56 protein-coding genes, 1 tRNA gene and 1 other annotated feature (1 of these 58 cut by a window edge) are annotated in these 57,358 nt (G+C 49.3%); of the genes, 42 read left to right on the plus strand and 15 right to left on the minus strand.

Going from position 1 to position 57,358, the window contains the following annotated elements:
- Nucleotides 1–150: 150 nt before the first annotated feature.
- Nucleotides 151–429, minus strand: coding sequence for a hypothetical protein (locus H8J70_RS06655; RefSeq protein ID WP_186503083.1), 279 nt, complete (start codon nt 427–429; stop codon nt 151–153).
- Between the two features lie 8 nt (nt 430–437).
- Nucleotides 438–728, minus strand: coding sequence for a NifU family protein (locus H8J70_RS06660; protein WP_186503084.1), 291 nt, complete (start codon nt 726–728; stop codon nt 438–440).
- Between the two features lie 220 nt (nt 729–948).
- On the opposite strand from H8J70_RS06660, the gene H8J70_RS06665 reads away from it, so the two are divergent.
- Together H8J70_RS06665 and H8J70_RS06670 are read left to right on the plus strand one after the other, a co-directional pair.
- Nucleotides 949–2,046, plus strand: coding sequence for a glycerol dehydrogenase (locus tag H8J70_RS06665; RefSeq protein ID WP_186503085.1), 1,098 nt, complete (start codon nt 949–951; stop codon nt 2,044–2,046).
- 174 nt (nt 2,047–2,220) lie between these two features.
- Complete coding sequence (locus tag H8J70_RS06670; RefSeq protein ID WP_186503086.1) at nt 2,221–3,585, plus strand: pyruvate carboxylase subunit B; 1,365 nt, start codon at nt 2,221–2,223, stop codon at nt 3,583–3,585.
- A 133-nt stretch (nt 3,586–3,718) separates the two neighbouring features.
- Here H8J70_RS06670 and H8J70_RS06675 read toward each other — a convergent pair.
- Nucleotides 3,719–3,795 (minus strand) — tRNA-Pro (locus H8J70_RS06675).
- A gap of 144 nt (nt 3,796–3,939) precedes the next feature.
- On the opposite strand from H8J70_RS06675, the gene H8J70_RS06680 reads away from it, so the two are divergent.
- From H8J70_RS06680 to H8J70_RS06695, 4 genes are all read left to right on the plus strand, one after another.
- The gene (locus tag H8J70_RS06680; protein ID WP_186503087.1) at nt 3,940–4,725 is read left to right on the plus strand and encodes a dioxygenase family protein; all 786 of its coding nucleotides are present in this window, start codon (nt 3,940–3,942) and stop codon (nt 4,723–4,725) included.
- Nucleotides 4,726–4,829: 104 nt separating this feature from the next.
- Nucleotides 4,830–4,991 carry a hypothetical protein gene (locus tag H8J70_RS06685; protein ID WP_186503088.1) on the plus strand — a complete coding sequence of 54 codons (162 nt, stop codon included), beginning with the start codon at nt 4,830–4,832 and terminating at the stop codon, nt 4,989–4,991.
- A 156-nt stretch (nt 4,992–5,147) separates the two neighbouring features.
- Nucleotides 5,148–5,948 (plus strand): sulfur carrier protein ThiS adenylyltransferase ThiF, encoded by an 801-nt coding sequence (gene thiF / locus H8J70_RS06690; RefSeq protein WP_186503089.1) that lies wholly within the window; start codon nt 5,148–5,150, stop codon nt 5,946–5,948.
- A gap of 101 nt (nt 5,949–6,049) precedes the next feature.
- The gene (locus tag H8J70_RS06695) at nt 6,050–7,342 is read left to right on the plus strand and encodes a Na+/H+ antiporter NhaC family protein (RefSeq protein WP_186503090.1); all 1,293 of its coding nucleotides are present in this window, start codon (nt 6,050–6,052) and stop codon (nt 7,340–7,342) included.
- Nucleotides 7,343–7,398: 56 nt separating this feature from the next.
- Here the strand turns inward: H8J70_RS06695 and H8J70_RS06700 are convergent, their stop codons facing one another.
- Nucleotides 7,399–8,220 (minus strand): Cof-type HAD-IIB family hydrolase, encoded by an 822-nt coding sequence (locus H8J70_RS06700; RefSeq protein WP_186503091.1) that lies wholly within the window; start codon nt 8,218–8,220, stop codon nt 7,399–7,401.
- Between the two features lie 150 nt (nt 8,221–8,370).
- Here H8J70_RS06700 and H8J70_RS06705 point away from each other — a divergent pair, with 150 nt between their 5' ends.
- The 6 genes from H8J70_RS06705 to H8J70_RS06730 all read left to right on the plus strand — a co-directional run bounded on the left by H8J70_RS06705 (nt 8,371) and on the right by H8J70_RS06730 (nt 13,133).
- A complete protein-coding gene (locus tag H8J70_RS06705; RefSeq protein ID WP_186503092.1) occupies nt 8,371–9,381 on the plus strand; it encodes a sugar-binding transcriptional regulator in 1,011 nt (336 codons plus the stop codon).
- Nucleotides 9,369–9,917 (plus strand): PTS glucitol/sorbitol transporter subunit IIC, encoded by a 549-nt coding sequence (srlA, locus tag H8J70_RS06710; protein ID WP_186503093.1) that lies wholly within the window; start codon nt 9,369–9,371, stop codon nt 9,915–9,917. Before H8J70_RS06705 ends, srlA begins: the two co-directional genes overlap by 13 nt.
- Nucleotides 9,910–10,905 carry a PTS glucitol/sorbitol transporter subunit IIB gene (gene srlE, locus H8J70_RS06715; RefSeq protein ID WP_186503094.1) on the plus strand — a complete coding sequence of 332 codons (996 nt, stop codon included), beginning with the start codon at nt 9,910–9,912 and terminating at the stop codon, nt 10,903–10,905. The genes srlA and srlE overlap by 8 nt, the downstream gene beginning before the upstream one ends.
- A 13-nt stretch (nt 10,906–10,918) precedes the next feature.
- Nucleotides 10,919–11,290: a PTS glucitol/sorbitol transporter subunit IIA gene (locus tag H8J70_RS06720; RefSeq protein WP_186503095.1), complete on the plus strand. Its 372-nt coding sequence runs from the start codon at nt 10,919–10,921 to the stop codon at nt 11,288–11,290.
- 104 nt (nt 11,291–11,394) lie between these two features.
- Nucleotides 11,395–12,213: a transketolase gene (locus H8J70_RS06725; protein WP_186503096.1), complete on the plus strand. Its 819-nt coding sequence runs from the start codon at nt 11,395–11,397 to the stop codon at nt 12,211–12,213.
- The gene (locus H8J70_RS06730; RefSeq protein WP_186503097.1) at nt 12,213–13,133 is read left to right on the plus strand and encodes a transketolase family protein; all 921 of its coding nucleotides are present in this window, start codon (nt 12,213–12,215) and stop codon (nt 13,131–13,133) included. The genes H8J70_RS06725 and H8J70_RS06730 overlap by 1 nt, the downstream gene beginning before the upstream one ends.
- A gap of 64 nt (nt 13,134–13,197) precedes the next feature.
- On the opposite strand, the gene H8J70_RS06735 is transcribed toward H8J70_RS06730, so the two are convergent.
- On the minus strand, nt 13,198–14,016 hold the full coding sequence (locus tag H8J70_RS06735; RefSeq protein ID WP_186503098.1) for an amidohydrolase family protein: 819 nt from the start codon (nt 14,014–14,016) through the stop codon (nt 13,198–13,200).
- Nucleotides 14,017–14,240: 224 nt separating this feature from the next.
- On the opposite strand from H8J70_RS06735, the gene H8J70_RS06740 reads away from it, so the two are divergent.
- The 5 genes from H8J70_RS06740 to H8J70_RS06760 all read left to right on the plus strand — a co-directional run bounded on the left by H8J70_RS06740 (nt 14,241) and on the right by H8J70_RS06760 (nt 22,571).
- Nucleotides 14,241–14,516: a metal-sensing transcriptional repressor gene (locus tag H8J70_RS06740; protein WP_186503099.1), complete on the plus strand. Its 276-nt coding sequence runs from the start codon at nt 14,241–14,243 to the stop codon at nt 14,514–14,516.
- Between the two features lie 122 nt (nt 14,517–14,638).
- Entirely contained in the window at nt 14,639–16,549 is a 1,911-nt protein-coding gene (locus H8J70_RS06745) for a heavy metal translocating P-type ATPase (protein WP_186503100.1), read from the plus strand.
- 306 nt (nt 16,550–16,855) lie between these two features.
- On the plus strand, nt 16,856–18,190 hold the full coding sequence (brnQ, locus tag H8J70_RS06750) for a branched-chain amino acid transport system II carrier protein (RefSeq protein WP_186503101.1): 1,335 nt from the start codon (nt 16,856–16,858) through the stop codon (nt 18,188–18,190).
- A 163-nt stretch (nt 18,191–18,353) separates the two neighbouring features.
- Nucleotides 18,354–18,986, plus strand: a complete 633-nt coding sequence (locus H8J70_RS06755) for a TetR/AcrR family transcriptional regulator (protein WP_186503102.1) — start codon at nt 18,354–18,356, stop codon at nt 18,984–18,986.
- Nucleotides 18,987–19,067: 81 nt separating this feature from the next.
- Nucleotides 19,068–22,571, plus strand: a complete 3,504-nt coding sequence (locus H8J70_RS06760) for a DNA polymerase III subunit alpha (RefSeq protein WP_186503103.1) — start codon at nt 19,068–19,070, stop codon at nt 22,569–22,571.
- Nucleotides 22,572–22,609: 38 nt separating this feature from the next.
- On the opposite strand, the gene H8J70_RS06765 is transcribed toward H8J70_RS06760, so the two are convergent.
- A complete protein-coding gene (locus H8J70_RS06765) occupies nt 22,610–23,800 on the minus strand; it encodes a cation diffusion facilitator family transporter (protein WP_186503104.1) in 1,191 nt (396 codons plus the stop codon).
- Nucleotides 23,801–23,802: 2 nt separating this feature from the next.
- The gene (locus tag H8J70_RS12705; protein WP_281386273.1) at nt 23,803–23,937 is read right to left on the minus strand and encodes a hypothetical protein; all 135 of its coding nucleotides are present in this window, start codon (nt 23,935–23,937) and stop codon (nt 23,803–23,805) included.
- 62 nt (nt 23,938–23,999) lie between these two features.
- Between H8J70_RS12705 and rpmE the strand changes: the two genes are divergently transcribed.
- The 7 genes from rpmE to upp all read left to right on the plus strand — a co-directional run bounded on the left by rpmE (nt 24,000) and on the right by upp (nt 29,488).
- Nucleotides 24,000–24,209, plus strand: coding sequence for a 50S ribosomal protein L31 (rpmE, locus tag H8J70_RS06770; protein WP_186503105.1), 210 nt, complete (start codon nt 24,000–24,002; stop codon nt 24,207–24,209).
- A 69-nt stretch (nt 24,210–24,278) separates the two neighbouring features.
- Complete coding sequence (locus tag H8J70_RS06775) at nt 24,279–25,247, plus strand: DUF1385 domain-containing protein (RefSeq protein ID WP_186503106.1); 969 nt, start codon at nt 24,279–24,281, stop codon at nt 25,245–25,247.
- 38 nt (nt 25,248–25,285) lie between these two features.
- Nucleotides 25,286–26,371: a peptide chain release factor 1 gene (gene prfA / locus H8J70_RS06780; protein WP_186503107.1), complete on the plus strand. Its 1,086-nt coding sequence runs from the start codon at nt 25,286–25,288 to the stop codon at nt 26,369–26,371.
- Nucleotides 26,364–27,227, plus strand: coding sequence for a peptide chain release factor N(5)-glutamine methyltransferase (gene prmC, locus H8J70_RS06785; RefSeq protein ID WP_186503108.1), 864 nt, complete (start codon nt 26,364–26,366; stop codon nt 27,225–27,227). The genes prfA and prmC overlap by 8 nt, the downstream gene beginning before the upstream one ends.
- Before the next feature lie 3 nt (nt 27,228–27,230).
- On the plus strand, nt 27,231–28,286 hold the full coding sequence (locus H8J70_RS06790; protein ID WP_186503109.1) for an L-threonylcarbamoyladenylate synthase: 1,056 nt from the start codon (nt 27,231–27,233) through the stop codon (nt 28,284–28,286).
- Nucleotides 28,287–28,393: 107 nt separating this feature from the next.
- Nucleotides 28,394–28,831 (plus strand): ribose 5-phosphate isomerase B, encoded by a 438-nt coding sequence (gene rpiB, locus H8J70_RS06795; RefSeq protein ID WP_186503110.1) that lies wholly within the window; start codon nt 28,394–28,396, stop codon nt 28,829–28,831.
- A gap of 33 nt (nt 28,832–28,864) precedes the next feature.
- Nucleotides 28,865–29,488 (plus strand): uracil phosphoribosyltransferase, encoded by a 624-nt coding sequence (gene upp, locus H8J70_RS06800; RefSeq protein WP_186503111.1) that lies wholly within the window; start codon nt 28,865–28,867, stop codon nt 29,486–29,488.
- Here the strand turns inward: upp and H8J70_RS06805 are convergent.
- Nucleotides 29,388–30,473: a homoserine O-succinyltransferase gene (locus tag H8J70_RS06805; RefSeq protein ID WP_186503112.1), complete on the minus strand. Its 1,086-nt coding sequence runs from the start codon at nt 30,471–30,473 to the stop codon at nt 29,388–29,390. The genes upp and H8J70_RS06805 overlap by 101 nt on opposite strands.
- Before the next feature lie 585 nt (nt 30,474–31,058).
- On the opposite strand from H8J70_RS06805, the gene rplM reads away from it, so the two are divergent.
- Both rplM and rpsI read left to right on the plus strand, forming a co-directional pair.
- Nucleotides 31,059–31,499, plus strand: coding sequence for a 50S ribosomal protein L13 (gene rplM, locus H8J70_RS06810; RefSeq protein ID WP_186503113.1), 441 nt, complete (start codon nt 31,059–31,061; stop codon nt 31,497–31,499).
- A gap of 21 nt (nt 31,500–31,520) precedes the next feature.
- Nucleotides 31,521–31,913 (plus strand): 30S ribosomal protein S9, encoded by a 393-nt coding sequence (rpsI, locus tag H8J70_RS06815; RefSeq protein ID WP_186503114.1) that lies wholly within the window; start codon nt 31,521–31,523, stop codon nt 31,911–31,913.
- Between the two features lie 107 nt (nt 31,914–32,020).
- On the opposite strand, the gene H8J70_RS06820 is transcribed toward rpsI, so the two are convergent.
- Nucleotides 32,021–32,401: a PH domain-containing protein gene (locus H8J70_RS06820; RefSeq protein ID WP_186503115.1), complete on the minus strand. Its 381-nt coding sequence runs from the start codon at nt 32,399–32,401 to the stop codon at nt 32,021–32,023.
- A gap of 171 nt (nt 32,402–32,572) precedes the next feature.
- On the opposite strand from H8J70_RS06820, the gene H8J70_RS06825 reads away from it, so the two are divergent.
- From H8J70_RS06825 to H8J70_RS06850, 6 genes are all read left to right on the plus strand, one after another.
- On the plus strand, nt 32,573–33,313 hold the full coding sequence (locus H8J70_RS06825; protein ID WP_186503116.1) for a hypothetical protein: 741 nt from the start codon (nt 32,573–32,575) through the stop codon (nt 33,311–33,313).
- 11 nt (nt 33,314–33,324) lie between these two features.
- On the plus strand, nt 33,325–33,861 hold the full coding sequence (locus H8J70_RS06830; protein WP_186503117.1) for a gamma carbonic anhydrase family protein: 537 nt from the start codon (nt 33,325–33,327) through the stop codon (nt 33,859–33,861).
- Between the two features lie 13 nt (nt 33,862–33,874).
- Nucleotides 33,875–34,969: an iron-containing alcohol dehydrogenase family protein gene (locus H8J70_RS06835; RefSeq protein WP_186503118.1), complete on the plus strand. Its 1,095-nt coding sequence runs from the start codon at nt 33,875–33,877 to the stop codon at nt 34,967–34,969.
- Nucleotides 34,970–35,384: 415 nt separating this feature from the next.
- Entirely contained in the window at nt 35,385–36,548 is a 1,164-nt protein-coding gene (locus H8J70_RS06840) for an acyl-CoA dehydrogenase family protein (RefSeq protein WP_186503119.1), read from the plus strand.
- A gap of 237 nt (nt 36,549–36,785) precedes the next feature.
- Nucleotides 36,786–38,984 (plus strand): U32 family peptidase, encoded by a 2,199-nt coding sequence (locus H8J70_RS06845; protein WP_186503120.1) that lies wholly within the window; start codon nt 36,786–36,788, stop codon nt 38,982–38,984.
- A gap of 22 nt (nt 38,985–39,006) precedes the next feature.
- The gene (locus tag H8J70_RS06850) at nt 39,007–41,373 is read left to right on the plus strand and encodes an endonuclease MutS2 (RefSeq protein ID WP_186503121.1); all 2,367 of its coding nucleotides are present in this window, start codon (nt 39,007–39,009) and stop codon (nt 41,371–41,373) included.
- A 66-nt stretch (nt 41,374–41,439) separates the two neighbouring features.
- On the opposite strand, the gene H8J70_RS06855 is transcribed toward H8J70_RS06850, so the two are convergent.
- From H8J70_RS06855 to H8J70_RS06865, 3 genes are read right to left on the minus strand one after another with little or no spacing between them, the layout of a single operon-like run.
- A complete protein-coding gene (locus H8J70_RS06855) occupies nt 41,440–42,015 on the minus strand; it encodes a flavodoxin family protein (protein WP_186503122.1) in 576 nt (191 codons plus the stop codon).
- Nucleotides 42,016–42,023: 8 nt separating this feature from the next.
- The gene (locus tag H8J70_RS06860) at nt 42,024–42,746 is read right to left on the minus strand and encodes an NAD-dependent protein deacylase (RefSeq protein WP_186503123.1); all 723 of its coding nucleotides are present in this window, start codon (nt 42,744–42,746) and stop codon (nt 42,024–42,026) included.
- 47 nt (nt 42,747–42,793) lie between these two features.
- The gene (locus tag H8J70_RS06865; protein ID WP_186503124.1) at nt 42,794–43,285 is read right to left on the minus strand and encodes an HD domain-containing protein; all 492 of its coding nucleotides are present in this window, start codon (nt 43,283–43,285) and stop codon (nt 42,794–42,796) included.
- Nucleotides 43,286–43,740: 455 nt separating this feature from the next.
- On the opposite strand from H8J70_RS06865, the gene ileS reads away from it, so the two are divergent.
- The 6 genes from ileS (at nt 43,741) to H8J70_RS06895 (ending at nt 52,056) form a co-directional block, all read left to right on the plus strand.
- Nucleotides 43,741–46,548, plus strand: coding sequence for an isoleucine--tRNA ligase (gene ileS, locus H8J70_RS06870; protein ID WP_186503125.1), 2,808 nt, complete (start codon nt 43,741–43,743; stop codon nt 46,546–46,548).
- A 215-nt stretch (nt 46,549–46,763) separates the two neighbouring features.
- On the plus strand, nt 46,764–47,432 hold the full coding sequence (locus H8J70_RS06875) for a GntR family transcriptional regulator (protein WP_186503126.1): 669 nt from the start codon (nt 46,764–46,766) through the stop codon (nt 47,430–47,432).
- A gap of 53 nt (nt 47,433–47,485) precedes the next feature.
- Nucleotides 47,486–48,382: an NAD(P)-binding domain-containing protein gene (locus tag H8J70_RS06880; protein ID WP_186503127.1), complete on the plus strand. Its 897-nt coding sequence runs from the start codon at nt 47,486–47,488 to the stop codon at nt 48,380–48,382.
- A 28-nt stretch (nt 48,383–48,410) separates the two neighbouring features.
- The gene (locus H8J70_RS06885) at nt 48,411–49,841 is read left to right on the plus strand and encodes a four-carbon acid sugar kinase family protein (RefSeq protein ID WP_186503128.1); all 1,431 of its coding nucleotides are present in this window, start codon (nt 48,411–48,413) and stop codon (nt 49,839–49,841) included.
- A gap of 15 nt (nt 49,842–49,856) precedes the next feature.
- Nucleotides 49,857–50,699, plus strand: coding sequence for a class II fructose-bisphosphate aldolase (locus H8J70_RS06890; RefSeq protein ID WP_186503129.1), 843 nt, complete (start codon nt 49,857–49,859; stop codon nt 50,697–50,699).
- A gap of 664 nt (nt 50,700–51,363) precedes the next feature.
- Nucleotides 51,364–52,056, plus strand: coding sequence for a FadR/GntR family transcriptional regulator (locus H8J70_RS06895; protein WP_186503130.1), 693 nt, complete (start codon nt 51,364–51,366; stop codon nt 52,054–52,056).
- Nucleotides 52,057–52,367: 311 nt separating this feature from the next.
- Here H8J70_RS06895 and H8J70_RS06900 read toward each other — a convergent pair whose 3' ends face one another.
- The 3 genes from H8J70_RS06900 to H8J70_RS12600 form a co-directional block, all read right to left on the minus strand.
- Nucleotides 52,368–52,577 carry a DUF1858 domain-containing protein gene (locus H8J70_RS06900; protein ID WP_186503131.1) on the minus strand — a complete coding sequence of 70 codons (210 nt, stop codon included), beginning with the start codon at nt 52,575–52,577 and terminating at the stop codon, nt 52,368–52,370.
- A 145-nt stretch (nt 52,578–52,722) separates the two neighbouring features.
- On the minus strand, nt 52,723–53,520 hold the full coding sequence (locus H8J70_RS12595; RefSeq protein ID WP_288201746.1) for a metallophosphoesterase: 798 nt from the start codon (nt 53,518–53,520) through the stop codon (nt 52,723–52,725).
- A 12-nt stretch (nt 53,521–53,532) separates the two neighbouring features.
- On the minus strand, nt 53,533–54,045 hold the full coding sequence (locus H8J70_RS12600) for a fibronectin type III domain-containing protein (protein WP_246415296.1): 513 nt from the start codon (nt 54,043–54,045) through the stop codon (nt 53,533–53,535).
- 198 nt (nt 54,046–54,243) lie between these two features.
- Nucleotides 54,244–54,483 (plus strand) — a binding site (T-box leader).
- Between the two features lie 44 nt (nt 54,484–54,527).
- Between H8J70_RS12600 and trpS the strand changes: the two genes are divergently transcribed.
- The 4 genes from trpS to H8J70_RS06925 form a co-directional block, all read left to right on the plus strand.
- Entirely contained in the window at nt 54,528–55,514 is a 987-nt protein-coding gene (gene trpS, locus H8J70_RS06910; protein WP_186503132.1) for a tryptophan--tRNA ligase, read from the plus strand.
- Nucleotides 55,515–55,523: 9 nt separating this feature from the next.
- On the plus strand, nt 55,524–56,114 hold the full coding sequence (yfbR, locus tag H8J70_RS06915; RefSeq protein WP_186503133.1) for a 5'-deoxynucleotidase: 591 nt from the start codon (nt 55,524–55,526) through the stop codon (nt 56,112–56,114).
- A 451-nt stretch (nt 56,115–56,565) separates the two neighbouring features.
- Nucleotides 56,566–56,976, plus strand: a complete 411-nt coding sequence (locus H8J70_RS06920) for a hypothetical protein (RefSeq protein ID WP_186503134.1) — start codon at nt 56,566–56,568, stop codon at nt 56,974–56,976.
- Between the two features lie 82 nt (nt 56,977–57,058).
- Nucleotides 57,059–57,358, plus strand: the start of a protein-coding gene (locus H8J70_RS06925; protein ID WP_186503135.1) for an NfeD family protein. Its footprint extends 948 nt past the window's final position; the window shows 300 of its 1,248 coding nt (coding positions 1–300); it begins with the start codon at nt 57,059–57,061; its stop codon lies off the right edge, out of view.

Below are 57,358 nucleotides of genomic sequence, written 5' to 3' on the forward strand. Positions count from 1 at the left end.
AGCACCGTATGTAGTTTTTCTTCTGCACAAACCTTAGTTCTATGCATATTAAATGCTCCCTTCCAAGTAGAGTGAGATTTTATTATTTCTCATGTCTACCTAGAAGGGAGCATATCAGTAGGTACTACCGTTGGGAACCGGTCTTTTATACTACATAGGGTCTGCTTTGGCAGCAGCAAGGGTCGTTCGGAGTGCTTTAAAATCGTCGGCCGCCTGCAGGACGATCATGTCTTTGCGGGCTACAAGACCGTCTGTATTGGCACAGACGACAGGACAGCCACAGACGATGAGCCAGTAATCGGCTGTTGTCGTACCCTGCTGGGCGTAGATATAGGTGTGCTCTGGAAAGTCTGCCATCAGGCGCTGTACTTCAGCTGCACGGTCGTACGTGCTGTTACAGCCGCCACAGTATTTGATTCCAATAACCATAGTACCTCCTAGTGGTGCCGCTGGCTAAGGATTGCCTTGGCTTGGGCAATAAGGTCATCGCTCACACTGGTGTCGAGGATGACATCTTCAATTTCCGGGAAGGCAGCCTTTAATCGTTCGGCAACGATTTCTTCTGTCGTAATCGTCGCCGAAGGACAGCCGCTGCACATACCGGTCAGGCGGATATATACGTTTCCCTCTTCTAAACGCTGCAAAACGACGTTGCCGTTATGGGCGGCCAGAATAGGACGGATTTCTCGATCAAGAACATCTTCTATTGCTTGGGTTGTTAATGCCATATTACAATCCCCCTTTCTTTTTTTGATACTCTCATTGTAATATAGATGACAAACACTGTCAAAAGATAGTGGAAAAAATGATACGAATATACAAATTGATACGTAAAACCGTATAAAATTCTTCCTTTTCCGGCGGGGATGTGGTAAAATCAGGTCATACGTGTGTTAATATTTTACAAAGAAATTTATATGTTGTGCAGAACTCAAGGAGGATTTAGAAATGGCAGTAGTACTCAGAGATGTGGGTCAGTATATTCAAGGTGCAGGAGAATTAGATAATTTAGGTAAATTTGTCAAGAAATTAGGCAATAAATTCCTGCTCATTTGCTCTGAACATAATAAGAGCCGCATTGGAGACCGTGTAGAAGCTGCATTGGCAAGCGTAGAAAAAGAAGTGGTATATTCCGAATTCTACAATCAGTGCACGATGGAAGCCATTGATACGGCTGTAGCACATGGTACAGAAGCAGGTTGTGACGTCATTATCGGCGCTGGCGGTGGTACTGCCATTGATACGGCAAAAGCAGTAGCTACTCTCATGGGTGGTATTCCTTGCGTTATTCTGCCGACGATTGCTTCGAACGACGCTCCTTGTGCAGGCCTTTCTGTCGTATACAACGAAGAAGGCGTTGTCGTTAAGGTTATCAACATGCTCCGCAATCCGGACGTCGTTCTCGTCGATACGGGTATTATTGCCCAGGCTCCCAAGAGCTACCTCGTTTCCGGTATTGGCGATGCCCTGGCTACGTATTTCGAAGCCCGTGCCTGCTGGCGTACAGGTGCCCGTACCATGGCCCGTGGCAACTGCTCCCATACCTCTTTGACGATGGCCAAGCTTTGCTATGACCTGCTCCTCGGTCATTCCGTAAAGGCCTTGGCGGCTGTAGAAAACAAAGAAGTGAACGAAGATCTGGAAAACGTAGTAGAAGCCAGCATTTTCCTCAGCGGTTTTGGCGCTATTTGCGGTGGCCTGGCTGCTGCTCATGCTGTCAACGATGGCTTAGGCGCTATTCCTCAGATCCATGCTAATGGTACTTCGCACGGTGAAAAGGTTGCCTTTGGCCTTTTAGTACAGCTTATCCTGGAAAAAGCACCACAGGAAGAATGGGATACAGTACTCCGGTTCATGCAGACCGTTGGCCTGCCGACAACACTGGCTGAATTAGGCTTCAAGGATTTCGTTGAAGCAGATCTGCGCCGGGCTGCCAAAATTGCTGCATCGCCGAAAGAATTCACGAAAAACGTTCGTGCCGACATTACGGCAGACGAAGTATACGATGCTATTCTGGCTGCTGACAAAGCTGGAGCCCGCCAGTAATATAAAAAAGAATACATAGAAGAGGGAATAAGGGGGAACATACCTGAGGCGGCCAAGCCTGGCGTATGTTCCTCCTCTCTGTCTAAATACGCATAAATGTGATATAATATATGTGTTTTAGTACCTCTTGCCAGGTACGATAAGCAACGAACAACACCAGATGGAGGATATAAAATGGCACAGGTAAAAATTACCGAAACGGTTCTCCGCGATGGACATCAGTCTATAGCGGCGACGCGCATGCGCCTGCGGCAGATGCTTCCGGTTCTGGAAGCAATGGATGAAATCGGCTATAATGCCCTGGAATGCTGGGGCGGCGCGACGTTTGATACGTGTATGCGTTTTCTAGACGAAGATCCGTGGGAACGGCTGCGGACGATTAAAAAATATGTCAAAAAGACACCGCTGCAGATGTTATTCCGCGGCCAGAATATTTTAGGCTATCGCCACTATGCAGATGACGTGGTCTATGAATTTGTCAATCGGGCCGTCGATAACGGGATCGATATTATTCGCGTCTTTGATGCACTCAACGATCCGCGCAATATGGAAGCTGCTATTAAAGCTGCTAAGGATACGAAGAGTGTACACGTTCAGGGTACGCTGGTTTACACGATCAGCCCGATTCATACGCTGGAATCCTTTACAAAGGTAGCCAGTGAATTGGAATCTATGGGTGTCGACTCCGTTTGCATTAAGGATATGTCCGGCCTTTTGGCACCGTATGACGCATATAATCTCGTACGCATGCTGAAGAAGCATTTGAGCGTTCCTATTGAACTGCACACACACTGTACCTGCGGCTTTGGCGAAATGACCTACATGAAGGCCGTTGAAGCCGGTGTTGATATTATCGACACGGCCTTGTCGCCCTTTGGCGAAATTACGAGCCAGCCTGCTACGGAAACGATGGTTATGGCCCTGCAAGGCAGCATTTATGACACCGGTATCGATACGGAACGCCTGTGGCCGCTGACGGAACATTTTAAAAAGGTCCGCAAGGAACTGGCAGAAGAGTTCAAGCTCACCATGCCGAATCAGATCAATCCGGCTGTACGGAAATATCAGATTCCCGGCGGCATGCTGACGAATTTATACAATCAGCTCAAAAACCAAGGGGCAGAAGACCGCTTCGATGAAGTTTTGGCTGAAATGCCAAATGTACGCCGCGATTTAGGCTATCCGCCACTGGTTACGCCGACCAGCCAGATTACAGGGTCAGCTGCGGCCTTGAACGTGCTCTTTGGCCGGTATAAGATGATAACGAACGAAGTACGCGATATTGTACGCGGAAAATATGGTCGTGTACCCGGTACCATTACGGAGGAATTCCGTAAAATGTGTATTGGTGATGAACCGGTAATTGATCATCGCCCGGCAGACGATTTGGAACCGGAATTGGGGAAAGCAAAAGAAGCTTTAGCAAAGGAAGGGTTCCCCGATGCAAGTCCTGAAGATATCTTAAGTTATACCTTATTCCCGGAAGTCGCGTTGCCTTTCTTTAAAAGCCGCAAACAGACAGAACAGCCTGTAGATTAATGAAAGCATAAAATAGCCTTAGACCAGAATCCCTTTTTAGAGGCACGATGTGCCGGCACGGGAAAGATCCGGTCTAAGGTTTTCTTTTTGCACAACAAAAAAACCTTTGAACAAAAGTCCAAAGGTTTTTATATGGTCGGAACGGCGAGATTTGAACTCGCGACCTCTTCCACCCCAAGGAAGCGCGCTACCAAGCTGCGCCACGTCCCGCTGGCCTTTTAATTCTAATGGATTAAGCCGCTCTTGTCAAGGCCTAATGTATAAAAAACTGTATGGGTGGCGTTTTCAAACGAGTAGTTCTATGATATAATATTAATAAATAATAATTATCGATTACTTGAAGGGGGAATTCTGATGAAGAAGATGCCTGTTCTATTTGCCGGTCATGGTAGTCCCATGATGGCTCTTGAAGATACGCCAGTGACGCAGCAATTTACAGCCCTTGGCAAGGACATACGCATGCAGTTCGGTACACCTAAGGCAATTCTTGCCATTTCTGCCCACTGGTATACGCCGGATACGTATGTGCAAACAGCAAAGCAGCCACGCCAGATTTACGATATGTACGGCTTTCCGGAAGAACTGTACCGTGTTGTCTATCCCGTGCAGGGGTGTCTGCCGCTTTCGAAATCGGTACAGTCCCTGCTGGGCCATGACGTAACTGTAAACGATGAGTGGGGCATCGATCATGGCACGTGGACCGTTCTGGTTCATCTTTTCCCAGAAGCAGATATACCGGTTGTACAGCTTTCTGTGGCCCAGAGACTGACGACGACGGAAGCCTATGCCATAGGAGAACGCTTGGCTCCTTTGCGTGATGAAGGATATTTGATTGTGGCCAGTGGCAATATTGTACATAACCTGTCCCGTGTAGAATGGCACATGCGTGGCGGGTCACCTATGGCTGAAGAATTTAGCAATCAGATTCGCAATGCCGTCGTACGGCGGGCTGATGAAGCTGTATTGCAATACACCATGCTGCCGCAGGCCCGCTACGCCGTACCGGCACCGGATCATTTTATGCCGCTCGTGTACGTGCTGGGGGCAACCAAAGGGGAAGTTCCCCAGGTCTTTAATGACCACTGTGAATTAGGCGCATTATCCATGACCGGTTTTGCCTTTGGCATGGATAAAAAATAAGTGATTATTGATAACGATTTTCTATTGAAAATATCTGCTAAAATGAGTATAATAAATATGTAAGGAAAGCATTTTAGATCATCTGAATGAGGGAGGCGCTGACCATGGGAATAGAATCAGTAAAAAAAGTAAAATACATCGTATCGGAAGTGTTCAAAGGCTACGCCAGCAATACCTCTGGCGGGTGCTGCGGCGTGTCATTACCGCCGGAAGAACAGCATAAACTGAAAGAACTTAAAGAAGGATCCCAGTGCAGAAATAAATAAGGTTGCTGCGGCCCGGAGTATATACTTACGGGCCGTTTTTTGTTGACAGCACATATACGTTGCAGTACACTGAATACAGAAGAAAACGCACGGCGGGGACACCACCTAGGGTGTCAGGACGCCGTGCGTTTTATTTTGTATAGTGAGGTGTTCGTATTGAAAATCGTATTTAATGGAAAGCATCTGAACTGGACAGGTGGTACTGTAACGGAATTGCGCCGGCTTTACGGTGCAGGACAGGAAATTGCTATTATTAACGGCTTTGCTGCCGATGAGGATACGGCTCTCAATGAGGGAGATGAAGTATATCTCATTCCTAAGGACCGGCTGCCACCTAAGGCAGCACTGGAAGCTATGATGTGCTCCCGCCATACGCCGCGGGTACATGAAAAAGTGCATGCCGGCCGCGTAGCCATATGCGGCCTGGGCGGTCTGGGGTCCAATGCAGCTGTCTATTTGGCCCGTACAGGTGTAGGTCATTTACACCTGATTGATTTTGATACGGTCGATGCGAGTAACCTCAACCGTCAGTCTTACATGGTGCGCGACCTGGGGCAGCGTAAGACAGATGCGCTGGCAAGACAATTACGAGACATTAACCCGTTTATTGATGTGCAGACCAGCTTTGTACGCCTGACGGAAGAAAATGTACCTGAAATCTTAAAGGACGAGCAGATTATCTGCGAAGCCTTTGACAATCCCGATGCCAAGACGATGCTTGTCCATACGGTGCTGGAAAAGATGCCGGATACATATATCGTTTCCGCCTCAGGTATGGCTGGCTATGGTGATAGTAATCGTATCCAAACCAAAAAGATTACAGACCATTTCTACATCTGCGGTGACCAGACAAAAAATGCCTGCCCCGGCCGGGGACTTATGGCGCCACGCGTCGCTATCTGTGCCGCCCATGAAGCTAACCTTATTGTGGAACTGCTGGTAGATGTACTGAAATAATGAATCGAACGACCCTGAAAGTAGGCTGCTTTTAGGGTCTTTTTTTATTGGTTTCATTCCTTCCCTGTGGTACAATAAGGGCCGTAGAGGAGGCGCGTATTGTGGATTGGCTTGTATTAGCCCTGTTTATTGCCTGCCTGATCGGCTGTGTGCTGCAGGGGATTTCTGTTGTTTGGGCCTTGGCGGCAGGGTATGTGATTTTTTTTGCTTACGGCTTGTATTGCCACCTTACTGCAGGGGAACTTTTGCGTGTCTCGTGGCGGGGCCTGCGCACCGTGCGGACTATTTTGGTCGTCATGGTGCTCATCGGTATGCTGACGACGGCCTGGCGGGCCGGTGGTACCCTGCCTATGATTGTGGCCCTGGCAGGTCAGGTTATCCGGCCCGATGCCTTTATCGTTCTGGCTTTTATTTTAAATTGTCTCGTTTCTGTACTGACGGGAACGTCTTTTGGTACGGTGGCCACCATGGGCGTTATTTGTATGTCCGTATCCCAGTTGCTGGCTGTCAGTCCTGTACTGACAGGGGGCGCCGTCATGAGCGGTGCGTTCTTTGGCGACCGCTGTTCGCCTCTTTCGACGAGTGCCCTTCTGGTAGCGACGGTAACACGGACGAATATTTTTCATAATCTCGTCCACATGGCCCGCCATGCTGTTGTCCCGTTTGTCCTTTGCTGCCTTATTTACACCGTGTTAGGCTGGCACCAAGGAGGCGGAACGGTAAATCTCGTAATTCAGGATTTATTTTGGCAATATTTTGATCTCAATGGCTTGACGCTAGTCCCGGCTTTGGTCATTATTGCCTTTTCTCTGTTTAAGATAGATGTGCGAAAGACATTAGCCGTCAGCATCGTCATTTCTTTAGTGCTGGCAGTGTGGTTGCAGGGTATGGATATAGGCGTTTTGTTACCTATGCTCATCAGTGGTTATCATATTGCCAGTCCGGAGCTGGCGCCCATGCTAAATGGCGGAGGTATAGTCACGATGGTTCCGTCCATTGCAATCATTGCCTTATCGGCTACGTATGCAGGTATTTTTGAACGGACCGATTTATTGCACCGTTTGCGTGGCTGCATTACCCGTTTGGCAAAGGTGCTCAATCCTTTTGGCTGTATTTGGGTCGTATCCTGTTTTATCAGCATGATTTCCTGTGCCCAAACGTTAGCTGTTATCTTGACGAATCAGCTTTGCCGCGACGTGCTGCCAGAAAAAGAGGATATGATGATTGCCCTGGAAGATACGGTTATCGTCAGTGCAGCACTGATTCCCTGGTGCATTGCCGCGGCCGTTCCCTTGGCAACGATGGAAGCCCCTGTCCTAAGCCTGGCAGCGGCTGTGTATTTGTATATACAACCCTTGTACAGCTGGTTTACCTTTGGCCGCAAGGGGTGGTAAAGGAAAAGCGCTATTTCTTCATTTGGAGGAAGCAATAGCGCTTTTTTTGCGTTTTATCAGCCTTTGAGGACAAAGCGTTCGATGGCTTCGCCTACGGCACCTTCGTTGTTGTCTGCGTCCGTTACGACGTCGCAGTAGGCCCCAATGGCTGGGTTCAGGTTACGTACACCTACACTGAGGGAGGCGGCGCGCAGCATTTCGATGTCATTGATGTTATCGCCAATGGCCATGGTTCTTTCTTGCGGAATGTCAAGCAATCGGGCTAAGCGTAAGAGTGCCGTTCCTTTGGTGACCTGCTTATGGTTGAATTCCAGGTAGCGGTTACTGGAATAGCTGACGGTAACCTCATCAAGGAGCGGGCCTAAGTCCTGACGGTACGTATTTAAAGTGTCTATGTCCGGATCCATATAGACTATTTTGTATATCGTTTCGCCACGCAGAAAATCGAGGCTTTTTTCGAAGGTTTCTATATTCGGCATCCGTCCTTCAAGAAATGCCCGTTCAAAGGGAACGTAATTATACAGGTAGACCTTACCATAGGGATAGACGTGCATCGTGATGTTGTGTTCTGTGCCATAGGCATATAGCGCAGCTGCCAGGTCCCACGGTAAACCGTCTTCATAAAGAATAGTATTGCCTTTATTTTCTGTAATCAAGGCACCGTTATAGGAAATGACGTATTCGCCGGCTTTGCCAAACTGGCCCAGCGGCTTTTGTACCGGTCCTAAGGATTCAAAACCACGGCCTGTGCAGGGAACGAAGTGCAGCCCTGCGGCCATGGCCTGACGGATAACACGGATATTGCGCTGGCAAATAGACGCGTCGTCCCCTAGGAGGGTCCCGTCCATATCACAGGCAAGAAGAGAGTAAGTAAGCATCTAAAAGGTCCTTTCATGTAAAAGTGTATTTCTTTTACTATACCGTGCCAGCCTGGGAATAGCAAGGCTGCTTTGAAAACTACTGGACAAGCAATGCGTTTCTTCGTATAATAAGACTGTTAAATTTACAAAAAGAAAGGTATAGAACAAATGAAAAAGTTGGTAGATGATCTGCGATTGATTTACAAGTGCTGCAGCCTCTACTACGAGGAACAAAAGGGGCAGCAGGAAATTTGCGAGAGTCTCGGTGTTTCCAGACCCTCTGTGTCGCGTATGCTGAAATCCGGAAAAGAATTGGGTATCGTCCGTATTGAGGTGATCAATCCCCAGGGACGTACACAAGGCATATTGGAAAAGCAGCTGGAGCAGGCTTTTGGCCTGAAAGAAGCCATGGTCGTAAGTACAGGTGCGACTACGCCGGGGAATGGGACTGTCGGAGCCGCACTGGGGAGTACAGCCTTGGCGTATTTGGCCAGGGTACTGCACGGCGGCGATTGTGTGGGTATTTCCATGGGTTTGACCTTGCGCCAGGTGGCTCAGGCACCGTGTAATACGCTGGAACCGGTTCACTGTACATTTGTCCCCCTTGTCGGCGGTATTGGCGAAGGGGTCGATACGCATGCCAATTTTTTGGCCGGCGAATTTGCCCGTCGTTTCGGTGGCGAACGGCTGCAGCTCTATTCGCCTGCCATATTTACGGATCCTGCTGTCTTGCAGGGCTTCCGGCGGGAAGAAGCAGTGCGGCATGTCTTTGAAATGTACGAACATTTGGATACGGTCGTATTTGGTATTGGCACGTTAGATAACAGCCAGTCTACGGCCGTTCGTTTGCGTTACGTAGACAGGACGACACTGGCTGCCTTCTCGAAGGCTGGAGCTGTAGGTGATATTTCCCTGCAGTACTATGACAAAGACGGGAATACGGAGCCGTACCGGGCGTATAACGAACGTGTAGCCGGCTTGCAGCTGCCGGCGTTTAAAAAGATCACGCGGCGCATTGCCATTGCCGGCGGTGCCTATAAAGCCCAGGCTGTATTAGGGGCCTTGCAGGGAGGCTTTATCAATGTGCTTTTAACAGATGAAACCTGTGCACAGGAACTGCTCAGATTAAAAAATCATGCTCATTTACGGGAAAGGCAGGGAAAAACATGGAAACAGTAGCAGCCTTGGCGAATGGCTTTATGGCGCTCTTTAAAGCGGGCGGTGAGACCTTTACGGCTTTTGTAACAGGCATCATCCCCTTGATTATCGTACTCATGACAGCAGTTAACTCGCTGATTAAGCTGATCGGGGAAGAACGGTTTTACAAACTGGCAAAAAAAGCCACGCGGTATACACTGACACGGTATACGGTTGTGCCCGTTTTGGCTATTATTTTTATGGGTAGTCCGATGTGCTTTACCTTTGGCCAGTTTGTGGAAGAAAAGTATAAGCCGGCATTTTACGATGCGGCCGTCAGTTTTGTCCATCCTGTAACGGGTTTGTTCCCACATGCGAATGGCAGTGAACTCTTCGTTTACATGGGTATTGCTGCAGGCGTCCAGGCAATGGGCTATGAATTAGGCGAATTAGCAGTACGCTACTTCCTCGTCGGCCTGGTAGTCATTCTCCTGCGGGGAATTATTACAGAAAAAATTTATTTGTATTTGCGCGCCCGTGACGGACGGCAAGAAACTAAGGAGGCCGGCCATGTATAAGTCCATTATTGTACGCCGCGGCAGTGGCGGCTGGGGCGGTCCTTTGACGCTTATCCCGACAGCAGAAAAACATAAAATCGTCAGTATTACCGGTGGTGGCATTCACCCGCTGGCCTTAAAAATAGCCGACATGTGTGGCGGTGAAGCCATAGACGGTTTTTCCTCGGCTGTGCCGGAAGCCGAAATCCTGGCTGTCGTGATCGATTGTGGCGGTACGGCCCGTTGCGGCGTATATCCTAAGAAAAAAATCCTCACGATTAATGTGCTGCCTGTAGGCCAGTCAGGTGCCTTGGCAAAATTTATGACACCCGATTTATACGTTTCCGATGTCAAAGAGACAACGTTGGATTATGCAGACGAGTCTTCCGTTCAAGCTGCGTTGCTGCAACAGGAAGACGTAGATGCCGTGCATAAGCGGAAAGATCTGAAACGCAAAATCGATGCGGCCCGGGCTTCGCAAAAACGCAATATCGTCACCCGTATCGGGATTACAATCGGTCAGGTAGTCAATAAGTTCTATGCAGCCGGCAGGGAAACGATTGATGTAACCATCAAAAATATTCTGCCCTTTATGGCCTTCGTCAGCATGATTTTGGGAATCATCAATGCCAGTGGGATTGGCAATTTTATTGCCGAAACCATTTCACCGGCAGCAGGATCCCTGCCAGGCCTGCTGGTTATCTCATTTGTCTGTGCCATTCCCTTTATTTCACCGATTTTAGGCCCTGGTGCCGTCATTGCCCAGGTCGTAGGAACGCTGGTAGGGGCAGAAATTGCGTTAGGCCATATCCCCGTACAATATGCTTTGCCGGCCCTCTTTGCCATTGATGCCCAAGTAGGCGCTGATTTTGTGCCTGTTGGCCTGAGCCTGGGTGAAGCCGAACCGGAAACGGTAGAACTGGGGGTACCGGCGGTTTTGTATTCGCGGGTTCTCACAGGCCCCTTAGCCGTATTGATTGCCTATGCAGCCAGCATAGGGATGTATTGAGGAGGAATATACGTTGAAGTATCATAGTGTCATTACTGAAATCGGTGCAGAAGCCTTGAATTTTTTGACGGATGAGTCCGTACCGTTTATTATATTATTTGCTGACACAGTACCGCCAGAATTGGCGGAGGTAGCCGTATTGCACCATGCAGATTCTGTTTTTTCAGCGCCTGCAGCTGGAGATACGGTACTGATCGGTGAAAAGGTATTTGAAATTACGGCCGTAGGTGACAGTGTGGCCAAGACACTGCAGGAGTTGGGCCACTGTACGTTATGTTTTCAAGGCAGTGAAGAGCCAGAACGGCCTGGCTGTATTATGCTTGACGGTGAGGAAATGGTGACGCCTGATGATGTAAAAGCCGGGACTGTGCTGGAAATTCACTGACAGGATTCGAGATTAGTATCCCCTATGGTCTGGTTACGAATACCGATACATGCTACAATAGGTGTGCAGCTACTATTTTTTATTAAGATAGGAGATTATATCACATGAAAAATGAAGAACTGGCGCAACATGCCTGCCATGTGCGCAAAAACATCGTAAAGATGCTGACAGAAGCCGGCTCGGGGCATCCGGGCGGATCTCTTTCCGTTACTGATATTTTGCAGGTTCTCTATTTTGAAACGATGCATGTTGATCCGAAGGATCCGAAGAAAGCGGATCGCGATCGTTTTGTCCTTTCTAAAGGTCATTGTGCACCGGCCTTATATGCGACATTGGTTGAAAAAGGATATTTCCCGGAAGAAGAGTTATGGCATCTGCGTAAATGTGGCGCCATGCTTCAGGGTCATCCCGATATGAAACATACACCGGGTATAGATATGTCGACCGGTTCTTTGGGCCAAGGGCTTTCCTGTGCAAACGGCATGGCTCTTACGGCTAAGCTCGATAAAAAAGATTGGCGTGTATACGTCGTCTGTGGCGATGGCGAAATTCAAGAAGGTATGATTTGGGAAGCCGCCATGTCGGCAGCTCATTATAAACTGGATAACCTGACGGTATTCGTTGACCATAATGGCTTACAGATCGACGGCCCGAACAATGAAGTCATGACGGTTAATCCGATTGACGAAAAATTCCGTGCTTTCGGCTGGAATGTTCTTTCCATCAATGGTCATGACTACGACGAAATCCGTTCCGCTCTTACGCTGGCACAGCATACGAAAGGCCGTCCGACGGTTATCATCGCCGAAACCGTTAAGGGTAAAGGCGTTTCCTTCATGGAAAATCAGGTGGGCTGGCACGGTAAAGCACCGAGCAAAGAAGAATGCGCAGAAGCATTAAAAGAATTGGGAGGCGAAGCATAATGGGTATTGCTACACGTGCCGCATACGGTGAAGTTCTCAAAACTGAAATCTATAAGAACCCGAAAGTCGTCGTCCTGGAAGCCGACTTAGGTTCGGCTACTAAATCGACAAACTTTAAATCCGTCGCTCCGGAACGGTATTTTGATATGGGTATTTCCGAACAGGATATGATGGGCACAGCTGCCGGTTTTGCTGCTGCCGGACGTATTCCTATTGCCAGCACCTTTGCCGTGTTTGCCGCTGGCCGGGCTTTTGAAATTATTCGGAATTCCATTTGCTACCCGAATCTGAACGTAAAAATTTGTGCTACCCATGCAGGTCTCACGGTTGGGGAAGACGGTGGCAGTCATCAGGCTGTAGAAGATATTTCCCTCATGCGTACCCTGCCGAATATGACGGTCATCAATCCGGCCGATGCCAAAGAAGCAAAGGAAGCCGTTAAAGCAGCTGTTGACTATGTCGGTCCCGTATATATCCGCCTTGGCCGTGCGGCTGTAGAAGATATTCACGATGACAGCTACCAGTTCCAGTGGGGCAAAGGCGAAGTCCTGCGTGAAGGCAGCGACGTAGCCATCATCGCTACGGGCATCATGGTAGAAAAAGCCTTAAAAGCAGCAGAAACGCTGGCTGCTGAAGGGGTGCAGGCTACGGTCGTCAACATCCATACGATTAAGCCGATTGATGAACAGCTGATTATCGACGTAGCCAAAAAGACAGGCAAAGTCGTCACGGCTGAAGAAGCTTCTGTCATCGGCGGCCTGGGCTCGGCTGTAGCGGAAGTGCTGGCCAAAAATTGCCCGACGAAACAAGCCTTTGTTGGTATTCAGGACACCTTCGGCGAATCCGGCTCTCCGGCGGAGCTGCTTAAGAAATATGGCCTTACGGCAGAACACATCGTCAAGGCTGCCAAAAGCTTATAAGATAAGATACGTCGCACGACGTAAAAAAATCCCGCCCGGCGTTTGCCGGACGGGATTTTGTAGTTTACGGTAAAGGGCCTATCTGATAGATACGGGCTGCGTTTTTCCAGAAGACGTCTTCCCAGTGTTCTTCCGGAACGATAGCTTTGGTAAAGGCGATGTAGTCTTCCAAATTGGCTAAAGGCCAGTCGGTACCAAACATGACGCGATCCCAAAGGCCGGCATATTCGAGCCAGCCTGCCAGGGTCTTTACGTACCATTCCTTTTGCTTCAGGAATCTGGGCATGTCTGCAATCTTTCCTTCCAAAAGGCCGGATAAATCGACGGCTACGTTTTGATTCTTTTCCAAAACGGCAATAGCCGATTCGAGAAGCGGATTGCCAATGTGGCACATGACGAGCTGAACATTGCGATGGCGCGTGGCCGCTTCGTCCAGGGTAAAGGGATGGCTGTATTTGAGGAGCGCGTTATCCGTCGCTGTCAGGCCGGTGTGTACGGCCACAGGCTTATGGTATTTGGCAGCCAGTTCAAAAAAAGGATCCATGACAGGATCGTAGACGTAAAAGTAGTTATAGCCCGGGTACAGTTTAAGGCCGACGCATTCCGGCCGTTGCAGATGGGCTTCTACGAGTTCGAGCTGCTGCGTATGATCTGTACCTGCGGCAACAAAGCGGTCTAAGCCTATGCAATAACGCATGAAAGGCGGGTAGTGGCGATCCTCCAAGGCCAAGGTGCGATTGCCCATGACGACACCGCAGACAATGCCCAGGCGTTTATATTCTTTTTCCAAATGAGCTGCCGTATTTTCGTGGCCTGCCGCACGGGCCAGGTCATCAAAACCGGGAAAATCGGCAAAATGAAAATGTGCATCGATTATTTTCAAGGATATCAGCTTCTTTCTTTATGCGATCCCCCTTATTATAGCATATTTACGTCCTATTCCTGCGAGGGCGTTGAGATAATTTCTAAATTTTGTTTCCCTGAGGCTATGGGGACTCGACAAAAGGTCTTTGTCCATATACACTATAAGGGAGAGTGCGACAGGAACACCTGTCCCGGACTAAAAAAACAGCCTGCCGGAAACAGGCCGCCAGAGGAGGCGAGAGGATGAGACAGTGTATGGATGCAGACAATTTGCACCGCCGTTTAAAAAAAATTATTGGCCAGGTACAGGCTATTGACCGCATGATTGATGAAGATGTGCCATGTGAAGACGTGCTGGCCCAGATCAATGCAGCCAAGTCGGCCTTGCACAAATGTGGTCAGGTCGTGTTGGAAGGGCATATTAAACATTGTGTCAAAGATGGCATTGAGCATGGTGATGCGGACGCGACGATAGAGAAATTTACAAAGGCTGTCGAACGGTTTGCGAATATGGGATAAAAGCGGCTCCGTACAGGGGATGGTTACATACTTCTGTACGGGCCGTTCTTTTTTTATAATTGACATCCTATACCCCTATAGGTATAATATACCTATACCCCATACGGTATAAAGGAGGAGCTATGGATACATGCAAACAGTTTGTTACAGAAAAGGGGCCTGTCCTCTGCCTGGTACTTTCCGGACTGGCACTGGCCTCCAGTATCTTTGATCTCGTGGCACTGCCCTTTGACGCGGCTTGGGTTGCCATTCTTCTCTGCGGCGTTCCTATCGTCTGGGAAGCCCTGGCAGGGTTGGTGACGCGCTTTGATATCAAGGCCGATGTCCTTGTTTCCCTGGCCCTGGTGGCGTCTGTTCTCATCGGTGAGGACTTTGCTGCCGGGGAAATTGCTTTCATCATGCAGATCGGCAGTTTCCTGGAAGAACGGACGGTAGCCCGGGCTCAGGCCGGGCTCGAACGCCTGGTTCATCTCAGTCCGCGTACAGCCCGCCTGGTAGAAGGGGAGGCAATGCGTGTCGTACCAGCTGCAGAGGTACCTGTTGGTGCAATCCTGCGTGTCCTGCCCGGTGAAACGATTCCCGTAGACGGCGTCATCCGGGAGGGCCGTACTTCTGTGGACCAGTCCATCATGACTGGCGAATCCCTGCCAGTCGATAAGGAGACCGGTGACAGTGTCGCCAGTGGTACAGTTAACCAGTATGGTGCGTTTGATATGGAAGCAACCCGTGTCGGTGAGGACAGTTCGCTCCAGCGCATGATCCGCCTTGTCCAGTCGGCTGATGCAGGCAAAGCAAAGATCGTCGGCCTGGCCGATCGCTGGGCTACGTGGATCGTCGTCGCAGCCCTGGCCTCAGCAGCGGGTATTTGGGCTGTTGCAGGAGAAATAATCCGGGCTGTGACCATTCTTGTCGTCTTTTGTCCCTGCGCCCTGGTTCTGGCGACACCGACCGCAATTATGGCAGCTATGGGCAATGCCACGCGTCATGGCATTCTCGTTCGTGCCGGTGGTGCGCTGGAACGGCTGGCCCAGGTAACACGTATTGCTTTTGATAAGACAGGCACACTGACCTATGGCGAACCCCATGTGACGGCTATCCATAGCTTTGACGAAGCCATGCCGGAAACAACTCTCTTTGCTTGGACTGCCGCAGCAGAAGCGCGTTCAGAGCATCCGCTAGGCCAGGCGATCGTCGCTGATTACCTGCAGGAAGAAGGCCGTGTCCTCCCGGCGGCAACAGACTTTATGATGCTGCCAGGCCGTGGCGTCCGGGCCCTCGTCGCAGGGAAACGCCTCGTGGCAGGCAATCTGCGCCTCTTAGCAGCAGAAGGCCTGACACTCACGGAAAAACAGACGGCACAAGTAGAGCGTTTTCTATGTGATGGCTGTACGGTCATCTACCTGGCCTTAGACGGAAAGGTAGCCGGTTTTGCCGCCCTTTCAGACCGTCTGCGCAGTGATGCCAGGGAAACCATGGCAGGCCTGCGCCAGGCCGGCACGGAGCCGGTCCTGCTTACTGGGGATAATGAAAGCGCAGCCTGGCATATAGCCCGTACACTCAGCCTTACGGATGTCCGTGCCGCCTGCCTGCCGGAAGATAAACTTCGTTATATAGAAGCTCTTCAGACGAAAGGGGAAAACGTTTGCATGGTCGGTGATGGAATCAACGACGCACCGGCCCTGAAAAAGGCCTGGGTCGGCATTGCTATGGGCGGCGCCGGCAGTGATATCGCTATTGATGCAGCTGATTTGGCTCTCGTCGGGGATGACATTCATGAACTGCCTCACCTCCTGCGCTTATCGCGGCATATGATGCGGGTCATCCGCTGGAATTTGACCTTTTCTATGAGTCTTAATTTTATTGCTATCATTTTGGCGGCGACGGGGCTCCTGCATCCCGTTGTAGGTGCCCTGGTTCATAACGCCGGTTCCGTTTTCGTCATCATCAATTCGGCCTTCCTGCTTACGTGGCAGGAAAAGGGAAGCCGTTCCTATGGCGGACCGGCCGTTTACAGACAGGCAGAAACAACCTGACGCATCCCCTTGAAAAAGAAGAGCGTCCTGTAATAAAAGACAGAAGATAAATTATTTTAGCAGGTCATACACAGAAACCCGGATAGGAACGTCTTATTTAAGGCACAATCCGGGTTTCTTATATTTTTATTTTCCGTTTACGAAAAAATATTATGATTTTTCAGGTATAACTTAAAAAATAAGAAAATACATAGCGAAGATAAATGGAAGTGTATAGAAAACTTTCACTTTGACAGGTGTATATTATATTGCGTATAATGAGGCTTGTGGAAAACGGCGGAGGCTTCGGAAGGAGCTTCGCTTATCATGGTAAAAAAAGGTATGCAGATCGGTTTATTGATTTTCGGTATGACCTTTGGTGCCGGAAATCTTATTTTTCCACCGTCGTTGGGGTTTCAGGCCGGACCGGCCTTTGTGCCGGCTATTATCGGCTTTATTATATCCGGCGTCGGTATGCCTGTCGTGTCACTCATCATGGGGACGTTTAACCCTGGTGGCTTCCGGGCGGAAATGAACCGAAAAATATCGCCTTTATTCTCGTTAGTTATTTTAACCTTAATTTATTTGGCCATTGGACCTTTGATGGCCATTCCCCGTACGGCGGCTACGTCTTTTTCCGTAGGCATTTTGCCTATTGCTGGCGATGGTACATGGCAGCTGGCCGTATACACTCTTTTGTATTTTGCACTGGCTTGGTGGCTTTCGATTACGCCGTCCAAACTCCTTTCCCGTATTGGCAAGGTTTTGACACCTATTTTTGCTATTATGATCGTGATTCTTTTTGTCGTAGGACTCATGGTCTATACGTCTCCGGAATTGGCTATGCCTGCAGGCAAGTATGCTTCAGCTGCCTTTGGCAGCGGCTTTATTGAAGGCTATAATACGGTGGATACCATCGCAGCCTTTGCCTTCTGCATCATTGCCCTGCAGACGATGCAGCAAATGGGATTTGCCTCGAAACGGGAATATTATATCAGCGTTTGGGCAGCCGGTGCCTCCGTGGCAGTCCTCATGGGCGGCCTCTATCTGGGCTTAGGCCTTTTGGGGAACCATTTTCCTATTCCGCCTGAAGTGTATCAGAATCCCTCTATCAATCTGGGGGCCTATGTCCTGACTCAGGCTTCGTATACACTTCTCGGTTCTGTAGGGGTATGGTTCCTGGCGGTCATGGTAGCCTTGGCATGCTTTACCACCTCTGTCGGCCTGATTGCAGCCGTTTCGGAATTTTTTGCTGCAGAATTTCCCCGTATTTCCTATAAAGGCTATGTAACGATCATTACGGTTTTCAGCTTTGCCGTTGCCAATATGGGATTGAATCAGATCATTACGGTGTCCCTGCCCTTATTGCTGTTTGTGTACCCCATCGCTATTACGGTTGTCATGCTGATTATTGTCAACAAATTTGTCCGTCTCTCCCGTCCGGGCATGCGCCTTTGTGTAGCTGTTGCCGGTATCTGTGCCGTCATCGATATTCTGCATCAATTTGCCGGTGTGGCCCTTGCCGGTACGATTATGGAAGGACTGCCTTTGGGTACCAGCGGCTTAGGCTGGATGGTACCGGTTTGCATCTGTCTGCTCCTTTCCTTGGTGTTGCCACAGAAGATAACCGGCCAGGTTGACGTCGTAGAAGAGACAAAGTAATTGTAAGAGCCCCGTGCGTTTTCCCCAAAAAGACTGCTTCAATGAATGGGCGTTGAAGCAGTCTTTTTACTTTCTAAAAATATATTGACAAGAAATGAATTAGATTCTAGAATATAGATAATTATTTTTGTAAGGGGATACCTTAGCAAATGGAGGAGTTTTCATGAAAGAAACAGCCATGACCGGTAAACGGGTAACGAAGCGGCAGTTACAGACAGAGGCAAACCGGCAGTACATCATGAACGTGGCACAGGAATTATTTTCCCGGCAGGGCTATGAAAAGACGTCTATGAAAGAAATCAGTACAGCAGCCCGCCTGCCCATTGGCTCGTTGTATTATCATTTTAAGAATAAAGAAGACCTGTTGCTGAAAATCTGTGTCGACATTGCCAGAACACCTATGCCGAATCTGTCGCAGGATACGGTACAGAAGGCCAAAAAGCCTTATGGTCACCTGTTTAAAGAAATCGATATGTATGGTGATGTGTGGGCCAATGCAGGGGAAGCCTTCGCTTATAATGTGTATAAGACGTTTGAATACATTTATGATACGGAACACAGCTACTTATCAATCGATTTTTATAATAATATCCTCAATTTCATCAAGGTTGCCCAAAACATGGGTACCTTTGACACGTCCGTTTCGGCAGAAGAAGCGACAGAATACCTCTTCATGATCATACGGACACTGATCTACGAATGGTCCCAAACGCGGTCGCACCATGAAGACGTGTGGCTTTGTGGCAAGTACTTGCCGCGTATTTTAAAAACCTTTATGAAAGAGCAGACAGAATAACGCCCGGACGGGCGTTATTCTTTTTTTGGTGCCCCTGGTGTAGTATAATAAAGTACAGTGTTATGCAAAGGAGAAAACGCGATGAGACCTTTTGTACATCTGCATGTACATACACAATATAGTCTCTTTGACGGCATGTGCCGCATACCGGAAATGGTAAGCCGGGCCAAAGAGCTGAACATGCCGGCTGTTGCCATTACGGACCATGGCAACATGTACGGCGTCATCCATTTATATAAAGAAGCCGAAAAGCAGGGCATCAAGCCCATCCTGGGCTGTGAAGTCTATATGACACGGGGCAGCCGTTTTGAGCAGAAAACGAAGGAACGGCTCTGCCACCTGATTTTGCTGGCTAAAAATACGGAAGGCTACCATAACCTGGTGAAGATTGTTTCCAAGGGGTTTACGGACGGCGAGAACAATTACCATAAGCCCCGCGTCGATTATGATCTCCTGGAACAATATCATGAAGGCCTGATTGCCCTAAGTGCCTGCATTGAAGGCCATATGCAGCAGGATATTATTAACCATAACGAAGCCGGTGCACTGCGCACGTTAAAGGAATTAACACGCATTTTTGGCCAGGACGATTTCTATTTGGAAGTGCAAAACCATGGCCTGCCGGAAGAAGCATTGGTCCGTCAGGTCTTTAAACGCTGGTCCCAGGAGTATGATCTTAAACTGGTAGCAACGAATGACTACCATTATATTCATCGCAGCGATGCTGCAGCCCAGGAAGTAAAGCTCTGTATTTCTACGGGTTCGACCTTGGATGACCCAAGTCATTTCCGCTTTTCTAATGATGAGTTTTACATGAAAAGCGGCGACGAAATGGCAGCCCTCTTTCCCGATATGCCGGAAGCTCTCGATACGACGCTGGAAATTGCCGACAAGTGTGATGTCAAGATTTCCTTTGACGAACGGCATTTGCCCCAGTTTCCCGTACCGCCTGGTGAAACGGATGAAACCTACCTGCGCAAGCTTTGTGAAGAAGCACTGCCTAAGCGCTACCATCCCATTACGGACGAAGTACGCCAGCGCCTGGACTATGAATTGGGAGTCATCAATCAGATGGGCTTTCCGTCGTACTTCCTCATTGTTTGGGATTACGTCAAATTTGCCCGCGACCATGATATTCCCGTAGGTCCGGGCCGTGGCTCTGCAGCCGGCTCAGTCGTGGCCTATCTCTTAGGCATTACCGGCCTGGACCCGCTCAAGTATAACCTGCTTTTTGAACGCTTCCTGAACCCGGAACGGGTGACCATGCCGGATATTGATATGGATTTTTGCTACGAAAACCGCAGCCGTGTCATTGACTACGTAACGCGTAAATATGGCGCCGATCATGTGGCCCAGATCATTACCTTTGGTACCCTGGCCGCCCGGGCCGTCTTGCGCGATGTAGGCCGCGTCCTGGACATACCCTTGAACGAAGTAAACCGCATCCTGAAACTGGTGCCCAATGAACTGGGGATTACCCTCGACAAGGCCCTGGCGGAAAGCAAGGAATTCCGTCAGGAATACGAAGAGAATGAATTGGTACACCGCCTCGTTGAGTATGGCAAGGTTCTCGAGGGACTGCCACGTCATTCGTCAACACATGCTGCGGGCGTTGTCATTTCTGCTGCGCCTGTCGATGACTATGTACCTGTCCAGTATTCAAAAGAAGGCTATTTGACGACGCAGTTCGATAAGGACCTGGTCGAAGAGCTGGGCCTCTTAAAAATGGACTTTCTGGGCTTGCGCACGCTCACCGTCATGGGTGATGCAGTAAAGCTCATCAAAGCCAACCGGGGCATCGATTTGGATATCGATGCGATTCCCTTAGATGACCCTGCTACGGGAAAACTCCTTACAGAAGGCGATACGGCCGGTGTTTTTCAGATGGAATCCGATGGCATTACCAACCTCGTTAAGGAATTGGCACCTACCCATTTTGAAGATATGATACCGACCGTTGCTTTATACCGTCCGGGACCTCTGGGCAGCGGCATGGTAGAGGATTTCATCAAGGGCAGCCATGGGGAAAAAGAAGTCACGTACCTGCACCCGCTTTTAGAGCCCATTCTGAAAGATACGTACGGTGTCATCCTGTATCAGGAACAGGTTATGCAGATTGCCTCTGTCATGGGTGGTTTTTCCCTGGGAAAAGCTGATTTGCTGCGCCGGGCCATGGGCAAGAAGAAGGAATCGATCCTGATTGCCCAACGCCAGGATTTCCTGGAAGGAACGCGTAAAAATAACATTGATGACGAGATTGCCAATAAGGTTTTCGATCTCATGGTTTATTTCGCCGGCTATGGGTTTAATAAATCCCATTCTGCAGCCTATGCGTATATTGCCTGGCAGACGGCGTATTTAAAGGCGCACTTCCGGCCGGAGTTTATGGCGGCGACCATGACCAGTGTCATTAATGATATCAGTAAAATCAGTTACTATATCCAGGAATGTACGCGCCATGGCGTGAAGGTCCTGTCGCCTGATGTCAATGCCAGCGTCTATATGTTTTCTGTTCAAGGGGAAGACATCCGCTTCGGTCTCTCCGGCGTGAAAAGTGTCGGTGAAAATACGATCCATGAAATTGTGCGTCAGCGTGAAGCCGGCGGCCCGTATACGTCCCTGGCTGATTTTTGCGGCCGTGTCGATTTGCACGTCGTCAACCGGCGGGCTATCGAAAGCCTTATCAAATGCGGTGCTATGGATTCCTTTGGCAAACGGCGCTCACAGCTCATCGCTGTCCTCGACCAGGCCGTCAGTATGGGAGCGCTCCTGCAAAAAGAAGAGGCGTCAGGCCAGATGGGACTCTTCGATTTAGAAGATGAACCGTCTGTTGCCGAGCTTACGTACCCCGACGTTCCGGAATACCCTATTGAAATGCGCCTGGCCATGGAGAAGGAATATGACGGCTTTTATTTCTCCGGCCACCCCTTAAACGCCTATAAAGAGGCGCTGCAGCGTGTGACGCCTCTGTCTGTTTTCTTTGCCGAAGACCGGCAACAATACGATGGCAAAATTATTACCATTGGCGGCTTGATCACTGGCCGGCGGCAGGTGATGACAAAACGGCATGACGCCATGGCGATTCTCACGGTAGAGGATTATACCCATTCGCTGACAGTCGTCTTATTTCCCAAGACCTATGCCCGCTATGCGGCTGTAGCAGCTGTTGATGCAGCTGTGTGCATCCGTGGCCGGGCTGATATTACGGATGATTCTGTCCAGCTCCTGGCCGAAGAAGTGACTCCCTTAGGACAAATGAAGGACCGTGCAGCCGGCCCGGTACGCCCTTCGGCAACCCAAATGCGACAGGGGATGGCAGCAGCTCCTGGGAGTGGCGCTGTGTGGCATGCAGGTATGGGGACAAAACTCTATATTAAAATTCCGGCTCATCTGGAACGGAGTAATCTGAGCACTACCATTGCCAGTGTGCTGGAACGCCATCACGGCGACGTGAAGGTCTATTTCCACCTCATGGGCAGCCGGCGTACAATTCTTACCAATGAGTGCTATTGGGTGACGACAGATGAAGCACTGCACCAGGAGCTGCAGGCTCTCCTGGAGCCCCATTCGCTGGTTATCAAGTAACGTAAAGAAAATGCGTCCGCCGAGGCGGGCGCATTGTTTTAGGCTGATTTTTCTTCGCTTCCTTCAGGAATGATACGGGCTAAGACGACGTGCAGGCGTTTATTATACTTTTGCATGGACGCGTCGATTTCTTTCCGGATCCGGATGCAGTTTTCTTCCGTATATTCTTCAGGGGGGATGTGCAGATCACAAATTATATTGGGATGAATGGAACCGGCTGTAAACCGCAGATTGTCCGTATGATACTGGGGATATTCGTTTTGAATCATTTTATCTAACAGCTGGCGCATGTCGTTGACGATTACCGGATCCATACAGAGTGGATCCATATGGACGTTGATATTGATTTGAAAATTTCGTTTTAACTGGTCTTCCAGCTCGTCGATTGCCGAGTGGACTTCGACAATATCCGACGTAGAAGGTACTTCGACATGAATGGAAGCATACGTACGGCCTGGCCCGTAATCGTGTATTTTCAGGTCGTGTACGCCTAGTACATAGGGACAGCGAAGGGCACAGGCCGTAATGTCTTCAACGAGTTTAGGGTCCGGTGCCTGGCCGAGAAGAATATTGACGACATTTTTAGCCAGCTTGATACCGGAATAGAAGATCAGCACGCCAATAGCTGTGCCGGCTGCGGCATCGATAGGCAGCGTCGTGTATTGCTGGGCCAGCGTAGCAATCAGTACCCCCGTCGTTGCGATAGCGTCGTTAATACTGTCCGAAGCAGTAGCCTCATTGACACTGGAGTGGATCTGTTTGGCTATATAGCGGTTATACAGGCACATCCAGAACTTGACGATAATCGAGGCGACGAGAATAGCCATGCCCCAAAGGGAAAAATCAAGCGTTTCCGGTTCAAAAAACTTCCGGACCGATGCTTCGCAAAGCTTAAAGCCGACGATGAGGATAAGAATGGCGATGGTCAGGGAGGCAAGATATTCAAAGCGTCCGTGTCCGAAGGGATGGTCTTCGTCAGGCGGCCTGTTGCTGAGCTTGGCACTGATGATCGTAATAAAGGACGACCCCATGTCACTTAAGTTATTGAAGGCATCCGAAATAATGGCAATGCTATTGCTGGCCAGGCCGACGAGCAATTTGCCTATAAAAAGAAACAGATTACAGATAATGCCGACGATGCCGCCGACGATACTGTATTGTTCCCGTACTTTTTTATCTGTTGTATCCTCGTAATTGCGGACACAATGGTGTATGATATATTCAATCATAATCAGTCGCCTCTCTTTTTTGCATCGCCTCTATTATAACATGTTGCAGAAGGAAGGAACAGGCGAAAAGGCAAAGAAAGGCCGCTGGAGAGAGGAGAAAAATCCATAGGAAATTTAGATTTTTCTTGCAATTCCATACCTCCTATGATATACTATCCTAGCATAGGTTGTGTATGATAGATGAGGAGAGGTGTAAATCGTGAAAGAAGGAATTCATCCGAACTACGGTGTAGCTAAAGTTACCTGCGCTTGTGGCAATACATTCGAAACTGGTTCTACAAAATCGGAACTGCATGTTGAAATTTGCTCTAAATGCCATCCGTTCTATACGGGTCAGCAGCGTGCTCAGCAGGCTCGTGGCCGTATTGAACAGTTCAATAAACGTTATGGTAAAAAAGCTAGTAAATAAGCAGTACAAGTGTGCAGCAGAGCAGAAATGCTCTGCTCTCTTTGTATATATAGGAAAGGGGTGTGCCTTATGAGCAAGCCAACTACGTATGTAGGCGGACAGGCCGTCATTGAAGGCGTTATGATGCGCGGCCCGAAATACATTGCGACAGCTGTACGGACTCCGGTCGGTGACATTACCGTAAAAAAGGATGAAGTACATTCTCTGTCAGACCGGTACCCGGTTTTAAAAAGGCCCTTGCTGCGTGGCACCATCGCCTTATATGAGTCCCTGGTATATGGCATGAAATGCCTGTCCTATTCGGCCCAGGCTGCCGGTGAAGAAGATGAAGAATTAACAAAGCCGCAGATGATGGCAACGATGGCTTTTTCCATTGCCCTGGCCATCATCGTCTTTCTTTTGATTCCTACATATGGTGCCAAATTTGTACCCGGTGTAGCAGACAGTACGATGGGACTGAATATCGTCGAAGGCGTGCTGCGTCTGCTTATTTTTCTCTTATATATATGGGGGATTTCGCTGACGAGTGATATAAAGCGCGTCTTTGAATATCACGGTGCAGAACATAAGACCATTTGGACCTATGAGTCCGGGGAAGAGCTGACAGTGGAAAATGTGCGTAAGCACAGCCGGCTTCATCCGCGCTGTGGCACAAACTTCTTATTGATCGTCATGTTTGTGTCGATTTTTGTCTTTGCCTTCCTGGGCTGGCCGAATCTCTTTGAACGTGTTCTTTCCCGGGTGTTGCTCATGCCTGTCGTAGCCGGTATCAGCTACGAAATGATCCGTCTCGCTGCGCGGACAAGAAGTCCGCTCGTACAGACCCTGTTCAAGCCGGGTTTGTATCTTCAGTATTTGACGACGCGGGAACCGCATGATGATCAGATTGAAGTAGCTATTGAAGCACTCAATGCGGCAAAGCCGGAAGACGTGAATGATCAGGCACAGACGTGTACTGTAGAGATTATTGCCCAAGAAACTGCTCCGGCAGCTTCTAAGGTACAAGATGCTGTAACATCCGGAACGGAGTCTGCGTAATCGCAGACTCCGTTTCCTAGAGAAAGAGAGGAATTTACGTGTTTATAGATAAAGTGCAGGCTGTAGAAAATAAATTTATGGATTTGGAGCAGCGCATTAGCGACCCGGCTGTCATTGCCCGTCAGGACGAGTGGCAGAAGCTGACACGGGAACATGCGTCCTTATCGCCTATTGTCGAAACATACCGGAAATATAAGGATGTAAGCGAACAGATTGCAGGCGACCGGGACTTGTTGAAAGACCCTGACAGTGATGCGGAAATTATCGCCATGGCCAAGGAAGAACTGGCAGACCTGGAAAAGGAACAGGCGTCCCTCGAAGAAGAACTCCATATCCTCATGCTGCCTAAGGATCCGCGGGATGACAAAAATGTCATTATGGAAATCCGCAGCGGTGCCGGCGGCGATGAAGCAGCTCTCTTTGCAGGGGATCTCTTCCGCATGTACATGAAATATATTGAAAAGCAGCCTGGCTGGAAGGCCAGTATTATCAGCTCCAATGAACCGGAACTGGGAGGCTTTAAGGAAGTCATTTTTTCTGTCGAAGGGCATAATGTCTATGGCAAGCTCAAATACGAATCGGGCGTACACCGTGTGCAGCGCGTGCCCGTGACAGAAGCCGGCGGCCGTATCCATACGTCTACAGCGACGGTGGCTGTGCTGCCGGAAGCAGAAGATGTAGAAGTCAACCTGAACATGGATGATGTGCGCGTCGACTATTTCCGTTCCAGCGGTGCCGGCGGCCAGCACGTCAATAAGACCAGTTCAGCCGTGCGTATGACCCATATGCCTACAGGTATTGTCGTCGAATGCCAGGATGAACGGTCTCAGCTGGAAAACAGAGCGAAAGCTATGCGCGTCCTCAAAGCCCGTCTCATGGATAAGGCCCAACAGGAAGCCGATGCAGAAATTACAGAAGCCCGGCGCAGCCAGGTCGGTACAGGTGACCGCAGCGAACGTATCCGGACGTATAATTTCCCGCAAGGCCGGGTAACCGATCACCGCATCAATCTGACGCTGTACAAACTGGAAAGCGTCTTAAATGGCGACTTAGATGACTTTATTCAGGCTCTGGCAGAAACGCGGCGGACAGAACTGATGAAAGAAGAAAACGAAAATGAGTAATATGTGGACCATTGGTTCTATCCTTACGTGGACGACACAGTATTTTTCCGGCAAGGGTATTGATTCAGCCCGGCTGGACGCGGAAATTCTTCTCTCCCATGTACTCCAAAAGGAACGGATTTACTTATATGCTCATTATGACGAACCTCTGAACGGACCGGAACTGGCTGCCTATCGGGAATTGGTCAAAAAGCGGGCCAGCCGCTTATCGGTAGCACACATCCTGGGGCAGCGCTCTTTCATGGGCTTTGATTTTACTATCAACCGGCACGTTCTCGTGCCACGGCCGGAAACAGAAATGCTCGTCGAAACCGTTATGGAGGACGTCCCCACTGACGGTACAGCTTCCTTTCTCGATCTGGGAACGGGCAGCGGGGCCATCGTACTCAGCCTCCTGGCCTTGCGGCCACACTGTACCGGTACGGGCGTGGATATTTCTGCAGATGCCCTGGCTGTAGCCAGGGAAAATGGAGAAAAGCTGGGCCTGACCGAACGCGTGACATGGCTGGAAAGCGACTTGTTTGCCGCTGTGCCTCCGGCTTCGTACGACTGGATCCTGTCTAACCCGCCTTATTTGACAAAAGAGGATATGCAGCACCTGGAACCGGAAGTTCGCTACGATCCGCCACAGGCCCTCTTTGGCGGCGACGATGGGCTGGAACTGTACAGGCGTATTGCTGCGGGAGCTGCGGCATATCTGAAAGAGAATGGCTGTTGCGCTGTCGAAGCCGGTGCCGGCCAAAGCCAGGCTATTGCCCGGATTTTTACGGAAACAGGAGCGTTTACTCTGAAAAAAATTGTTAAGGACTACGGCGGCATCGAGCGGGTCGTAGTCTGCCAACGAAAAGAGTGTTGATAAATGAAACAAACAAAGATTGTCCGCATTACAGATGTAGAAAAAGATAAGGCCCTTTTAGAAGAAGCCGGCCGGATTATTCGCGACGGCGGCATCGTCGTTTTTCCGACAGAAACGGTATATGGTATTGGTGCTAACGGTCTTGATCCGGACTGCTGCCGTAGTATTTATGAAGCCAAAGGCCGGCCTAGCGATAATCCTCTTATCCTGACTGTGCCGGATCAGGCTGGAGCAAAAAAAATTGCTGCCTCTGTTTCACCGACAGCACAGAAATTGCTGGATACCTTTTGGCCTGGCCCCTTGACCATCATTTTTCCGCGAAAGGCTTGTGTCCCTGATGCGGCTACAGGCGGCCTGGATACGGTGGCAGTCCGTTGTCCTGATCATGCTATTGCCCATGCCTTCCTACAGGCTGCCGGCGTTCCTGTGGCAGCTCCCAGTGCGAATCTGTCCGGACGGCCCAGCCCGACTACGGCAGAGGAAGTCGCTCATGATATGAACGGCCGCGTCGATATGATTATCGATGGCGGTCCTTGCCATATTGGTGTCGAATCGACAATTGTCGAATGCAATGACGATGGCGGTGTCACTATTTTGCGTCCCGGTGGCGTTACGCTGGATATGCTGCAAGCCGTAGTAGGCGAAGTACACATCGACCCGAACATGGTAACCGGAAAAGGCGTACCCAAGGCACCGGGCATGAAATACCGGCATTATGCGCCTGCGGCTCCGATGACCGTATATGTAGGTTCTGTTGCTGCTGTGCAGCAGGCCATGAAAGAACAATACGAAGCTCTGACGGCAGCAGGGAAGAAAGTAGGCTTTCTGGTTAGCCGGGAAGTGGGAGAGATTTTTCCACACGATGCCATGTATATTTGGGGCAGCCATGATGATAAGGCCTCTCTGGCCAGCCAGCTTTATACGGGTCTGCTCAATTTTGATGCCGTTCAGGTTGATTATATTCTCGCCGAAGGCACAGATGAAGACGGATTGGGCATGGCCATTATGAACCGGATGAAAAAATCGGCCGGTGGCGATGTACGTCACGTGCAGGGATAATAAGATTACTTTATTTTTTCCTCGCAGGAGAGTATAATATTATCGGATTTGTATGTTGCGTATCATTTTATGATTTGCCCAACGTATATAAGGAGGAATTGACAATTATGAAATTAGTAATCGGCTGTGACCACGGTGGCTTCGACTTGAAGGAAAACATTAAGCAGTACTTGGATGAACAAGGCATTGCTTATACCGATTATGGTACGCTGACACCGGAACGGTGTGACTATCCGGTTATTGCGAAGAAAGTGGCAGAAGCTGTTGCAGATGGTACCTTCGACCGGGGCATTCTCATTTGTGGTACCGGCATCGGCATTGGCATTGCGGCCAATAAGGTGCATGGCATCCGGGCAGCCCTTTGCCATGACATGTTTTCGGCTGAATACTGCCGTCGTCATAACGATGCCAACATTCTCACCATGGGCGGCCGCGTCATTGGACCGGGCCTGGCCAGAGAAATTGTCCGTATCTTCTTGAATACAGGGTTTGATGGCGGCCGTCACGAAGTGCGCGTCAATATGATCAAGGAAATGGATAAATAAGCAATCAGTCAGCAGAGAAAGGAATTAATCGCCATGCAGGTACAAGTAATGAATCACCCGCTTATACAGCACAAAGTAACGCTCATGCGGAAGAAAGAAACAGGTTCTAAGGATTTTCGTCAGCTTTTGGAAGAAATTACCATGCTCATGGGCTATGAAATCACCCGGGACCTTCCCTTGGAAGATGTAGAAATTGAAACGCCTATGCAGAAAATGACGGGCAAGCAGATCAGTGGTAAAAAACTGGTCATCGTCCCCATCCTGCGTGCCGGACTGGGGATGGTTCAGGGTATGCTCAACCTGATTCCGACAGCAAAGGTTGGCCATATCGGTTTATACCGTGACCCGGAAACGAAGAAGCCTGTAGAATACTATTGCAAGATGCCCGATATCGACGGTCGTGATTTTATTATTGTCGACCCTATGCTGGCTACAGGTGGCAGTGCAGCTGCTGCCATTACGCTCCTCAAGCAGCGCGGCATTAAGAATATCAAGTTCATGTGTCTCGTCGCAGCTCCCGAAGGCGTACAGTGCCTGAACCGTGAACATCCGGATGTTAAAATTTATACGGCAGCCCTGGATGATAAACTGAATGAAAACTGCTATATCCTGCCTGGCCTTGGCGATGCAGGGGACCGTATTTTCGGTACGAAATAAAAAGACAATAAAAATCCGGACTCTCCCAGGAGAATCCGGATTTTTTCATTAATGGGGCAGGCACGGCCACGGAGGCAATCTGTTCGGGAACGTAGGGCGTTTCCTGATAGACCAGGTTGAGCCAGTTATGGTAGAAGATATGGGCATAGCTGCACCAAATGAAATTAGGCGTGTTGCGGTCGTCGTTGCCGGGGTAATAATTTTCCGGCGGAGCAATGGGCAGCCCCTTATTTTTATCGCGGAAGTATTCCTTCGCCAGCGTATCCCGGTCGTACTCAAAATGACCGAGAATGAAGAAACGGCGGTGATCAGGTGTGCCGATGATGTTGATGCCGTTGTGGACGTTGCGGGAAAGGATATCCAGTCCTGGTGTATTATAGACGGCAATATCGTCGATGGCTGTATGGCGGGACTGGGGGATGAAATAACGGTCGTCAAAACCGCGCAAGAGGGGATGGTTGCGTACGGTCAGCTGATATTCATAAATGCCAAAAAGCTTGGCCGGTAACAGCCGCTTTTCAATATTGTAGAAATGATATAATGCAGCTTGGGCGCCCCAGCAGAAAGAGAGCAGGGAGAAGACGTGGGTCTTAGACCATTCCAGGTATTGCAGCAGTTCATCCCAATAATCTACATCCGTAAAATCCAGCGTTTCTACCGGTGAGCCTGTAATGATCATGCCATCGTAATAGGAATCCTTGATTTCATCAAAGGTATAGTAGTTTTCTTCCAGATACGACGAGTCCGTATTGGCGCTGACGTGGGTAACGGTATGACAGAAGTCGACTTCGACCTGCAGCGGTGAGTCGCCTAAGAGACGCAGGTATTGTAATTCGGTAATCTTTTTTAAGGGCATCAGGTTCAAGATAAGAATACGCAAGGGCCGGATATCCTGGTGAATGGCTCTGCCTCTATCGATCGTAGAAATTCCTTCTTGTTGTAATTTTTCTTTTGCGGACAAACCGTCAATGATTTTGATAGGCATGAAATATTCTCCTCTTTTCTAAACTATAACAGGGAAAACCAGATAAAATTTGACGTTTGCAGACAATAAAAAAAGCTCCCTGTCCCACATGGGACGGAAGCACCGTGATACCACCCAACTTTACCATTGCCTCGCGGCAACAGCCTCTGCAGGTACGCTGGCCTGAGCCATTAATACCTTGGCACTGTAACGGGTGCACCCGGACGGTCTGACTATTCGACACGCCTGCTCGGAGTCCATCTTCAGCAACATTTCCTGCGCATCCTTTCACCAGCATGGATGCTCTCTGTGTCATTTCCTGTTGCGTACTCTTCTCGTTTTAGCAATACTATCAAATTATTTCCATAATCTTATCATGGAAACAAGCTCTTGTCAAATATAAGAAAAGGAGTAGCAGCGCAGCAATTGTTGCCAACGGGCATAGGCTGCATGTGAGGAAAGTATAACGAAGAGAAAAAAATCCTTGACAAATAGCAGTCAGATGGATAGAATATATAGGTAAGCTTTTCACTTGGACTCCACTAGCCCCGGAGAAAAAGAACCTAAAGCTTAGGTTTAGTCAGTATTCAGGGAGGATTGTACAGCATGAAAACTACATTTATGGCTAACGCTGGCAACATCGAACGTAAATGGTATGTTGTTGACGCTGAAGGCCAGACATTAGGTCGTCTTGCTGCCGAAGTCGCAAAAGTTCTTCGGGGAAAAAATAAACCGACGTTTACCCCGCATGTAGATACAGGCGATTATGTAATCGTTATCAACGCAGCAAAAGTCAAACTCACAGGTAAGAAACTCATTCAGAAAACGTATTTCCACCATTCCGGTTATCCCGGTGGTTCCAAATTCACACAGGCCGGACATATGCTTGAAAAACGTCCGGAACGCGTTGTTGAAATGGCCGTTCGCGGTATGTTGCCGAAGAACAAACTCGGTGAACAGATGTATCGCAAACTGAATGTATATGCAGGTGCTGAACATCCGCATCAGGCACAGCAGCCAGAAGCATTAGAATTGGACATTCGTTAATCGTACCGGGAGGAAGATTTCATGGCAGTAGCACAGTACTACGGCACTGGCCGTAGAAAAACATCCGTTGCCAGAGTTCGTCTGGTTCCGGGTCAGGGCAAGATCATCGTTAACAAAAAAGAATTAACAGAATATTTCGGCCGTAAAACGCTGGAACTGGTTATTAAACAGCCGCTCGTACTGACTGGTGTAACAGAACAGTATGACGTAGTCGCCGATGTAAAAGGTGGCGGTCCGTCCGGCCAGGCCGGCGCTATCCGTCACGGCATTAGCCGCGCCCTTTTGGAAGTGGATGCTGATTTCCGTCAGCCCCTGAAAAAAGCCGGTCTCCTTACACGTGACCCGCGTGAAAAAGAACGCCGTAAATACGGTCTCAAAAAAGCCCGTAAGGCTTCTCAGTTCAGCAAGCGCTGATTATTTTGCCAAAAACACTGCATGTCCTATGGACAGGCAGTGTTTTTTTTACGTATACAAAAAGAGGAAGACTGTGTTATGTCTTCCCCTTTTCAGGTATGAATCTATTATTTTACTTTTTCGACGAGGATTGCAATGATGTCGCGCATTGGGGCTGTGTCTTCTAAGAACGTAAAGGTGACACAATCCATACCCGGAATCCAGACTTTGATTTCCGTATCCATATCTTTATTCAGACTTACTTCAGCCGAATACGCGGAGATGCTGCTGTAGGGAATGCACAGGCCGGCCTTGTGTTTGGCCGTATAGGCTTCAATACGGATGGCGATAATCTTTTCATCTGTAAAGACAAGAACATTGCGCTGGGACATGAATTCCATGAGGACCCGTTCGTTTTTGCCAAGCAGTTTATCATACAGGTCATGTTTAAAGCCGATTTCATTCTTTTCAGAGAGCATAATTTTTCTTTCATCTTTGTCGTTAAACATAGACATACCTCCTTATGATGAAAAAGCATCTTTTGATTTTCTCATAGCGTATCCGTATGAGAGGTGAGTATTTTCTTTATTCTAATATATAGTATAATATACTTGTTATCAAATGGGAAAGACTTTTGCTTATAATAATGGGCAAAATGTTTTAAAAAGGGGGTTTTTGTGATGAGCAAATACTATATTGCAAGTTGTGTCTTTACGTGGCATTATCCGCAGCTTAGCCAGCGCGCCCAGGCCTATGCAGAAAAACAGGGGCTCACAGTAGTACGCTGCTGCGTGCCGAAATATAAACTGGAACATTTTACAGGCCATATGCCGGCAGCGTACCAGGATACATGGGCTGCTTTGCCTGATAGCGGTGATTTTGCAGCGGGAGATACGGTCTATACCCTTTGCCATAACTGTTCTGCCATTATCGAAGAAACCAAGCCGGGTGTAACCGTCAAATCTCTTTGGGAGCTCATGGATGAAGATCCGGATTTCTCCTATCCTGATTTTACGGGCCACACGATGATCCTGCAGGATTGCTGGCGCGCCTTTGACCGCACGGCAGAACAGGATGCAGTACGCTCGTTGCTGAAAAAAATGAAGATTACTGTAGTAGAGCAGGAAGAACGCCGGGAAAAGACTGATTTTTGTGGTGTTTCCACGCTCCGGCCGGCACCACCGCGCAATTTGAAGCTGGCACCACAGCGTTTTGTACACAATGCTAATGTGCAGGGGAAATTTGAAGATTGCACGCCTGAAGAACAGAAACGCCGCATGACTGAATATTGTCATCGCTTTAACGGCAAGGAAGTCGTTTCCTACTGTCATTATTGTATGGAAGGCCTTCTCCTGGGCGGTGCCCGGGCGAAACATTTGGCAGAACTGGCGTTTAATCAATTTGAAACATATCGGAAATAGGAGGGAGTTCCATGGCAAATCTGTATCCGTTTCACGGCCATTCGCCGCAAATTGATCCGGGAGCCTTTGTGGCAGATACGGCAACGATTGTCGGCGATGTAACCATAAAAAAAGGGGCCAATATCTGGCCCGGCGTCGTCATACGGGCTGATGAAAGTCCTATTGTTATCGGCGAGGGCGTTAATATTCAGGATAATACTGTCTTGCATACAGATCCCGGTTCGCCCATGATTTTAGATGATTATTGCATGATCGGACATAAAGCGATTATCCATGGCCGGCATATCGGTTCGGGTACGCTGATCGGCATGGGTGTCATTCTCATGGGCGAAACTGATATTGGCGACAGCTGCCTCATCGGCGCCGGTACGATGATCACGCAAAACAAGGTCATTCCGCCGCGGTCCCTGGTCTACGGCACGCCCTTCCGTATCGTGCGTAGCCTGGAAGAAGAAGAAATCAAGAACATCCATGAAGATATCATGGGGTATTACCGGCTGGGCCAGGAATATAAAGCCCTGCAGGACGAACGGAACCGGGGAAAATAAGGAGGAATCTGCCATGTTCATGTATGAAATGCCGACACGGCTTTATTTTGGTAAAGACTGCATTGCCCAATCGGGGCAGGAACTATGCCGTTTAGGAAAAAAGGCGCTGCTCGTTACAGGCCGTCATTCGGCTAAGATCAACGGTTCCCAGAAGGCAATGACTGAGCATCTCGAAACGTTGGGAATTGCCTGGGTTTTATTCGATGAAGTAGAAAATAATCCTTCCATTGAAACGGTCCGCAAGGCAGCGGCGCTCGGCAAAGCAGAAGGCGTCGATTTCGTCATCGGCATCGGCGGCGGCTCGCCTATGGATGCGGCGAAGGTCATTGCCCTCTTGTGCACGAATGAGCTCGATGATGCAGCCCTCTTTACAGGGCCGTATGTCCGCCCCTTACCGATCGTGACTGTACCGACGACGTCCGGCACGGGCAGTGAAGTAACGAAGGTGGGCGTTTTGACCAATCCGCATATTGGCACGAAGCAATCTGTCAATACGCCGCTTATATTCCCGGCTGTATCCTTTGCCGACCCGGCCTTTACAGAAAGCGTAAACCCTGTCGTCACAGTAGATACGGCAATCGATGCCTTATCACATGCCATTGAAGGCTATATGTCAAAAAAAGCAACGCCTATGAGTGATGTCTGGGCGGAAGAAGCGATGCGCTTCTTGGGCGTCCATTTGACAGAATTGGATGGGGCGTCCCTGTCCTATGCCGTACGGGAAGATTTGATGTATGGTGCCGTCTTGGCCGGTATGGTCATTGCCCAAACCGGGACGACGCTGGTACATGGTATGGGCTATCAGCTGACCTATTATAAGGGCCTGACCCACGGACGGGCCAATGGTATCCTTTTACCGCATTACATGTCGCTCATGGAAGAAACCATGGCAGACAAGGTGGAAAAGGTATGGGAAATTCTGGGGCTTTCGGGCCTCGCTGATTTTACGGCGTGTATTAAGAATCTCATGCCCGATACGGTATGCTTGACCGACGCGGAACTTGCCGAATATACGGCACTTACTATGCCTATGGGTGCCGTGACCAGTACGGCCTATGACGTAACAGAGGCCGTTGTAAAAGAGATGTACCAGTCCTTAGAACACTAATTACATAGCTTTTTTATTATAACCAGGTGCTAGTATCTATGCACCTGGTTATAATATTTTGTTTATAATTGTGCAAAGGGATAGACAAATTGTCAAAAAAAGTATATAGTACAGAGTATGTGATGAAAAGTACATAACGTGACTAAAACATTACAAATAATAATGAAATCTAAAACCTTTGCGCGTCTATAATAAGAAATTTAAGACGCATAATAAAAGTTTTATGTAAATATTTCGATAAAAAGTCTACAAATTTGTTATTATGTGATATAATGAACGTATATTAACGAAAGACGAGTGTTTGATTTCAGCAGTTGCCCCATGTTGGTAACTGTATGATATATTAATAGCCCCTAATGGCATAGTCTATACTATACTATTTTGACTATGACTTTATCAAAAGGAGAGATGTAAAATGGGTTATATTCTTAACAAAGACCAGCAGGACCTCGTAGATTTGGCGAAAGACTTTGCACAGAAAAAGGTTGCTCCGTTCGTAGCTGAATTAGACCGTGCAGAAGTACCGGGCGAAAAATTGTATGAAATTTACAAAGAAGCTGTAGATATCGGCTTCTGCGGCCTCGAAATTCCGGAAGAATACGGCGGCATGGGTCAGGATTACTACACAGTAGCAGCTGTATACGAAGAACTCGCTAAAGTAGATGCTGGCTTTGCTACAGCCGTAGCAGCATCCGGCCTCGGCTTGAAACCGGTTCTGCAGCACGGCAACGATGCTCAGAAACAGTTATATGCTGATAACCTGACAGGTGAAAAAGGCAGCGGTTTCTGCGCATTCTGCTTGACAGAACCTAACGCTGGTTCTGATGCTGCTGCAGGCACGACGGTTGCAGTTAAACAGGGCGATGAATATGTCATTAACGGCACGAAATGCTTCATCACAAACGGTGGTGTTGCTTCCGTATTCACAGTATTCGCTATTACGGACAAGACAAAAGGCGTAAAAGGCATTTCCGCTTTCATCGTTGAAAAAGACCGCCCGGGCGTTTCCATTGGTAAAGAAGAAGACAAGATGGGCATTCGTCTTTCCAACACGACAGAAGTTATCTTCCAGGACGTTCATATCCCGGCTGATCACCTGATCGGACAGGAAGGCAAAGGCTTCGTATATGCTATGCAGACACTGGACCTCGCTCGTCCGATGGTTGCATCTCTGGCTGTTGGTATTGCACAGCGCGCTCTTGATGAAGCTGTTAAATATGCTCATGAACGTGTTACATTCGGCAAACCGATCATCAAACATGAAGCTATTGCTTTCAAATTAGCTGATATGGATATTAAGACAGAAGTTGCTCGTTCCGCTATCATCAACTTCCTCAACACGTACTATGCAGAACCGAAACGCAACTATACACGTGAAGCTGCTATTGCTAAATGCTATGCTGGCGATATCTCCGTTGAAGTTGCTCTGGACGCTGTTCAGATCCTCGGTGGTTTCGGCTACAGCCGTGAATATCCGGTAGAAAAACTCGTTCGTGATGCTAAGATCATGCAGATTTATGAAGGCACCAACGAAGTACAGAGAATCGTTATCTCCGGTTTCCTCGCAGCTAAGAAATAATTTCTCTAACGCATGCCTTAAACGGCCCCTTGCTTGCAAGGGGTCGTTTTTTGCGGTGCAGCTGCTTCTTTTGCGCTTGCACCTGGTATTTGAAGCGCTATCATGGTATAATCAAAAGACGTGTATATTACATGTTTTTTCAGATAACAAAGGGAACAGGAAAATCACGGGTATGGTGCCTGTGATTTTTTCTATCCCTTTCTTACGAGTTAAGTAAGGATATGTACAGGAGGTACTATGGCAGAATTACTGGCCCCGGCTGGTTCTCTCGAAACGGTATTGACAGCTATTGATGCAGGTGCAGATGCTGTTTATTTTGGCGGCAAGAGCTTCAACGCCCGCAAGTTTGCACATAATTTGGCTGATGAAACAATGGCACAGGCCGTAGAAACAGCCCATTCTTTTGGTGTCAAAGTATATGTGACTGTCAATATCGTCATGGCAGATACAGAATTAGACGAATTAAAAGGATATTTGCAGAAATTGGATGCCCTGCAGGTTGATGGGATTATTGTGCAGGACTTGGCCGTGGCCGCCCTGGCCCGGGAATGTGCCCCGAATTTGCCGCTCCACGGCAGCACGCAAATGACGGTTTCTGATCTGCACGGCGTTCGTTTCCTCGAAAAGCTGGGCTTCACACAGGTCGTCTTGGCGCGGGAACTGCCCCTTACGGAAATCCGCTATATTTGTGCCCATGCTAAAGCGGCTATTGAAGTCTTTATCCACGGTGCGTCCTGTATGGCCTATTCGGGACAATGTCTCATGAGCAGTTTTATTGGTGGCCGTAGCGGTAACCGTGGCGCCTGTGCCCAGCCGTGCCGCTTGCCTTATCAGCTCTATGACGGTGAAAAAGCTGTTTCTCCGTCTGAACGGTATTTATTGAGCCTTAAGGATTTAAATGGCGCTGCCTATATCGATGACCTTCTTGATGCCGGTGTGGCGTCCTTAAAAGTAGAAGGCCGTATGAAGGGGGCTGCTTATGTTCGTGCTGTGACCCGGGCTTATCGGCTGCTCATTGACGGGCACTACCAGGCGCCGCGGCAACGGCAGGCGACACGGGAAGAAGCAGATCGCCTGCTGGCAGAAAGCTTCAATCGTACGTATCAGGATGACTTTTTAGGCGGCCACATCAGCCGCCATACTGTGACGGAACAAACCTCCGGCAATCTAGTGCCCAAGGCTGCCGGCACGGATCCCGGGTTGACACGCCGCATTCCCCTGTATGCCCATATCGATACAACAGAAGCAAAGCAGCTGCGCCTGACCTTTTGGGATGAAGCCGGTCATACAGTGCAGGCTGTGGCAGACTATGTTGTGCAAAAGGCCTCGCACCGGCCGGCTACGCAGGCCTGGGCTGAAGCGCAGCTCTCCCGTCTGGGTGACAGCCTCTTTTCCCTAGTACAGGCTACGCTTTGGGATGAAACGTATATGATTCCTGCCAGCGTACTCAATGACTTGCGGCGCCAGTGCTGCCATGCCTTGCAGAAGCAAATAACACAAAGCTACGCACGGCCTGCGGCAGGTAACCTGGCGGCCGCCCCACTGCGCGATGTGCCGGAACTGACACGGCCGGCCCGGCTGGAACTGACTGTGCGCTGTGACTCTCTCGACGGAGCAGAAGCAGCTATAACCAATGGCGCATCCCGCGTGATTTACGGTGGTGAAACGTATACGCATAGCTTTACCCTGGGGGCTGATTGGGAGCGGCTGGCAGGTCTTGCTGACGCAGCCGGCATTCCCTTCTGGGTAGCCACACCCCGTGTTTTTTGGCCCAGCCAGGCCACAGCCGTATTGACCGAAATCAAACAGGCTATGGCAGCCGGTGCAGCCGGTGTCTATGCCGGTTCTATGGGGATTTTTGACCTCCTCCAGGAAAACCATATCAGCCTGCCCGTAAGTGCAGACTGGTCGCTCAATATATTTAACCACCTTAGCGCCGGCCTTTATGCCGGACTGGGCTGTCAGGAAGTGACCTTGTCACCGGAGCTGATGCTGCGGCAAATAAAGGACATCGTAAAACACCTTTCTGTTCCTGTTGAAGTGCTGGCTGAAGGGCGTATCGAAATGATGATTACAGAATACTGCCAGGCCGCTGCCTTATTGAGTAAGGAAGGCAAGACTCATTGCGGTGGTGCCTGCCGCAAACGGAATTTGTCTTTAAAAGATCGTCATGACGAGCATTTCCCTGTCGTTACAGACGAATTTTGCCGTAATCATATTCTTAACAACCGGGACCTCGATATGGCGCCGTATGTGAAGGAACTGCGTCAGGCTGGTATCGCCCGCTTACGGATTGAAGGACGGGGCCGGACGCCGCACTGGATAGCAGAACAGGTACGCCGCTATGGCCGCCTCTGTGACGGTACGGAAACGATGCTGCTCACGAAGGAAGACAGGACCGTAACGCGGGGTCATTTCTTCCACGGCATTTTATAAAGAGAACAAGGAGCAAAGAGTAATGAATAAACGTAGTATGCGGATTTTAGGGTTTTATCAGGTCCAGAATATGCTCGTACAATTGACACCGTCGCGGTTATCCAAGGAAATTGCCCGGCGCCTGCGGCCGAGCAGTGATGAAACGGAAATCCGTCAGATGCTGAACGATACGGAAGAAGCATACCTCTGCCTGCAGCGGGAAGTTTCTACGCCCTTTGGCGGCATCACGGATATTCGTCCGGCCCTGGAAAAGGCTAAACGGGAAGTAACCCTTGACGGGCAGGAATGTGTCGATATTTGGAATAATATGGAACGCTACAGTGCGGTACAGGCTTATTTTGCAGACCGGAAGGACCTCTATCCCCACTTGTATGAACAGGCCCAGAGTATTGGCGAGTTTTCTTTCCTCAGCCATAAGATGGCCCAGGTTTTTGACCAGAACCATCAAATACGCGACAATGCCTCACCAGAGCTGCTGCGCCTGCGCAACCGGATTATGGAGCTCGAACGGCAGACGAAGCGGTACATGCAGAGCGTTCTCCAGAGTAAAGAATATCAGAAATATTTTCAGGACGTCCTCATTACGATTCGTAACAACCGCTACGTCATTCCCGTCAAGCAGGAGTACCGCCATGCTTTTCCCGGCATTGTCCATGATACATCGGCCAGTGGCTCGACGCTCTATATTGAACCTATGGCCATCGTTAATGCCAATAATGACCTGCAGGCAGCCCGTATTGGCGAAACGCGGGAAATCGAAAAGATCTTCCGCCGTCTGACTACGCAGGTGCGGGAAAAATATACGGATCTCTATGAGAGCACCCTGTGTACGGGACAGCTGGAATTTATCTTTGCCAAGGCTCAGCTGGCACAGCAGATGAAAGCCTGCCGGCCGGATATATCGAAGAGCGGACTGGTACGGCTGCTGCAAGCCCGTCATCCGCTCATCGACCCGAAGGTTGTCGTGCCGAACACGATCGTCCTGGGTGGCGACTACCGCATTCTCCTCATTACAGGCTCGAACACGGGGGGCAAGACGGTCTCTATGAAAACGCTGGGCCTTCTGGTTCTCATGCATCAGGCCGGCCTCTTTTTGCCTGTAACGGAAGGATCGGAATTGCCCGTATTCCGCGATGTTCTGGCTGATATTGGCGATGAACAGAATATTTCCCAAAATCTCAGTACGTTTTCAGGTCACATGAAGCAGCTCATTTATATCATCAAGCACTGCTCGGCTAACGATCTGATCCTGGCAGACGAATTGGGCTCCGGTACCGATCCGGCAGAAGGCAGTGCCATTGCCATTGCCATTTTGGAGGAGCTGTACCAAAAAGGGGCTTATGTCATGGTGACAACCCATTACAACGACCTGAAAAACTATGCCTATCGTACGGAAGGCATAGAAAATGCCCACGTTGAGTTTGATGTGGAAACGCTCAAACCGACGTATAAACTGCGCATCGGCTCAGCTGGCAGCTCTCATGCTTTCAGTATCAGTGAACGTTTGGGCATGCCCAAGAATGTCCTTGAAAAGGCACGAGACCTGCGTAGCAAAGCACAGGACGTGAATATGGAAGCTATCCTGACGAAGCTTAACAACCAGGTTAAGCAAGTGGACGAAGAACAGGCGGAATTGGAAAAACGCCTGCAGGAAACACGGCGCCTGGAAGACGAGCTGCGCAAGGAAAACGAAAAAGTCAGGGAAAAACGGCAGGATATCATCGACTCGAGCCGCCGTGAAGCCGTCGATCTCAAGCGGGGCCTGCGGCTCGAAGCAGAAAAGATCATCCGCGAATTAAAGGAACAGACGAAGGAAAAGCTGACGGAAAAAGAACGGACTAAGGCTATCGAACAGGCCCGCCGTGCCATTCAGCAGATTTCCTTGCCGGAAGCACAGGTGGAAAAGCGGGATCCCGTCGATCTGGCCCGCTTAAAAGCAGGCCAGCAGGTGTACGTCAATTCCTTGTCCGGCCTGGGGACGGTGACGGAAATCAACTGTAAGAAACTGACTGTTTCCGTACGGGGCATGACGGTCCGCGTCAAGGCCTCGGATATTAGCGCTCCCTACTTATCGGAAATCAAGCAGGAAAAGCAGGCCGAAAAGAAAGAAGCTACTCGTTCGTCATACCGGCCCATCCGTACCGGCGCCGTAGCAACGGAAGTCAACGTCATCGGTATGACCGGTGCCGAAGCCATGCCGGTGGTTGAACGCTTCCTTGACCAGGCCTTGGCGGCCGGCTTCAGCCCTGTCCGCATCATCCATGGTAAGGGAAGCGGTGCCCTGCGTAAGGCCATCCATGCCTTTTTGGACCGCCAGCCCTTTGTTACGTCGTACCGCCTGGATGATGCGCAAAACGGCGGCGACGGTGTTACGTTAGTATATTTCTAAACCTTGTTTACAAAAAAACGCTGCCTGTTAAGGCAGCGTTTTTTGTAAAACAGTACTATTTTCCCCTTATTCGCTTGTAATCTGACGGGCAAATTCCCGGGCGTGCTCTGCTTTATTTTCATCCATAAAGACCGTCTTATAGCCCAAGTGGCGTTCCGTAAACATGGAAAGGTATGTGAGCTTTGAGTGCTTACAGTAGCGTTTGATGCCTTCTTCAAAGAGGTCAGCCCCTTTTTCCGGCTTGTAGCCGCAGGTGACGAAAAGGGCCAGCTTCTTGCCGGCCCAAAGGGCCGGACCGACGTCATCGCCGTAATATTTGTTGAAGCCGTAGACGAAGCGGTCCAGGACATTTTTCATAGGCCCCGTACAGTACCACGAATAAATGGGCGTAGCCAGGACCAGCAGGTCTGCTGCCAGGACGTCTTCGGCAATGGGCGCCAGGTCGTCGTGGCGCACGCAGGCAAAGTGCTGCCAATCCTTTTGACAGGCCCGGCAGGCGTAGCACGGGTCGATTTTCTTTTCGTATAAATAGTGCAGGGTATACGTATGGCCCAGCGTTTGCAGCTCGTCACAGAAAGGTTCCAGACATTGGGCCGTGTTACCATGTTTGCGGGGACTGCCCATGAGAATCGTGATCTTCATAGAGCCTCCTAAAGCGTGATTTTGGCGAATACCTGGCCGATCGGTTCGTGCAGGACCAGATCTGCCCGGCTATCCATATCAGTGGACGATTTGTTGATGAGGACCAGCTTGTGGCCGTGATAATAATTGATTAGACCGGCTGCCGGATAGACAACGAGGCTCGTGCCACCGATGATCAGCATATCTGCGTGGCTGATGTAGTAGAGCGCCTGCTGGACTGTATCGTTATCAAGGCCTTCTTCGTAGAGGACGACGTCCGGCTTGATCGTGCCGCCACAATCGTCACAGTGGGGAATACCCGTTGAATTTTTGATGTATTCTGCCGAAAAGAGCTTGTGGCAATGCTGACAGTAGTTACGATGTACGCTGCCGTGCAGCTCCAGGACATTTTTACTGCCGGCTTTTTGATGGAGGCCGTCAATATTTTGGGTGACGATGGCTTTTAATTTGCCGGCCTGTTCCAGCTCGGCCAGTTTGATGTGGGCCATGTTGGGCTGGGCGTCTAAGGCCAGCATCTTGTCCCGGTAGAAACGGTAAAATTCATCCATATGTTGTTCGTAAAAGGTGTGGCTGAGCATCGTTTCCGGCGGATATTTGTAATGCTGATGATAGAGGCCGTCTGTGCTGCGGAAATCGGGAATACCACTTTCCGTAGAGACGCCGGCACCACCGAAGAAAACGATGTTGTCTGAGTGTTTTACGAGATCGAGAAATGTATCTATGTCTGCCATGTTACCAGCTCCTTTCAACTGCAGGCGTGATGCGGCATAGGTGCCGCCTATGATAAAGCAAAGGTCGTGTTGAGGAGGTCTATGCCACTCTTGGTACGGAAAATTTTATCGCGGAAGGTAGTGATGGCCTTCTTGTCGAGACTGTCCTCGTAGGCATTAACCAGGAAATCGGCTTCTAACAGAATCTGGTAATCGGCACCGTCGACACTGGTATACGTATGATGATGGGCTATGAGCCAGCATACGCGTTCTGTCAAGGCTGGCGGGCACTGCATCTGGTCGAGAATCTCTTTGGCAATGGCCGGGCCCTCCAGTTCCTGATACTTGCCGGAAGGACTGCCGTATTTTTCTTCTGCTGCGTGAATGCCAATATCGTGCAGAACGGCGGCTACAGTGAGAATTTCCTGCGTTTCTGCCGGCAGTTGTTCCAGACGGCCAATGAGGTCGGCATAGGTATAGACCTTAAGGAAGTGCTGGATGCGCCGGGCATCGCCGCGATCATAGGCGACGGCCCGTTGTATGAGCTGAGGGATGTTCATAGGTAAACCACCTTTCTTTTATGTAAAGTACAGTATATGCTTATATTATACAATAATCCTCTTTGGACGTACAAGAGAAGAGGCAGCCATCCCAGTCCGGCAGGTAGTCCGGGACGGATCAGGCCGTGATTCTCTTGACAAATAGATAACAAACCTTTAAAATACCCGTATATACAAAGTATAAAGTATATAAAAGTAATAAGCTAAAATGCCAGGAACAAGACGGCCTGCGTCGTCAGTCTTTTCAGCGAACCGGGGAAAGTGTGAGCCCGGGAAAGACCGTATGCAGGCGGATCACTTGGGAGCAGCAGCCGCGTACCGGCTGCCGGGTTGCACCGTTATGACGCAATAAAGTGGCTGCGAGGCAGTCAATAGGGTGGTACCACGGTGATTACGTCTTCGTCCCTTTGGGGGATGGAAGGCGTTATTTTTTTACTTTAAAAGGAGGAACAACAATGGATTACGGTAAGACGCTGCATTTACCAGAAACCGAATTTCCTATGCGTGGCAATTTGCCGAAACGCGAACCGGATATGCTTGCATTCTGGACGGAAAATAAGATCTATGAAAAAAGACTGGAAAAAAGAAAGGGCTGCAAAAAATTTATTTTGCACGACGGTCCTCCGTATGCCAATGGTAAACTCCATATCGGTCATGCCCTGAATAAGGTGCTGAAAGATATCATCTTAAAATATAAGACCCAGACCGGTCATTATACGAAATACATCCCTGGCTGGGATACGCACGGCCTGCCGATCGAACATGCCGTCATCAAGGCTACGGGCCTCAACCGTCATGAAATTGCGCCGCTCGATCTGCGTGCCAAATGCCGCGAATACGCTTTAGAAAATGTAGAAATGCAGAAAAAGGATTTCATCCGCTTCGGCGTCCTCGGCGATTGGGAACATCCCTATCTGACACTGCAGAAGCCCGTTGAAGTCGCTCAGATCGGCGTCTTTGGCGAAATGGCTAAAAAGGGCTATATTTACAAGGGACTGAAAACAGTCTACTGGTGCCCGCACTGCGAAACAGCCCTGGCTGACGCAGAAATCGAATACAAGGACGATAAATCCTTCTCCCTCTATGTCCGGTACCCGGCTCATGACCTGGGCAATGACAAGGGCAGCCACATGCCGGCCGGCGCCGATCCCGAAAAGGTTTCGGCCCTCATCTGGACGACGACGCCCTGGACCGTACCGACTATCATGTGTTTGTGCGTCGGCCCGGACATCGACTATGTATGGGTCAAGGTTGGCGATCAGTACATGCTCATGGCTAAAGAACTGGTAGCATCTGCTATGGCTGCCGGCAAGGTAGAAGATTACGAAGTATTGCCGGACGTCATGAAGGGCAGCCAGCTCGAAGGCCTGGTCTTCCAGCACCCCTTCTACCCGGATCGTAAGCTCCCCGTCGTCTGCGGCGACCACGTCACCCTGGAAAGTGGTACCGGTGTCGTCCACACGGCTCCTGACCACGGCGAAGATGACTTCAACGTCTGCAAGAAATATGCGGCTTGGGGCCTCAAACCGATGGGTACGACGGACTCCCGTGGCTGCTACACGAAGGTCATTCCTGATTACCAGGGCATGTTCGTCTTCGATGCCAATGTGCCTATTCTGAAACGACTGGCTGAAGAAGGCTGGCTCTTTGCCAAAGCTTCCATGCGCCATCAGTATCCGCATTGCTGGCGTTGTAAGGAACCGATTCTCTACCGTGCTACGGAACAGTGGTTTGCTTCTGTCGATGGTTTCCGCCAGGAAGCACTGGACGCGATCGATAAAGTCCGCTGGATCCCGGCCTGGGGCCACGACCGTATTTACAATATGATCCGTGACCGCGGTGACTGGTGCATTTCCCGTCAGCGTGTCTGGGGTGTGCCGATTCCTATTTTCTACTGCAAGGATTGTGGCGAACACATCATCAATGACGAAACGATCCAGCACCTGCAGGAAATGTTTGCCAAGGAAGGCTCCAACACGTGGTGGATGCACGACGTAAAGGAACTCCTGCCGGAAGGCTACAAGTGCCCGCACTGCGGCGGTACAGAATTTACAAAAGAAACGGATACGATGGATGTTTGGTTCGATAGCGGCTGCACGCACCAGGGCGTTATGAAGAATGATCCTGATTCGGGCTACCCTGTCGATATGTATCTCGAAGGCTCTGACCAGCATCGCGGCTGGTTCAACAGCTCCCTTCTCACGTCTGTTGCCATCAATGGCATTGCACCGTACCGTCAGGTACTGACCCACGGCTTCACTGTAGATGGCGAAGGCCGTAAGATGAGTAAATCCGTAGGCAATACGGTAGCACCGCAGGAAGTTATTGATCAGTACGGTGCCGACGTCATGCGTCTCTGGGTTTCCTCGGCTGACTATCAGGGTGATATCCGCCTGTCGCCGAAGATCCTGAAACAGCTTTCCGACGTATACCGCAAGATCCGTAATACCTTCCGTTACCTCTTGGGCAACCTGGCCGATTTCAATCCTGAAACCGATGCTGTAGCCTATGAAAATATGACGGAACTCGATAAATGGGCACTCCTGCGCCTGGAACAGGTCTTTGAAACTGTCACAGATGCCTATGAAAACTATCAGTTCCACGTTATGTATCACGCTATTCACAACTTCTGCACTGTTGATCTGAGTGCTATCTACCTGGATATCATTAAAGACCGCCTCTATACGGAAAAGACGGATGCCCTCAGCCGCCGCAGCGCCCAGACCGCCATGTATCAGATTCTCGATACACTGGTCAAGATTATCGCGCCGGTTCTTTCCTTTACGGCAGAAGAAGTATGGCAGAACATGCCGGCTGTCACAGGCAAGGAAGAAAGCGTCCTTCTCACGGATTGGCCCCAGGCTCATCCGGAATACCTGAACGCCGCTTTGGACGAACATTGGCGTCAGCTCCTTTCCTACCGCAGCGACCTCATGCGGGTCCTCGAAAATGCGCGTAAAGCCCACCTTATCGGTCATCCTCTTGATGCGGCTGTTACCATTTACGCTAGCGGTGAAGATTATGACTTCCTGGCAGCGGTTCAGGATAAGCTTGCTACACTCCTCATCGTCAGTGAAGTTACCCTGGTGCAGGGTGATGCTCCGGCTGAAGCTGAAGCAGGCGAAGACCATCCGCAGATGAAGGCCGTCGTCGCTCCGTCGGCTAGCGAAAAATGCGAACGTTGCTGGCGTCATGACGCCACCGTTGGCACGGATGCCGATCATCCGACACTGTGTGCCCGTTGTGCATCGGTTCTTAAATAACAATACTATATTGGGGGTATCCCCATGTGCTAAAGAGTACTGCAGCGTTTTTTCTGCAGTACTCTTTTTTTATATATGCATTTAGTTTATATATTTGTAACCATAGTAACAAATATGTATGATGAATATTTCTAAATGTATTGACACTATTGCAATGGAGTAGTATGCTACATACAAGTACTGTATATTAAGAAGGTGAGTTGCAGGAGGAAGTCGTGATTACCAGAATTTCAATTAAGGAACAAGTCTATGAATACTTAAAAAAAGGCGTTGTCGAAGGCAAGCTTCAGCCTGGTATGGTCTATTCGGAACAGATGATTGCCGATACGCTGCACGTATCGCGGACGCCTGTCCGTGAAGCCATCCAGTTGCTACGCCATGAAAATCTGGTAGAGGTATACAGCAACCGTGGCTTTGGCGTCAAAGATATTTGCGCTGCCGATATAGAGGAAATTATCCAGGCACGTCTGGCTATCGAAGGCTTTGGCGTCCGGTTATTGGCGCGCCAATACGCTAGTGCTCCGGCACAAGACACAAGACGGCAGTTACAGAAAACAGTAGAAGATATGAAAAAAATCAAGGCAGGCAAAAAAAATCACTATTTGTTTACCCAAGCCGATGTATCTTTTCACCGTTTACTCGTTCAATTCACGAATAATCCGTATTTGATGCAGGTTTCGGATATGATACAGACGAAGCAGGCACAGGCAACAGTACATTCGTTACAGGAACAATCGCGTATGGATCAGGCTGTTGAAGAGCACGAAAGAATCCTTTCTGCGTTGGCGACAGGAGAAGAAGAGGAAGCCGTACATGCTTTTGAATATCACATGCAAGTAACACGGCAGATTCTTCATGCTGAAAGTGGTCTCGAAGACGCGTAAAGTAAGAGTGGTATTTATTTTTACATGTAGTTATATTAAAGGAGGAAACGAGTATGTTAAAAGTTGGCTTTGTAGGATTAGGTGTTATGGGTAAACCGATGGTTATGAACATGCTGAAAGCAGGCATTGAAGTAACCGTATCGGATTTGAAACAGGAATTAGTTGATGAAGTCGTTGCTGCAGGTGGTAAATCGGCTGCATCGCTGAAAGAATTGGCAGCCGGTAAAGACGCTGTCTTCACGATTTTGCCGACGGCTGCTATCGTACAGAGCGTACTTACGGCTGAAGACGGCATCCTCGCCGGTGTCGATGCCGGTACGGTAGTCGTAGACAGCAGCTCCGTATCTCCTATTGAATCCCAGCAGTGCCGCGATTTGGCAGCTGCCAAAAATTGCCCCTTCCTCGATGCGCCTGTAAGCGGTGGCGAAGAAGGCGCTATTAACGGTACCCTGGCTTTCATGATCGGTGGCGACGAAAAAGCAGCCGAAAAGATCAAAGAAGCCTTTGAAGCTATGGGTTCGAGCTGGCTCGTCGTCGGCCCGACAGGCAGCGGCTCCGTTACTAAACTGGCTAACCAGATCATGGTTAACGTCAACATTTGCGCCGTTGCTGAAGCACTCGTTCTGGCACAAAAAGCCGGCGCCGATCCGAAAAAAGTTTTTGAAGCTGTTCGTTGCGGCTTAGCAGGCAGCACCGTATTGGAAACGAAAGCTCCGAAAATGTTCAACCGTGACTTCCGCGCTGGCGGTACGATCAAGGTTAACCTGAAGGATATTACAAACGTCATGAATACAGCCCGTGACCTCCAGGTACCTCTCCTCCTTTCCAGCATTGTACAGCAGATCCAGCTCAGCCTTAAACAGTCTGGCCATGTCATGGACGATCATGCCGGCTATGTACAGTTCTACGAACAGATTTCCGGCGTTACCGTAAAGACCAACGAAAAATAAGACCTGAGCGAAAGGGGAGACAAACAGCATGGCAAAAGTATTAAAGGCTGAATTATTTCAGTCCTTGCCGAAAGTACAGGTAGATGAAGAAAAAATCAGTCAGGAACTCCTGAAGGAATTAAAGGAATTCAATAAAAAAATCGTTGTGCTCGATGATGATCCGACAGGTACGCAGACGGTTCACGACATTTCTGTATATACAGAATGGACGGAAGACACGCTGACCCAGGGCTTTAACGAAGAAAATTCGGAATTTTATGTGCTCACCAATTCCCGTGCGTTTACCCAGGACTATACGCGCCAGGTACATACAGATATTGCCAAACGCGTGTCCGACGTAGCCAAAGCAACGGGTAAAGATTTCATCATCATCAGCCGCAGCGACTCTACACTGCGCGGGCACTATCCGCTGGAAACGAAAACCCTGAAAGAAACGCTCGAAACCAACGGAGCTCCCGTCATCGATGGGGAAGTACTCATGCCGTTCTTTAAAGAAGGCGGCCGCTTTACCATTGGCAACGTTCACTATGTACAGGAAGGGGAATACCTCGTTCCGGCTAACGAAACGGAATTTGCCCAAGACAGCACCTTTGGCTATAAAGCGGCTACGATGCCTGAATACATTGAAGAAAAAACGGGCGGCGCCTTTAAAGCAGACAGCGTAACCTGCATTTCTTTAGAAGATCTGCGGGCCGGTAATGTCGATGCTATTGCTCAGCAGTTGGTTGCCGTTCATGACTTCAACAAAGTAATCGTCAACTGCACCGATTATATCGACGTAAAAGTATTTGCGCTGGCTTTGCTGAAAGCCATGCGTGAAGGCCGTCATTTCATGTTCCGTTCGGCAGCTGCACTGACGAAGGTATTGGGCGGCGTGTCCGATAAAGAATTGCTGACGAAAGATGAATTGGTCGTCAAAGGCAATACGAACGGCGGTCTCATCATCATTGGCTCCCATGTAAAGAAGACGACTCAGCAGCTGGAAAAGCTGCAGGAACTGGATAGCATTGAATTCATCGAATTCAATCACCTCATGGTTCTGGAATCGGATGAAAAACTGGAAGCTGAAATCGAACGGGTTATTAAAAAGACGGAAGATAATATTAAACATGGCGTAACGACAGCCGTTATGACAGGCCGTAAGCTGTTAAAGATGGATACGAAAGAAGATTCGCTGCGCGTTTCCGTTAAGATTTCTGATGCCCTCGTACAGATTGTCAACCGTCTGACGATTCAGCCGAAATTTATCATTTCTAAAGGCGGTATCACGTCCAGTGACGTAGCTACCAAGGGCCTGCATATTAAAAAAGCCCTGGTTCTGGGCCAGGTTGCTCCGGGGATTCCTGCCTGGAAAGCCGGCAGTGAAAGCAAGTTCCCGGGTATGAGCTATGTTGTATTCCCGGGCAATGTAGGCGAAGTAACGACGCTGCGTGACGTCGTTGCTATGATGAATGCCTGAGACAGGAGTTAGTCTATGCTGATCAATCTTAAACAAATGCTGCAATATGCAGAGGAAAGGAAGATTGCTGTACCTTCTTTTAACGTGTATAACGTAGAATCGGTACAAGCTGTCTGGCAGGGGGCGCAAGAAACCCAGACGCCGGTTATTATCTCGTTTGGTGAGTCCTATGACAGCCATATGCCTATTGAAGCAGCTGCAGCGCTCATTTTGTCTTATGTACGTGATGCGTCTTTGCCTGTCGTCTTGCATTTGGACCATTGCCGCAATGAAAAGAATATTCTTCGTGCCCTGCGGGCTGGCTTTACTTCCGTCATGTTTGATGCGTCAGCCCGTCCGCTTCAGGAAAATATTTCCCTGTCCCGCCATATTGTCTCCCTGGCCCATGCCTTGGATGTCAGTGTAGAAGGGGAACTGGGCTACATGAATGAAGAAGACGGCAGTGGTGTAGTGCAAGGACCACAAGGGTATACGACCGTTGCAGCGGCACAGCAGTATGCGTTGGAAAGCGGTATAGATGCATTGGCAATTGCTATTGGCAATGCCCACGGTATTTATAAAGGAACACCGACACTCGATTTGGAACGCCTTTCTGAGATTGAAGCCGCTACGGATATTCCCTTGGTGCTTCATGGCAGCTCCGGAATTCCGTTCCCCTTACTGCAAGAGGCCATTGGCCGGGGCATCCGCAAGATCAACATCAATACGGAAGTGTCTACTGCAGGCATTCAGGCTGCGCGTGTGTTCCTGGCAGAACATAAGGATCCGAATACGCGGTTTGAAACCATGACCAAGGCCGCTGAAGCAGCTATGGCCCAGGTAGTAAAAAAATATATACATTTATGCAGCCAGCAGTGAGTAACTGATGACTGCGCTTACGCACGACACCGGATAAGGGAAGAATCGGGTGTCGTGCGTATTTTTTGTGTCTAAAAGGCGATCATTGCATTTTTGATATAAGAAATGATTTATTTATGTTTTGTATGCATGACACACATTCCTGATTGACATTTTTTAAATATGTTATATAATAAAAATATAAAGAAACCAGTGTGATCATTAAGTACGTACTTAATGTAACATTGTTAGTGTCCTAGTATTATACAAAAACGATTCCCTAGCATTGCGAGCGAGAAGTCAAAAGGAGACTCTGCCTTACCGTACTCTGCGAGTAGCTCTGACAGTATTGGTTCTGCCCCCCGTTTTAACAAAACGAACGATGAACAACGCTGAGAACCAACTGGAGGGGAGGGCATCATTATGAATAGAATTAAAAACGCTATTCCGCTGTTAACAACTGTGGTTATCATTAGCCTTGCAGCTGCCGTCATTTATTTTGAATAATTTGTTTGTAGAGATGATACAGAAAGAGGCATAGAAACTGCCGCTGCGTTAGTGCAACGGCAGTTTTTATTTTGTCCGTGTGGCTCCTAGGCTACACCCCGCCAGATGGCGGGTCGTATGCAGAGGTACTGGAACACTAACAACTGCAACGATCACAGAGGAGAAAAAGGAGAGGCATATGGCAGAAAACCGTATTTTAGCACAAGATATAGCCGATCAAATTTTAGCCATGATTACGGAAGAAAAACGCTTCCATGCAGGCGACCGGCTGCCCAATGAAAACGATTTTTCCAGGGAACTCCATATTAGCCGCAATACGTTGCGCGAAGCAATCCGTATTCTCAGTGCCTATGGCATTTTACATATCCGTCGGGGCAGCGGTACCTTTGTTACCGACGCTGTCAAAAAAAAGGATTTGGAAAAACGGATCAATCCCTTTTCGGAGATGGAATTGGACGTACACGACTTTAATGAATTAAATGAAATGCGGCTCATTCTGGAACCGGCAGCTGCCTATTTGGCGGCCAAACGGGGCAGCGAGCGGGAAATTAAGCGTATCGTAGAATTAGGTCACGAAGTTGAAAAAAAAATCCGTAACCGTGAAGACCGCACGGAAGCGGATAAAGCGTTTCATGCAGCCATTATCCAGGCTGCGCACAACCGCTATCTGGAAAAGATGATTCCTATTTTGTACCGCATCATAGCCCAGGATGTATCCTATTACGATCAGTATGTACAAGCCGGCGAAAGCACCATAACGGATCATCTGTTAGTAGCAGAATTTTTGGAACGCCGCGATCCGATTGGAGCGCGTGATGCCATGCGAATCCATATGCAGCATGGTATTACTAAAAATCATTTTGATATATAATGTGAACGATAGAGAGAATACTTCCACCCTTTGTGGCAGAGGTATTCTTTTTTTTGAATTTATCTTTCTAAAGGTTTGGAAATTTCCTTGACAGAAGAAACAAGTAAGCATATAATATCCAAATTAGTTGAACAACTTCATCATGTCCAACTAATGTGAGCATGTTTGCCACCAATACAAATAATAGCCACATCCACAAGAGAAAAAGACTCCGGAAGCCACGCCGGAGTCTTTTTCGTTATATAGAGATACCTCTTGCTATAGTATATAAAAAAGCCAGCCTATAACAGGCTGGCCTTTTTATATGTTCATTAGTTATTGCTGTCAGCAATGCATTCATTGAGATCGGCAACTAAGGCATCTACGTCAATTCCGTGTGCACCGGCACCTTCGCCGATAGTTTCGAAATGAGCGGCCATGCAGCCAATGCAGCCCAGACCATAAGCCTGGAAGATCTGAACGATCTGCGGATATTTCTGGACAGCAGCAATAATACCTGTATCTTTAGTAATAGCTGGCATTTTGATTCCTCCCTACGAAATACAGTTCCGGACGTTAATCTCCGGACTTGAGTTTATTATATCATACTTATTTCGCTTGACTAGTGCCATTTGCAACGAAAAATGAAGAAAGTTTACGTTTTTTGTCCTCTTAAGGGAAAAGACGTTATTTTTCGACACTTGCCGTATCGAGAAGGGTACCGTCAGGCAGGAAGCACTGGAAGGTAAGCTTATTTTTCGTTGCTTCCATGACCATGTAATTGTCTGTTTCCGGCTGGGGTGGTACGTATTCGTCTAAGGGATGGGTGGCCCAGAGGCTGGGATACCGTACGTTGCCGGCAACGCCCGTGAGGATGTAGAGCGGACCTGCGGGATCGCGCTTAAACTGGCGGATGTGGCCGCGGTTACGGTACGTGTGGAGATGGGCCGACAAGACGACGTCGACGCCGATTTGGTCGAAAATAGGCATGAACGTTTCCCCTTCAGCAGAAAAGCCGTTTTGCCGGTCGCCACTACGTACAGCCGGATTGAAGGCGTATTGCAGAGGATCCTTGTGCATGATGATGATTTTCCATTTCTTGTCCGTCTTAGCAGCGTCGTCCGTAAGCCAGGCCACTTCGTCGGCTTCCAGGGACGGCTGGAACTGTTCCATTTCCGTAAACTGCGTGTCCAGGCAGATAAAGTGGATGTCGCCGTAATCGAAGGTATAGAACTGGTTCTTGTATTTCTTCAGGCCGTTATCGGGCAAGGAGAAGTAATGTACGTAGGCTTCGGGGAAGCGGACCTTCCAGTCGCGGTTGTACGTTTCGTGATTGCCCGGAATGGGTGCAATCGGAATGGTACTGGCCATCTTTTCAATGGCACCGAACCAGGCGCTCCACTGATAGTGGTCCTGGCCGTTATCGACGAGGTCGCCCATGTTGATGTAGAACTGGGCGTCTTGGTTGCGTTCATACGCCGGCACGGCCGTATCACGTCAGACGGAGTAGTCACTGGACTGGGAATCGGGGAAGATGAGGGCCTTAAAATCGCTGCCCTCTGCCGTGTGAAGCGGATACCAGTCACTCCGTTTGTCGCCGTAACCAATGCGGTACTCATACGCCGTACCGGGCTTTAAATCCTGGATTGTCGCTGTGTGGAGGTACGTCGTCGTATCGTCGTCCGTAAAAGTTTCATTGCCGGCAGAAATGACAAAGGCATCTTCAGCATCCTTTAGGCGGTATTCGACAACCGCTTCTTCCTCAGAAAGGGCTGATTGCCAGGAAATGGTACGTGACGTACGGCTGTCTGCCGTAATGACCTGCCACAAATGGAGCATGTCCACATCGCTCGTGAGCTCATAATGGGCAGCCGCCGCCTTGGTCGAGCGCACAGCCTGATGGGTCACGGTTTTGGCGCCGGGAATAAATTCATATGCTAAACCGCCGGCAACACCGATAGCGGCCAGGCCGGCGAGCTTTAAAAATGTTCTGCGTGAAATAGGTTCCAAATAAAAGGCCCCCTCTATATCCTTTTAAACATAAAGAAATAATAATATCTATTATAGGACCTGAAGTGTGCTTTAAGTCAAGTATTGGCAGGGAAAAATATGACTTTTAGAGGAAGGTATCCCCTTGAAGGCAGTGATTTCTGTGTCATATATTGACAAGGCCTGTGAGAGGATATACAATTACACCTGTACAAAGAGATACAGTCTATGAACGGGAGCAAGTACCTTTTTCAAAACCCTTTTCAGCGAGCCGGTGGTGGTGCAAGACCGGTAAGAGGCGGAAAAGCGAATGGGCCCGGGAGATGCCGTCTGAAGCGAGTAAGATAGGCCGGAGCTTTCACCGTTACCACGAAAGAGTGCATATGATGTGCATTGCAGAGCCGGGCATTTAGCCAACCAGGGTGGTACCGCGGAACCTACTTTCCTTTCGTCCCTTATGATAGGGGATGGAAGGCTTTTTTTATATCTAGGAGGAACAGACTATGTCTATTATTTTTTCCGGCATTCAGCCGAGTGGTAATCTTACATTAGGTAATTACTTAGGCGCCCTGCGCAATTTCACGAAAGTACAGCATGACAACGAATGCTATTATTGCGTTGTAAACCAGCATGCCATCACCGTACCGCAGGACCCGAAACTCCTGCATCAGCGTACGCGCGAGCTGGCGGCAATCTATTTGGCGGCCGGTCTCGATCCGGAAAAAGCGACGCTCTTCGTGCAGTCGGAAGTACCGGAACATGCCCAGCTCGGCTGGATCATGACGACCCTCTCTTATGTGGGCGAACTGGAACGCATGACCCAGTACAAGGATAAGGCTTCTAAGCGGGGCGACTCCATTCCGGCAGGCCTTCTGACCTATCCGCCTCTCATGGCTGCGGATATCCTCTTGTATCAGACCAACTACGTTCCTGTCGGTGATGACCAGAAACAGCATATGGAAATTACGCGTGACCTGGCCCAGCGCTTTAACCGTCTTTATGGCGAAGTATTCACCATTCCCCAGATTCTCTTAGGCCACGACGGTACGCGTGTCATGAGCCTCCAGGAACCGACGAAAAAAATGAGTAAATCTGACGATAATACGACAGCGACCATTTATCTCCTCGACAACCCGAAGGACATCGAAAAGAAAATCAAACGGGCCCAGACAGACAGCGAAAACACAGTACGCTACGATATCGATTGCCAGCCAGGCATTTCTAACCTTATCGAAATCCTCTCGGCTGTGACGGACAAGACACACGAAGAAATTGAAGCCGCCTATGCAGGCAAAGGCTATGGCGTCTTCAAGAAGGACGTAGCTGATGCGGTCATTTCTGTTCTCGAACCGATTCAGAACCGCTACCAGGAACTCGTAGGCGATCCAGAATTAGACCGTATTCTCGATGCCGGTGCGGCAAAAGCCCACGCTAAGGCCAGCGTAACCTACGAAAAGGTCTGCCAGGCTATGGGCCTCTTCCGCAAATAAGGAGTCCCTATGAGCCATTTCTTTGCTATCCTCGCGAGAATGCGCTTTATCCGGCGCTGGAGCCTCATGCGCAATACGATTGAGGAAAATATTCAGGAACATACCCTGCAGACGGCTATGATTGCCTATCACCTGTGTCTCTTGCACAATCAGCGTGTAACAGCAGCAGAGGATCAGGTTGATGCCGGCCGGGCGGTCCTCCTGGCTATGTATCATGATGCCAGCGAAGTCTATACAGGCGATATGCCTACGCCAGTCAAATATTTTAGCCCTGTTATGCGTAAAACCTATGGCGAAGTAGAAAAGCTGGCGCAAAAACGGCTTTTGGAAACACTGCCTGTCTCTTTACAGGCTGCGTATGAACCGTTGCTCTGCCAGGCGGAAGAGGATCCCGTCTGGCCCTATGTGAAGGCTGCGGATATGCTCAGTGCGTACTTAAAATGCTTGCAGGAAAAGTATGCCGGCAATCGCGAATTTGATGAAGCGTATGATACGATTGGCGCTAACCTGCGCGCCCTGCCCTTACCGGAAGTAACCCAGTTTCTTGAGGACTATGCGCCCAGCTTCCTCCTGTCTGTAGATAAGATGAATACGTTGTAAGATGTGCATGATAAAAGGCAAGCCGTTTTGTGCGTGATATAGCATGAGGACGGCTTGTCCTTTTTGTTTCCTTTTGTTCTGGCCTGGGAGTTGCAGAATTATTGAAAAATGTATAAAATTATGGTAATGGAAAGGTCACAGTTTGTTTTGATGAACTGTGCTTTTCCTTATCTAATGTAAGCCGAAGGAGCGTACCTCTACAGGCAGTATATGCTGTCATCAATGGGGAATTGCACCTTCTGTGTAAAAACAACGTTGCGGGCCTTAGTGCCCTATACGCCACAGGCGAAGTGAATGCGCCTGTAAGAATAAGGGTAGCCTGAATCCTATGGGATATATACCAAACTTCTTAAACGGATACGGATCGTATCCCCAAAGCCCCTGCTTCCAACGGCTTACGTTATGCGGGGTGCAATTCACTATATGGATATACCATTAGGAGGTAATCGGAATGACTCTTGGTTTATTCTGGTCCCGCTATGAACTGGAATTACATGGGCAACATTTGCGTGAGATCGATGCGAAATACGAGTATCTTATACAATATGAAATGTGGAACTGGCTCATTGCCAAAATACCGGAAAAGGTACAGATACAGATTTTGCGCGGTCACAACCACGGAGAACAGTCCTGGTCCTGTCATGATTGGGTAATACATATGCTGGAATGGCTGAAAGAAAATAAATCAGCTGAAGTGTATGATGCCGTCATTGACAAAATTTCTATTGTAAAGGCGCAGCCACGGGAAGAAGCAGAACGGCATGCAGCCCGGACGCTTTCTGACTCTGAGCTGGCAGCCATGCAGGCTGCAGGATATTTTAAAGGGATCGAACGGCGGACCAAGGGGGAGGAGAAACCATAACGCGGAGGTGAGGCCATTGAAACGTGCCAGATTAATTGGCATATGCTTATTTATTTTCTTCTTTTGGGCCGGGCTGGCAGGCATGCAGCCAGCGCAGGCAGAAGATGCCGTCCGGGTCATTACAATCTCCGGCGAAATCGATGCCGGCCAGGCTGCATTAGTCCAACGCGGCGTAAAGGATGCTGAAGAAAATCAGGACAAGGCCATTGTCGTAGAGATCAATACGCAGGGCGGTCTTGTCGACAGTGCGCTCCGTATTCGTGATATCTTGCAGGGGACATCAATCCCGACCATTGCCTTTGTTTCGTCACGGGCCTGGTCAGCAGGGGCGCTCATTGCCCTTTCCTGCAGGCACATCATTATGGCACCGGGCAGCAGTATT

The organism is Megasphaera hominis (genome assembly GCF_014269395.1).
GTDB classification, from domain to species: Bacteria; Bacillota; Negativicutes; order Veillonellales; family Megasphaeraceae; genus Megasphaera; species Megasphaera hominis.

What these genes read in the sequence shown, in the direction of transcription:
- H8J70_RS06700 (WP_186503091.1), bottom strand. Translation starts at nt 8,220, where the DNA reads ATGCTTACTTACTCTCTTCTTGCCTGTGATATGGACGGGACCCTCCTA.
- H8J70_RS06890 (WP_186503129.1), top strand. Translation starts at nt 49,857, where the DNA reads ATGCTGATCAATCTTAAACAAATGCTGCAATATGCAGAGGAAAGGAAG.
- H8J70_RS06840 (WP_186503119.1), top strand. Translation starts at nt 35,385, where the DNA reads ATGGGTTATATTCTTAACAAAGACCAGCAGGACCTCGTAGATTTGGCG.
- H8J70_RS06825 (WP_186503116.1), top strand. Translation starts at nt 32,573, where the DNA reads ATGAGCAAATACTATATTGCAAGTTGTGTCTTTACGTGGCATTATCCG.
- H8J70_RS06850 (WP_186503121.1), top strand. Translation starts at nt 39,007, where the DNA reads ATGAATAAACGTAGTATGCGGATTTTAGGGTTTTATCAGGTCCAGAAT.
- H8J70_RS06755 (WP_186503102.1), top strand. Translation starts at nt 18,354, where the DNA reads ATGAAAGAAACAGCCATGACCGGTAAACGGGTAACGAAGCGGCAGTTA.
- srlA (WP_186503093.1), top strand. Translation starts at nt 9,369, where the DNA reads ATGGAAACAGTAGCAGCCTTGGCGAATGGCTTTATGGCGCTCTTTAAA.
- H8J70_RS06805 (WP_186503112.1), bottom strand. Translation starts at nt 30,473, where the DNA reads ATGCCTATCAAAATCATTGACGGTTTGTCCGCAAAAGAAAAATTACAA.
- H8J70_RS06765 (WP_186503104.1), bottom strand. Translation starts at nt 23,800, where the DNA reads ATGATTGAATATATCATACACCATTGTGTCCGCAATTACGAGGATACA.
- ileS (WP_186503125.1), top strand. Translation starts at nt 43,741, where the DNA reads ATGGATTACGGTAAGACGCTGCATTTACCAGAAACCGAATTTCCTATG.
- H8J70_RS06660 (WP_186503084.1), bottom strand. Translation starts at nt 728, where the DNA reads ATGGCATTAACAACCCAAGCAATAGAAGATGTTCTTGATCGAGAAATC.
- H8J70_RS06920 (WP_186503134.1), top strand. Translation starts at nt 56,566, where the DNA reads ATGACTCTTGGTTTATTCTGGTCCCGCTATGAACTGGAATTACATGGG.
- H8J70_RS06835 (WP_186503118.1), top strand. Translation starts at nt 33,875, where the DNA reads ATGTTCATGTATGAAATGCCGACACGGCTTTATTTTGGTAAAGACTGC.
- rpiB (WP_186503110.1), top strand. Translation starts at nt 28,394, where the DNA reads ATGAAATTAGTAATCGGCTGTGACCACGGTGGCTTCGACTTGAAGGAA.
- H8J70_RS06745 (WP_186503100.1), top strand. Translation starts at nt 14,639, where the DNA reads ATGGATACATGCAAACAGTTTGTTACAGAAAAGGGGCCTGTCCTCTGC.
- H8J70_RS06845 (WP_186503120.1), top strand. Translation starts at nt 36,786, where the DNA reads ATGGCAGAATTACTGGCCCCGGCTGGTTCTCTCGAAACGGTATTGACA.
- H8J70_RS06790 (WP_186503109.1), top strand. Translation starts at nt 27,231, where the DNA reads ATGAAACAAACAAAGATTGTCCGCATTACAGATGTAGAAAAAGATAAG.
- trpS (WP_186503132.1), top strand. Translation starts at nt 54,528, where the DNA reads ATGTCTATTATTTTTTCCGGCATTCAGCCGAGTGGTAATCTTACATTA.
- H8J70_RS06760 (WP_186503103.1), top strand. Translation starts at nt 19,068, where the DNA reads ATGAGACCTTTTGTACATCTGCATGTACATACACAATATAGTCTCTTT.
- srlE (WP_186503094.1), top strand. Translation starts at nt 9,910, where the DNA reads ATGTATAAGTCCATTATTGTACGCCGCGGCAGTGGCGGCTGGGGCGGT.
- H8J70_RS06725 (WP_186503096.1), top strand. Translation starts at nt 11,395, where the DNA reads ATGAAAAATGAAGAACTGGCGCAACATGCCTGCCATGTGCGCAAAAAC.
- H8J70_RS06865 (WP_186503124.1), bottom strand. Translation starts at nt 43,285, where the DNA reads ATGAACATCCCTCAGCTCATACAACGGGCCGTCGCCTATGATCGCGGC.
- H8J70_RS06685 (WP_186503088.1), top strand. Translation starts at nt 4,830, where the DNA reads ATGGGAATAGAATCAGTAAAAAAAGTAAAATACATCGTATCGGAAGTG.
- H8J70_RS06705 (WP_186503092.1), top strand. Translation starts at nt 8,371, where the DNA reads ATGAAAAAGTTGGTAGATGATCTGCGATTGATTTACAAGTGCTGCAGC.
- rplM (WP_186503113.1), top strand. Translation starts at nt 31,059, where the DNA reads ATGAAAACTACATTTATGGCTAACGCTGGCAACATCGAACGTAAATGG.
- H8J70_RS06855 (WP_186503122.1), bottom strand. Translation starts at nt 42,015, where the DNA reads ATGAAGATCACGATTCTCATGGGCAGTCCCCGCAAACATGGTAACACG.
- H8J70_RS06830 (WP_186503117.1), top strand. Translation starts at nt 33,325, where the DNA reads ATGGCAAATCTGTATCCGTTTCACGGCCATTCGCCGCAAATTGATCCG.
- H8J70_RS06655 (WP_186503083.1), bottom strand. Translation starts at nt 429, where the DNA reads ATGGTTATTGGAATCAAATACTGTGGCGGCTGTAACAGCACGTACGAC.
- H8J70_RS06665 (WP_186503085.1), top strand. Translation starts at nt 949, where the DNA reads ATGGCAGTAGTACTCAGAGATGTGGGTCAGTATATTCAAGGTGCAGGA.
- yfbR (WP_186503133.1), top strand. Translation starts at nt 55,524, where the DNA reads ATGAGCCATTTCTTTGCTATCCTCGCGAGAATGCGCTTTATCCGGCGC.
- H8J70_RS12705 (WP_281386273.1), bottom strand. Translation starts at nt 23,937, where the DNA reads ATGGAATTGCAAGAAAAATCTAAATTTCCTATGGATTTTTCTCCTCTC.
- rpsI (WP_186503114.1), top strand. Translation starts at nt 31,521, where the DNA reads ATGGCAGTAGCACAGTACTACGGCACTGGCCGTAGAAAAACATCCGTT.
- H8J70_RS06860 (WP_186503123.1), bottom strand. Translation starts at nt 42,746, where the DNA reads ATGGCAGACATAGATACATTTCTCGATCTCGTAAAACACTCAGACAAC.
- H8J70_RS06730 (WP_186503097.1), top strand. Translation starts at nt 12,213, where the DNA reads ATGGGTATTGCTACACGTGCCGCATACGGTGAAGTTCTCAAAACTGAA.
- H8J70_RS06885 (WP_186503128.1), top strand. Translation starts at nt 48,411, where the DNA reads ATGGCAAAAGTATTAAAGGCTGAATTATTTCAGTCCTTGCCGAAAGTA.
- prmC (WP_186503108.1), top strand. Translation starts at nt 26,364, where the DNA reads ATGAGTAATATGTGGACCATTGGTTCTATCCTTACGTGGACGACACAG.
- H8J70_RS06820 (WP_186503115.1), bottom strand. Translation starts at nt 32,401, where the DNA reads ATGTTTAACGACAAAGATGAAAGAAAAATTATGCTCTCTGAAAAGAAT.
- H8J70_RS06670 (WP_186503086.1), top strand. Translation starts at nt 2,221, where the DNA reads ATGGCACAGGTAAAAATTACCGAAACGGTTCTCCGCGATGGACATCAG.
- H8J70_RS06900 (WP_186503131.1), bottom strand. Translation starts at nt 52,577, where the DNA reads ATGCCAGCTATTACTAAAGATACAGGTATTATTGCTGCTGTCCAGAAA.
- brnQ (WP_186503101.1), top strand. Translation starts at nt 16,856, where the DNA reads ATGGTAAAAAAAGGTATGCAGATCGGTTTATTGATTTTCGGTATGACC.
- H8J70_RS06775 (WP_186503106.1), top strand. Translation starts at nt 24,279, where the DNA reads ATGAGCAAGCCAACTACGTATGTAGGCGGACAGGCCGTCATTGAAGGC.
- H8J70_RS06740 (WP_186503099.1), top strand. Translation starts at nt 14,241, where the DNA reads ATGAGACAGTGTATGGATGCAGACAATTTGCACCGCCGTTTAAAAAAA.
- upp (WP_186503111.1), top strand. Translation starts at nt 28,865, where the DNA reads ATGCAGGTACAAGTAATGAATCACCCGCTTATACAGCACAAAGTAACG.
- H8J70_RS06680 (WP_186503087.1), top strand. Translation starts at nt 3,940, where the DNA reads ATGAAGAAGATGCCTGTTCTATTTGCCGGTCATGGTAGTCCCATGATG.
- H8J70_RS06895 (WP_186503130.1), top strand. Translation starts at nt 51,364, where the DNA reads ATGGCAGAAAACCGTATTTTAGCACAAGATATAGCCGATCAAATTTTA.
- H8J70_RS06880 (WP_186503127.1), top strand. Translation starts at nt 47,486, where the DNA reads ATGTTAAAAGTTGGCTTTGTAGGATTAGGTGTTATGGGTAAACCGATG.